At 69.7% G+C, this 56,525-nt stretch carries 52 protein-coding genes, 8 tRNA genes, 1 other RNA gene and 2 pseudogenes (1 of these 63 cut by a window edge); 39 read left to right on the top strand and 24 right to left on the bottom strand.

The annotated features are described in order from the left end of the window. Positions 1–1,097, top strand: partial view of a DUF2252 domain-containing protein gene (locus AB0J04_RS06500; RefSeq protein WP_363167229.1) — the 3' portion only. The gene continues 322 nt to the left of window position 1, outside the view; only the last 1,097 of its 1,419 coding nucleotides appear in the window; its start codon lies beyond the left edge, outside the window; the stop codon is at positions 1,095–1,097. A gap of 395 nt (positions 1,098–1,492) precedes the next feature. Here AB0J04_RS06500 and AB0J04_RS06495 read toward each other — a convergent pair whose 3' ends face one another. Beyond that, positions 1,493–2,206 (bottom strand): SDR family oxidoreductase, encoded by a 714-nt coding sequence (locus tag AB0J04_RS06495; protein ID WP_363167228.1) that lies wholly within the window; start codon positions 2,204–2,206, stop codon positions 1,493–1,495. 121 nt (positions 2,207–2,327) lie between these two features. Here AB0J04_RS06495 and AB0J04_RS06490 point away from each other — a divergent pair, with 121 nt between their 5' ends. Beyond that, the gene (locus AB0J04_RS06490; RefSeq protein ID WP_363167257.1) at positions 2,328–2,711 is read left to right on the top strand and encodes a MerR family transcriptional regulator; all 384 of its coding nucleotides are present in this window, start codon (positions 2,328–2,330) and stop codon (positions 2,709–2,711) included. Positions 2,712–2,875: 164 nt separating this feature from the next. Here AB0J04_RS06490 and AB0J04_RS06485 read toward each other — a convergent pair. Then, positions 2,876–3,355: pseudogene (locus tag AB0J04_RS06485) on the bottom strand (mobilization protein); the annotation flags it as partial. After that, the gene (locus AB0J04_RS06480; protein WP_363167227.1) at positions 3,352–3,693 is read right to left on the bottom strand and encodes a plasmid mobilization relaxosome protein MobC; all 342 of its coding nucleotides are present in this window, start codon (positions 3,691–3,693) and stop codon (positions 3,352–3,354) included. The gene AB0J04_RS06480 and the pseudogene AB0J04_RS06485, both read right to left, overlap by 4 nt. An 85-nt stretch (positions 3,694–3,778) precedes the next feature. Here AB0J04_RS06480 and AB0J04_RS06475 point away from each other — a divergent pair, with 85 nt between their 5' ends. Then, entirely contained in the window at positions 3,779–4,150 is a 372-nt protein-coding gene (locus AB0J04_RS06475) for a hypothetical protein (RefSeq protein WP_363167226.1), read from the top strand. 483 nt (positions 4,151–4,633) lie between these two features. Here the strand turns inward: AB0J04_RS06475 and AB0J04_RS06470 are convergent, their stop codons facing one another. Further along, on the bottom strand, positions 4,634–4,960 hold the full coding sequence (locus AB0J04_RS06470; RefSeq protein WP_363167225.1) for a hypothetical protein: 327 nt from the start codon (positions 4,958–4,960) through the stop codon (positions 4,634–4,636). 292 nt (positions 4,961–5,252) lie between these two features. On the opposite strand from AB0J04_RS06470, the gene AB0J04_RS06465 reads away from it, so the two are divergent. The 7 genes from AB0J04_RS06465 (at position 5,253) to AB0J04_RS06435 (ending at position 10,714) form a co-directional block, all read left to right on the top strand. Further along, positions 5,253–5,582, top strand: a complete 330-nt coding sequence (locus AB0J04_RS06465) for a hypothetical protein (RefSeq protein ID WP_363167224.1) — start codon at positions 5,253–5,255, stop codon at positions 5,580–5,582. A 417-nt stretch (positions 5,583–5,999) separates the two neighbouring features. Beyond that, on the top strand, positions 6,000–6,452 hold the full coding sequence (locus AB0J04_RS06460; RefSeq protein WP_363167223.1) for a hypothetical protein: 453 nt from the start codon (positions 6,000–6,002) through the stop codon (positions 6,450–6,452). 214 nt (positions 6,453–6,666) lie between these two features. Beyond that, on the top strand, positions 6,667–7,164 hold the full coding sequence (locus AB0J04_RS06455; RefSeq protein WP_363167222.1) for a hypothetical protein: 498 nt from the start codon (positions 6,667–6,669) through the stop codon (positions 7,162–7,164). Between the two features lie 355 nt (positions 7,165–7,519). Next, complete coding sequence (locus AB0J04_RS06450) at positions 7,520–8,371, top strand: helix-turn-helix transcriptional regulator (RefSeq protein ID WP_363167256.1); 852 nt, start codon at positions 7,520–7,522, stop codon at positions 8,369–8,371. 96 nt (positions 8,372–8,467) lie between these two features. Beyond that, positions 8,468–8,869: an ATP-binding protein gene (locus AB0J04_RS06445; protein ID WP_363167221.1), complete on the top strand. Its 402-nt coding sequence runs from the start codon at positions 8,468–8,470 to the stop codon at positions 8,867–8,869. 175 nt (positions 8,870–9,044) lie between these two features. Continuing rightward, positions 9,045–9,896: a sigma factor-like helix-turn-helix DNA-binding protein gene (locus tag AB0J04_RS06440; RefSeq protein WP_363167220.1), complete on the top strand. Its 852-nt coding sequence runs from the start codon at positions 9,045–9,047 to the stop codon at positions 9,894–9,896. Continuing rightward, positions 9,893–10,714 (top strand): integrase, encoded by an 822-nt coding sequence (locus AB0J04_RS06435; protein ID WP_363167219.1) that lies wholly within the window; start codon positions 9,893–9,895, stop codon positions 10,712–10,714. Before AB0J04_RS06440 ends, AB0J04_RS06435 begins: the two co-directional genes overlap by 4 nt. Before the next feature lie 55 nt (positions 10,715–10,769). Here the strand turns inward: AB0J04_RS06435 and AB0J04_RS06430 are convergent, their stop codons facing one another. Continuing rightward, complete coding sequence (locus AB0J04_RS06430; RefSeq protein WP_363167218.1) at positions 10,770–11,477, bottom strand: hypothetical protein; 708 nt, start codon at positions 11,475–11,477, stop codon at positions 10,770–10,772. Positions 11,478–11,767: 290 nt separating this feature from the next. Here AB0J04_RS06430 and AB0J04_RS06425 point away from each other — a divergent pair, with 290 nt between their 5' ends. The 10 genes from AB0J04_RS06425 (at position 11,768) to AB0J04_RS06380 (ending at position 18,076) form a co-directional block, all read left to right on the top strand. Then, positions 11,768–12,115 carry a hypothetical protein gene (locus AB0J04_RS06425; protein WP_363167217.1) on the top strand — a complete coding sequence of 116 codons (348 nt, stop codon included), beginning with the start codon at positions 11,768–11,770 and terminating at the stop codon, positions 12,113–12,115. 5 nt (positions 12,116–12,120) lie between these two features. Then, the gene (locus tag AB0J04_RS06420; RefSeq protein WP_363167216.1) at positions 12,121–13,476 is read left to right on the top strand and encodes an FtsK/SpoIIIE domain-containing protein; all 1,356 of its coding nucleotides are present in this window, start codon (positions 12,121–12,123) and stop codon (positions 13,474–13,476) included. A gap of 98 nt (positions 13,477–13,574) precedes the next feature. After that, on the top strand, positions 13,575–13,787 hold the full coding sequence (locus tag AB0J04_RS06415; RefSeq protein ID WP_363167215.1) for a hypothetical protein: 213 nt from the start codon (positions 13,575–13,577) through the stop codon (positions 13,785–13,787). Between the two features lie 23 nt (positions 13,788–13,810). Next, positions 13,811–14,491 (top strand): DUF2637 domain-containing protein, encoded by a 681-nt coding sequence (locus tag AB0J04_RS06410; protein ID WP_363167214.1) that lies wholly within the window; start codon positions 13,811–13,813, stop codon positions 14,489–14,491. A gap of 15 nt (positions 14,492–14,506) precedes the next feature. After that, complete coding sequence (locus AB0J04_RS06405) at positions 14,507–14,686, top strand: mobile element transfer protein (RefSeq protein WP_363167213.1); 180 nt, start codon at positions 14,507–14,509, stop codon at positions 14,684–14,686. Positions 14,687–14,701: 15 nt separating this feature from the next. Next, the gene (locus AB0J04_RS06400; protein WP_020122794.1) at positions 14,702–14,857 is read left to right on the top strand and encodes a hypothetical protein; all 156 of its coding nucleotides are present in this window, start codon (positions 14,702–14,704) and stop codon (positions 14,855–14,857) included. Positions 14,858–14,877: 20 nt separating this feature from the next. Next, positions 14,878–15,174 carry a SpdD protein gene (locus AB0J04_RS06395; protein WP_363167212.1) on the top strand — a complete coding sequence of 99 codons (297 nt, stop codon included), beginning with the start codon at positions 14,878–14,880 and terminating at the stop codon, positions 15,172–15,174. Between the two features lie 98 nt (positions 15,175–15,272). Next, positions 15,273–16,625, top strand: coding sequence for a replication initiator (locus tag AB0J04_RS06390; RefSeq protein ID WP_363167211.1), 1,353 nt, complete (start codon positions 15,273–15,275; stop codon positions 16,623–16,625). Next, positions 16,618–16,824, top strand: a complete 207-nt coding sequence (locus AB0J04_RS06385; RefSeq protein ID WP_363167210.1) for an excisionase family DNA-binding protein — start codon at positions 16,618–16,620, stop codon at positions 16,822–16,824. The genes AB0J04_RS06390 and AB0J04_RS06385 overlap by 8 nt, the downstream gene beginning before the upstream one ends. Positions 16,825–16,837: 13 nt before the next feature. After that, complete coding sequence (locus AB0J04_RS06380; protein WP_363167209.1) at positions 16,838–18,076, top strand: site-specific integrase; 1,239 nt, start codon at positions 16,838–16,840, stop codon at positions 18,074–18,076. 79 nt (positions 18,077–18,155) lie between these two features. On the opposite strand, the gene AB0J04_RS06375 is transcribed toward AB0J04_RS06380, so the two are convergent. Next, positions 18,156–18,243: transfer RNA gene (locus AB0J04_RS06375), tRNA-Ser, on the bottom strand. Between the two features lie 72 nt (positions 18,244–18,315). Between AB0J04_RS06375 and ffs the strand changes: the two genes are divergently transcribed. From ffs to AB0J04_RS06360, 3 genes are all read left to right on the top strand, one after another. Further along, an RNA gene (ffs, locus tag AB0J04_RS06370) (signal recognition particle sRNA small type) lies at positions 18,316–18,410 on the top strand. 61 nt (positions 18,411–18,471) lie between these two features. After that, a complete protein-coding gene (locus AB0J04_RS06365) occupies positions 18,472–20,868 on the top strand; it encodes a DNA polymerase III subunit gamma and tau (RefSeq protein ID WP_363167208.1) in 2,397 nt (798 codons plus the stop codon). A 256-nt stretch (positions 20,869–21,124) separates the two neighbouring features. After that, positions 21,125–21,664 (top strand): GNAT family N-acetyltransferase, encoded by a 540-nt coding sequence (locus AB0J04_RS06360; RefSeq protein ID WP_363167255.1) that lies wholly within the window; start codon positions 21,125–21,127, stop codon positions 21,662–21,664. A gap of 71 nt (positions 21,665–21,735) precedes the next feature. On the opposite strand, the pseudogene AB0J04_RS06355 reads toward AB0J04_RS06360, so the two are convergent. Further along, positions 21,736–23,041, bottom strand: a pseudogene (locus AB0J04_RS06355) (IS110 family transposase). A 586-nt stretch (positions 23,042–23,627) separates the two neighbouring features. Here AB0J04_RS06355 and purD point away from each other — a divergent pair. The 4 genes from purD to AB0J04_RS06335 all read left to right on the top strand — a co-directional run bounded on the left by purD (position 23,628) and on the right by AB0J04_RS06335 (position 29,936). Beyond that, on the top strand, positions 23,628–24,899 hold the full coding sequence (gene purD / locus AB0J04_RS06350; RefSeq protein WP_363167207.1) for a phosphoribosylamine--glycine ligase: 1,272 nt from the start codon (positions 23,628–23,630) through the stop codon (positions 24,897–24,899). A 326-nt stretch (positions 24,900–25,225) separates the two neighbouring features. Beyond that, the gene (locus AB0J04_RS06345; RefSeq protein ID WP_363167254.1) at positions 25,226–27,160 is read left to right on the top strand and encodes a hypothetical protein; all 1,935 of its coding nucleotides are present in this window, start codon (positions 25,226–25,228) and stop codon (positions 27,158–27,160) included. Between the two features lie 272 nt (positions 27,161–27,432). After that, positions 27,433–28,968, top strand: coding sequence for a N,N-dimethylformamidase beta subunit family domain-containing protein (locus tag AB0J04_RS06340; protein ID WP_363167206.1), 1,536 nt, complete (start codon positions 27,433–27,435; stop codon positions 28,966–28,968). 68 nt (positions 28,969–29,036) lie between these two features. Next, positions 29,037–29,936 (top strand): phosphoribosylaminoimidazolesuccinocarboxamide synthase, encoded by a 900-nt coding sequence (locus AB0J04_RS06335; protein WP_363167205.1) that lies wholly within the window; start codon positions 29,037–29,039, stop codon positions 29,934–29,936. Positions 29,937–29,990: 54 nt separating this feature from the next. Here AB0J04_RS06335 and AB0J04_RS06330 read toward each other — a convergent pair. The 8 genes from AB0J04_RS06330 to AB0J04_RS06295 form a co-directional block, all read right to left on the bottom strand. Continuing rightward, a tRNA-Gly gene (locus AB0J04_RS06330) sits at positions 29,991–30,066 on the bottom strand. A 51-nt stretch (positions 30,067–30,117) separates the two neighbouring features. Beyond that, positions 30,118–30,732 carry a response regulator transcription factor gene (locus AB0J04_RS06325; RefSeq protein ID WP_363167204.1) on the bottom strand — a complete coding sequence of 205 codons (615 nt, stop codon included), beginning with the start codon at positions 30,730–30,732 and terminating at the stop codon, positions 30,118–30,120. Then, the gene (locus AB0J04_RS06320) at positions 30,729–32,015 is read right to left on the bottom strand and encodes a histidine kinase (RefSeq protein WP_363167203.1); all 1,287 of its coding nucleotides are present in this window, start codon (positions 32,013–32,015) and stop codon (positions 30,729–30,731) included. The genes AB0J04_RS06325 and AB0J04_RS06320 overlap by 4 nt, the downstream gene beginning before the upstream one ends. Positions 32,016–32,034: 19 nt before the next feature. After that, positions 32,035–32,850, bottom strand: coding sequence for an ABC transporter permease (locus AB0J04_RS06315; protein WP_363167202.1), 816 nt, complete (start codon positions 32,848–32,850; stop codon positions 32,035–32,037). Beyond that, positions 32,847–33,824, bottom strand: coding sequence for an ABC transporter ATP-binding protein (locus tag AB0J04_RS06310; RefSeq protein ID WP_363167201.1), 978 nt, complete (start codon positions 33,822–33,824; stop codon positions 32,847–32,849). Before AB0J04_RS06310 ends, AB0J04_RS06315 begins: the two co-directional genes overlap by 4 nt. Positions 33,825–33,987: 163 nt before the next feature. Then, a tRNA-Gly gene (locus tag AB0J04_RS06305) sits at positions 33,988–34,060 on the bottom strand. Between the two features lie 80 nt (positions 34,061–34,140). Next, positions 34,141–34,212, bottom strand: a tRNA-Gly gene (locus AB0J04_RS06300). Between the two features lie 169 nt (positions 34,213–34,381). Then, positions 34,382–34,699 (bottom strand): Lsr2 family protein, encoded by a 318-nt coding sequence (locus AB0J04_RS06295; RefSeq protein WP_363167200.1) that lies wholly within the window; start codon positions 34,697–34,699, stop codon positions 34,382–34,384. Positions 34,700–35,062: 363 nt separating this feature from the next. On the opposite strand from AB0J04_RS06295, the gene purS reads away from it, so the two are divergent. The 7 genes from purS to purM all read left to right on the top strand — a co-directional run bounded on the left by purS (position 35,063) and on the right by purM (position 42,612). After that, positions 35,063–35,335 carry a phosphoribosylformylglycinamidine synthase subunit PurS gene (gene purS / locus AB0J04_RS06290; RefSeq protein WP_020131278.1) on the top strand — a complete coding sequence of 91 codons (273 nt, stop codon included), beginning with the start codon at positions 35,063–35,065 and terminating at the stop codon, positions 35,333–35,335. Beyond that, positions 35,332–36,012: a phosphoribosylformylglycinamidine synthase subunit PurQ gene (gene purQ / locus AB0J04_RS06285; protein WP_363167199.1), complete on the top strand. Its 681-nt coding sequence runs from the start codon at positions 35,332–35,334 to the stop codon at positions 36,010–36,012. Before purS ends, purQ begins: the two co-directional genes overlap by 4 nt. Continuing rightward, complete coding sequence (gene purL, locus AB0J04_RS06280; protein ID WP_363167198.1) at positions 36,009–38,267, top strand: phosphoribosylformylglycinamidine synthase subunit PurL; 2,259 nt, start codon at positions 36,009–36,011, stop codon at positions 38,265–38,267. The genes purQ and purL overlap by 4 nt, the downstream gene beginning before the upstream one ends. Positions 38,268–38,359: 92 nt before the next feature. Beyond that, the gene (locus tag AB0J04_RS06275; protein ID WP_363167197.1) at positions 38,360–39,157 is read left to right on the top strand and encodes a sterol carrier family protein; all 798 of its coding nucleotides are present in this window, start codon (positions 38,360–38,362) and stop codon (positions 39,155–39,157) included. A gap of 127 nt (positions 39,158–39,284) precedes the next feature. Then, complete coding sequence (locus AB0J04_RS06270; protein ID WP_363167196.1) at positions 39,285–39,731, top strand: META domain-containing protein; 447 nt, start codon at positions 39,285–39,287, stop codon at positions 39,729–39,731. 242 nt (positions 39,732–39,973) lie between these two features. Then, entirely contained in the window at positions 39,974–41,500 is a 1,527-nt protein-coding gene (gene purF / locus AB0J04_RS06265) for an amidophosphoribosyltransferase (RefSeq protein WP_363167195.1), read from the top strand. Between the two features lie 44 nt (positions 41,501–41,544). After that, the gene (gene purM / locus AB0J04_RS06260; RefSeq protein ID WP_363167194.1) at positions 41,545–42,612 is read left to right on the top strand and encodes a phosphoribosylformylglycinamidine cyclo-ligase; all 1,068 of its coding nucleotides are present in this window, start codon (positions 41,545–41,547) and stop codon (positions 42,610–42,612) included. Positions 42,613–42,741: 129 nt separating this feature from the next. Here purM and AB0J04_RS06255 read toward each other — a convergent pair whose 3' ends face one another. Next, a complete protein-coding gene (locus tag AB0J04_RS06255; RefSeq protein WP_363167193.1) occupies positions 42,742–43,002 on the bottom strand; it encodes a DUF3073 domain-containing protein in 261 nt (86 codons plus the stop codon). 310 nt (positions 43,003–43,312) lie between these two features. Continuing rightward, complete coding sequence (locus tag AB0J04_RS06250) at positions 43,313–44,416, bottom strand: Glu/Leu/Phe/Val dehydrogenase dimerization domain-containing protein (protein ID WP_363167192.1); 1,104 nt, start codon at positions 44,414–44,416, stop codon at positions 43,313–43,315. A gap of 187 nt (positions 44,417–44,603) precedes the next feature. On the opposite strand from AB0J04_RS06250, the gene AB0J04_RS06245 reads away from it, so the two are divergent. Both AB0J04_RS06245 and bldC read left to right on the top strand, forming a co-directional pair. After that, entirely contained in the window at positions 44,604–45,446 is an 843-nt protein-coding gene (locus tag AB0J04_RS06245; RefSeq protein ID WP_363167191.1) for a hypothetical protein, read from the top strand. 671 nt (positions 45,447–46,117) lie between these two features. Beyond that, positions 46,118–46,324 carry a developmental transcriptional regulator BldC gene (bldC, locus tag AB0J04_RS06240; protein WP_003949541.1) on the top strand — a complete coding sequence of 69 codons (207 nt, stop codon included), beginning with the start codon at positions 46,118–46,120 and terminating at the stop codon, positions 46,322–46,324. A 436-nt stretch (positions 46,325–46,760) separates the two neighbouring features. Here bldC and AB0J04_RS06235 read toward each other — a convergent pair whose 3' ends face one another. The 7 genes from AB0J04_RS06235 to AB0J04_RS06205 all read right to left on the bottom strand — a co-directional run bounded on the left by AB0J04_RS06235 (position 46,761) and on the right by AB0J04_RS06205 (position 53,438). Then, positions 46,761–46,952 carry a DUF6274 family protein gene (locus AB0J04_RS06235; protein WP_363167190.1) on the bottom strand — a complete coding sequence of 64 codons (192 nt, stop codon included), beginning with the start codon at positions 46,950–46,952 and terminating at the stop codon, positions 46,761–46,763. A gap of 290 nt (positions 46,953–47,242) precedes the next feature. Beyond that, positions 47,243–47,317 (bottom strand) — tRNA-Asp (locus AB0J04_RS06230). Between the two features lie 94 nt (positions 47,318–47,411). Then, positions 47,412–51,380 carry an ATP-dependent RNA helicase HrpA gene (gene hrpA / locus AB0J04_RS06225; protein ID WP_363167189.1) on the bottom strand — a complete coding sequence of 1,323 codons (3,969 nt, stop codon included), beginning with the start codon at positions 51,378–51,380 and terminating at the stop codon, positions 47,412–47,414. 107 nt (positions 51,381–51,487) lie between these two features. Beyond that, a tRNA-Phe gene (locus AB0J04_RS06220) sits at positions 51,488–51,561 on the bottom strand. Between the two features lie 24 nt (positions 51,562–51,585). After that, positions 51,586–51,660 (bottom strand) — tRNA-Asp (locus AB0J04_RS06215). A gap of 38 nt (positions 51,661–51,698) precedes the next feature. Next, positions 51,699–51,771: transfer RNA gene (locus AB0J04_RS06210), tRNA-Glu, on the bottom strand. 80 nt (positions 51,772–51,851) lie between these two features. Beyond that, positions 51,852–53,438, bottom strand: coding sequence for a metallophosphoesterase (locus AB0J04_RS06205; RefSeq protein ID WP_363167188.1), 1,587 nt, complete (start codon positions 53,436–53,438; stop codon positions 51,852–51,854). Between the two features lie 84 nt (positions 53,439–53,522). Here AB0J04_RS06205 and AB0J04_RS06200 point away from each other — a divergent pair, with 84 nt between their 5' ends. From AB0J04_RS06200 to AB0J04_RS06190, 3 genes are all read left to right on the top strand, one after another. Next, positions 53,523–53,873: a metallopeptidase family protein gene (locus AB0J04_RS06200; RefSeq protein ID WP_109004752.1), complete on the top strand. Its 351-nt coding sequence runs from the start codon at positions 53,523–53,525 to the stop codon at positions 53,871–53,873. 98 nt (positions 53,874–53,971) lie between these two features. Beyond that, positions 53,972–54,514, top strand: coding sequence for a hypothetical protein (locus tag AB0J04_RS06195; protein ID WP_363167187.1), 543 nt, complete (start codon positions 53,972–53,974; stop codon positions 54,512–54,514). Between the two features lie 234 nt (positions 54,515–54,748). After that, positions 54,749–56,525: DEAD/DEAH box helicase (locus AB0J04_RS06190; protein ID WP_363167186.1), on the top strand; the 1,777-nt coding region annotated here is incomplete at its 3' end.

The following is a 56,525-nucleotide window of genomic DNA, read 5'->3' as shown; positions in this document are numbered from 1 at the left end:
TGAACTTCCGGCTGCTGGCCTCCCCGGAGCGGCGGTTGATGTTCGACATCAACGACTTCGACGAGACGCTGCCCGGCCCATGGGAATGGGACGTCAAGCGGTTGTCCGCCAGCTTCGTGATCGCGGGCCGGGCGAACGGCTTCAGCGCCAAGGAGCGGGCGACGGTGGTCCGCACGGCAGTGAGGGCCTACCGCGAACGCATGCGAGGCTTCGCCGCAATGGGCAATCTCGACGTCTGGTACACCCGTGCCGACGCGGACGAACTGGCGCAACAGTTCGGCGAGATGCTCAGCGCCGGGCAGCGCGATCGCTGGGAGCGCGCCACGGAACGGGCCCGTGCACATGACACGTTGCAGGTCTTCGACAAGCTCACGCACGTCGTCGACGGCCGACGTCAGATCACTCCCGACCCACCGCTGCTGGTCCGGCTCCAGGATCTGCTGCCGGACGCCGAACGCGGCGCGTTGGAGAAGGAGATCACCCGCCTGATCGAGCACTACGGCGAAACCCTCCAGACGGACCGGCGGTTCCTGCTGGAGCAGTACCGGGTGGCCGACATGGCCCGCAAGGTGGTCGGTGTGGGCAGTGTCGGGACCCGCTGCTGGATCGTCCTGCTGCTCGGCAAGGACGACGAGGACCCGCTGTTCCTCCAGGCCAAGGAGGCCGACCAGTCGGTGCTGGCGCCCTATGTCGGCGGCAGCAGCTTCCGCAACCAGGGCGAGCGCGTCGTCGCCGGCCAGCGGCTCATGCAGGCGACCAGCGACATCTTCCTGGGCTGGGAACGCGTCCAGGGCATCGACGGCAGGCGGCGGGACTTCTACGTACGCCAGTTGCGGGACTGGAAGGGCATCGCCGTCGCGGAGGACATGTCGCCCAAGAGAATGGCCCTGTTCGGCCGTCTCTGCGGTGCCACGCTGGCCCGCGCCCACGCCAGGTCCGGGGACAGGATCGCGATCGCCGCCTACCTGGGCGGCAGCGACGCCTTCGACCGCGCGCTGGCGACGTTCGCGGAGCTGTATGCGGACCAGAACGAAAAGGACCACCAGGCACTGGTCGACGCCATCCAGGCCGGACGGGTCCCGGCCGAGGCGGCCTGAAGGCCCCTTGGCCGACAGGCCCTTCGTCGACGGCGCCCGGGCCTGCCGTGCAGGGCCGGCCCGTCCTCCGAGAAGGCGGCGCTGATCCATCACCACTCCCGACGACCTCCCGCTCCGACACGAGATCCTCGGCGCCCACACGGAGCGGGTGCCGAGAATCGAACTCGCGCTCTCAGCGTGGGAAGCGATGGCGCTTGCGTGGCTGCATGGCTGCTGACCTGCACGGATTCATCGTGTGGGTGCGACGACCGCGCCCACGACGAGCGGAACGCTGCCATCGCCGCCCGCATCCGCTTGCGCAACAGCCGGTCCGAGCCGAAGTCCGGCTTTGCGCCCGAGTCACCCGTCCGGCAGTGGACCGGATGCCCGGTCAAGGCTTCCGGGCGCGGGAAGGGTCAGTTCCCGGACGGAGGGCTGTAGAGCTGCGCGGGGTCGCCCGAGAGGGCCGCTTTGACGAAGCGGCTGGGGTCGTCGACCAGTACCTCGATGGCTCCGGCCTGTACGCCGTCGAGGCTGGCCCGTGCGACGTCGGCCGGGTCGATCATGGGAGCGTCGCGTCCCGCCATCATGTCGGTGTCCGCGGCTCCCAGGTGCACGCCCTGGACAAGGGTCCGCTGACCGGCGAGCTCAAGGCGCACGCCGTTGGTCATGTTCCACTCCGCGGCCTTGGCCACGGCGTAGGACCCTGTCCCTTCGGTGGCGACCCACGACAGTACGGAGAGGATGTTCACGACAGCTCCTCCTCCGCTCGCGGCGAGAGCCGGGGCGAAGGCGCGGATGACCCGGAGCGTGCCGAAAAGGTGGGTTTCCAGGTCCTCCCGGATCATGTCCAGGTCGCCGGTCACGAGGTTGGCCCCGGTCGCGATACCGGCATTGTTGATCAGCAACGTGACGTCCTGTGCCGCTGCGGCGGCGTTCAGGATCGACTTCTCGTCCAGCAGGTCCAGGTACAGCGGCGTGACCCGCGAGTCGGCCGTGTCGATCAGCTCCGGGCGTCGCGCGGTGGCGTAGACCTTCCTGGCTCCCCGAGCCAGCAGCTGATCGACGAAGCGCCGACCGATCCCGCGATTGGCTCCTGTCACGAGCGCGGTGGAACCGGCGATGTCCATGGTCGTTCCTTTCGGCGGGCGGTGGGAGATTCGGCGTCCGCCCGGTGCCGCTTACGCTAAAACCTGACGTCAACGTGAAGGGCAAGTCGTGACAGGCGACAGCACGAGCATCAGGAGCGAGATGCGTATCGGCGTACTGGCCCAAAGGGCCGGAGTCAGCACGCGCGCCCTGCGCTACTACGAGGAGCAGGGCCTCCTGTGTCCCCAGCGCACAGCCGGCGGGCAGCGGGTCTACCCGGAGTCGGCCGTGGACCGCGTGAGGCTCATCCAGCAGCTCTACACGGCCGGACTCGCCAGCCGCCTGATCGCAACCCTCCTGCCCGCCATCGACGCCCGCCACGTCGGCCCCGAACTGCTGGAGCGCGTGCTCGACGAGCGCGTCCGCATCACAACCAAGGTGGCCGAGTTGCAGGAAGCAGGCCGCCGACTCGACGTACTGATCAACCTCGTCACACACCCGGGCGCACAGCCGTGCCCGGCCTCGCTCGACCAGTCGCCCGCTTGAGACTCCGCCTCAGCCCGAAGCCGACGAATCCCACGCGCCTCGCACGATGCATCCGCTCCGTAAGTCCTGGAGACAGCCTGCAGGCCGACCTCCAGCGCGTCGATCACCGGGTCGACGATGCGAGAAGAGCCACTTGCCACCAACGGGCGACGCCGATACGACACTTCGATACGGCGGCATGCGGCCTGGGCCCGGCGGGCCTCGTTGTGCCGCCGGGGTCGGCGGCCGTCGTCGCGCAGAAGGGTGGCGATGATGTGGATGTGGTCGTCGGCATGGCGGACGGCTGCCCACCGGCAGGCTTGCTCACCGCCGTCCGGCGCGATGCCGGTGGCGGCGACCACGCGGCGGGCGATGGCCGCCCGGTCCTCGTCGGACAGGATCGGGTCCTCCGGGGCAGCCCGCACCGACAGATGCCACACGTGCTTCTCGGGGCGCTTGCCGACGGGAAGCGCGTTGACGGGCTGGTCGAGCAGGCGCTGAAGCTGCTCATAGGTGGCCTTCGGGTCGCGGCCGGGGCCGGGAGCGAGCGGGTCGAAGGCTGCTACCGGATGGGGGTCGCTGTGCTCCTCTTCGGTGCCGGGGCCGTACAGGTAGCGGATCAGCCCGATCGTCTTGCTGCCGCGCTTGTGGATGCTGGGGATCACGCCGGGGCACCACCGTCGCGATGGGCCAGCAGGGCATCGGCGGCGTCCTCCATGCGGCGGGCGGAGCTGCGGACGGCCTGGGATGCGGCGTCCAGGTGGGGTGCGTCCGCGCCGGAGTCGAGGGCCTTCGCGACCTGGTTGAACAGACCGTGCACACGGCCCAGGTGCCGACGGGCTGCGAACAGCTCCTCGATGACCTGCCGTTCGGTTGCTATCTCGGCTGCGGTGCGGGTCAGGTCGCGGGCGGCCTTGTCGACGGCGTAGGCGAGGAAGGCGGCGTAGGACATCTCGCAGTGGGCGGCTGAGTCGGTGGAACGCTTGAACTCGGCGTCGTTCATGCGGCAGCTGGGCTGATGCAGGCGCTTGCGTACGGACGACTGATCGCCTGCACCATCACAGGGGGACGTGACCCGGATCAGATTCATGCAGGACGAGATCCTGCGCACGCCGGCGACGGCCCGGCTCTACCTGATGCTGGAACAGAACGCGCAGCACGGTGCTCTGCCGCCGGGCGTCGACATCAACGAGATCGTGCGGTACGCCCAGCAGTGGCATCCGCAGGCGCAATGGGCAGTAATTGCCCAGCTCGTGCACACCTTCCTCACCAACCTCACTGCGGAGGACCGAAGCGACCTTCTGCACACGGTCCGTGGGATGTTCGAGGAATACGGCGAGAAGGAACTGGCAGAAGGACGTGGCCTGGCGGCGCGCGAGGTCACTGCGGCATCCCGACGAGGTTCCCTATCTCCGACATGGCCACGGCGACGCAGCGCCGGGCTTGGCGTCGGGGCGTGAACCGAGCAGCGACCACCCTGATACGGCATAGCCGTGGCGGGGGAGTAAGAGCCCCCTTTGCGGAGGCGATTTCACGCGCATGCTGTCAAAAGGGCGACCCGGATCACATGCAATGCGTCTCGCTATTCGAGACGATTCGATGCCGATGCGTCCGGAGCGGCGCCCGAATATGCTTGGGGCGGCCGCTCGGGCTCCACTTAGGGCACGCGGAGGGCACGGAACCGCCAAATCGGCCTAGACAATAGAAGAACCCCAGATTGTTGACCTGGGGTTTCATCATGGAGCGGGTGACGAGAATCGAACTCGCGCTCTCAGCTTGGGAAGCTGGTGCACTGTGGGCCCGGTTGGGAGCGCTGACCTGGGCGAACGGGTGGGCCTTGGCCTCGTCGGGCCGGGTTGCGTTCACCGTGGTTCCCCGCTGTTCCCCGCCTGATCTGGTGCGCTTGTGGTGCGCTCGTCGACGTTTCTAGTTGCTCCGCAGGCCTACAGATCCACACGTGTCTCGTTCTCGCCCCGCCTGAGAAGGACGTGTGCCGGCCGGAACGGCAGACTGCGCAAAGTCGGCTCCAGGACCTTGAACAGAGCATCGGCATTGGGTCCGTAGGCGTACACGACGGCTTCGCCTCCTCCGAACTCGTTCCCGTCGACCTCCCCGACGCCTGCCTCCTCAGTCGCTGCCTCCATCACCTCCTCAGCTTCGTAGATTCGCTCGCGCTGGTCGACGTCGCCGAAGCCGTCATCGGCAAGCCGGAAGTGTGCGATGACGGCGTGCTCCACATCCCCGCTGTCAGGGGCATTGAGTGTCTCCATGCCGGACACACTGTCATCGGGGTCTGACACTCTCACCGCTGTGTCCGCCTCGGACCCGCCCCACCAACACGCTTTCCAACTGTGGTGGTGGGGTGTTGGGCTGGGTGCAGGGGAGTTCACCTGCGTTCATGAGCGGACGACCATCGCGGCTGGGGGCGGCTCCGGTTTCGTCTGAACGACCGTGAACGCTGCTGAATGAGACGGAAACTGAGACGGACCGCGGGCCGGGCTCGCTAGTCTTCTGAGTCAGGAATTCTGTTCAGATAGCTGGCGAGGCGTTCGAGGAGGTGTCATGGCACTGGTCCGCAAGGGATCACGCCGGATTGTTGTCGACGGCACGGTCTACCGCTGGCGGCTGCGAGGCAGACCCACGTACTTCCAGGGCTTGGCCTGGTCGCCGTGCACTTTCGCGGTCGAGCATGCGGATACCCCAGGGAAAACGCTCGTGGTCACCACCGACCACCCGCATCCGAGCAACTGGATCGGTCGCGAGGCCGAATCTGTGCTGCCCTCCGACGTTGCCGCCGCCGTTCGGCTTGCCCTGCGCCAGGGATGGACTTCGACTATTTCGGGCTCCGCGTTTCACCTCGAACAGTCCGCCGGCTTCACGCCTTCGCACTGAACAGGGCTGGGGAAGTGTCGGTGCCGCGCCTGTACCGCAGCCGACGACAGTCAGCCACGACGGTGGGTGCGCCGACCGATCGGGCGCGCGTGTGTCTCGCTGCACCCCCACCGGCCTCAGCCACGTTATCGGGGTGTGTCGTCGACCAGACCAAGCGGCCACGGCTGGCCCGTGACGACGGCGGGGGTGTTATGGGCCTTGACAACACGCGTGCCGTGGCCGCGCGTTCATGGCCCCGCCCGTGAATACCACCGCCTGAAAACGGTTTCAGACAGTGCCGGGGCCGTAAATTGGCCAAGCCTTGACGGTCGCAGCGCCCTCATAAAAGATCCCTTCGAGCCCTCGATAACGGGGAGCGGAGATAGGGGGAACGTGAAAAAGCTTGGAAAGTCAATACTTTTCGGCATTTAGGGCGCCGTGCTTGCGGTTTCCAGCTTTGCCACCCCGGCGGCGGCCTACGGCCCTCAGAGCGGAACCGGTACCGGCGATACCGTGGTTGAGGCCAGCGACGGCCTTATACCTGGGCAGCCCGTCATCCACAAGAGGGGTGACGGCGTCAACCCGCCAGCGGAGCTGGGTAATCCCTCCGAGTGGGGCGTGGTAAAGCTGGAAATCAAAGATTCGGCCGCTCAGCTGAGAGGTAATACCTGCCAGGATGTGACTCACGGCAGGTGGTGCTATGGGTACGATCTGGTGTCGGCCGGAAAGAGATGCTATTCGAACTACATCGCGGATGTGAAGCACAGGTCAACGGTCAGGGTCCAGAATGTCGACCATGGAAGTGGCTGGGCGGCGAAGGGTGAGACTTCCTACGCCAGCTCAACACAAGGTGCGGCATGGACCTGCTATGCATATTACGATAATGCGTAAATGTGTCCGCCGCGATGAGGGTTGATCTCCCTCGGGTGGGCATTACTCCGGGCGCACACGGGCCCGGAGTAATGCCGCATTAGGGCCGGAAGGGGAGAGAGTGGATTTTCGGGGTGCTCGGGTCGTGTCGTTTACGGTGCCACTCGGGCTTGGCTTGTTGCTTGGTCTGATAGGGCCTGCCGTTGAGCATTGGGGCGGCCGTCCAGGTGCGGCCGTGGGCGCCGTTTTCACCGGTGGGTGGCCGTGGGCCTGTTACGCGTTCCTGGTGGGTTATTTCCGTCGGTCTAAAATCGAATCGGTTGTTCTCGCGCCTCTGGGGCTGGCTATCGGTGTCGTGACCTACTATCTGACTAAGGGAAGCCTGGCCTCCCTGGGTGGACTGGATTCCTCAGGTGCGGGATCATCCGGAATTGCCCTCTGGGGTGTGCTGGCATTCTTCTTCGGAGCACCCCTTGGGCTCCTGGGGAACCTCGCGCAGGTGCCGGGCATCGGCGGCCTGGGCTTCCGGCTTCTTATTCCCCTGGTGGCTTTTTATGAGACTTCCATGCGTCTGGAGATGGAGTCGCGCGGGCCGAGTCAGGTTGTTCTGGGTACCTGGACCACCGTTCGGTTCACAGCTGTTGCCGTTGCGGTCGCTCTGGTGGGCCACACTGTCTGGGGTTGGTGGAGGTCTCGCCGTATTCGTTCCGCCGGGGTCGGCGTTGGTCACTGAGGTGTTTCAGCGCGGCCTGTCGGTCCATCTGCTCGCGGCGGGGATGCCCTGGCCGGCGATGTGCGCCGGGGCGCGAATCTGGGATGTATTTCCGCTAGCCGGAACCCACCTCAGTCACGACGAACCCCATCTCTGGCATCAGGTGGCTACATCCTTTGGCGCGCGGCACGGACGCCGGCCGGGCTGGAGCGGGGCGGAGACTGGAGCGCAGGCCCGGCCGGGGGCCGTGCCGCGCGCGGGGAGCGGAGCGAGCCGCCTTGAACCAGTAGAGAAAGTTTGAATCATGTCGGGCTGGTGTTGATCATCTAGGCTCTCGTGCCCGGTGCTGGCTGCCTGGTGGTGTAGAACCCTGGATATGGGGAGTGAGCGGCGGGAACGGATGAAGACGCTCGGGGCGCGTCTTCGAGGGCTTCGGGTAGAGGCCGGCCTGACGGGTGCCGTGTTGGCGCAACGGGCCGGTGTCGGTCAACCCACCGTTTCCAAGGTCGAGAACGGGCGGATGGTGCCGAGCCTCGACGTCCTGGGGCGCATGTCTCTCGCTCTCGACCTCGACGAGGTCACCGCTCGTGAGGTGCGCGACCTCCTGGCCGCCGTGGAAGCAACTCCGGACACCGTCGAAACGCCCGGCGACGAGAGTCCCACTGGGGCTGTCCTCGATGAAGTCGTGCGGTCCGCCCGGCTGGTGCGGTCGTTTCAGTGTGTTGTCCTGCCGGCCATGCTTCAGAGTGCGGAGTACGCCCGTCACGTCTTCGACAGCGCGCCGAACGCCACCCCTGAGGCTGTCGGCCGTGCTGTCGCCGCCCGTGTGGAGCGGCAGAGCCTGTTGTACGAGCCGGGGCGGGAGTCCGTGTTCGTGCTGCCCGAGGGCGTGTTGCGTACCTGGCCCGGAAGCCCTGCGCTGATGCTCGCCCAGCTTGACCGACTGCTGGCTGTCGAGAGCCTGAGCACGGTACGACTCGGCGTTCTCCCCTGGCGTCGAGCGGTACCCGTCATGCCTCGTCACGGATTCACCTTGTGCGACCGCGCGGCGGTCGTCGTCGAGACCTTCCGAGGTGAGCGAGTCCTGGACGACTCCTCCGAAGTCGCCGCATACGAGGACACGTTCACGCGCTTCGAAGAGGCCGCGGTCTTCGGGTCTGAGGTGCGGGAGCTCCTCCTCCAGGTGATGGCGGACTTCCGGGACCTGGACACCCCCGCCACTCGTTAGAGGAATAATTCCTCAATATGCCTGGCTCATCGGTCATGCGCAGGAATACTCTGCTCACTGCAACGTCTAGCCCCCTAGACGCAGAGGAGTATTCCCATGCCCAAAGAGTGGGCTCGAATCTTTCCCGGTCAAGCGTGGCAAGTGGCCGAAGCCCGTCACTTCGTCGCCGCACTGTTGGAGGACGAGGTATCGGACATCGTGGAGGACGCCGTCCTGGTCGCCGGTGAGCTGGCGGCCAACGCCGTCCGGCACACGCGGAGCGGCTGGTACCGAGGGTGGTTCCTCGTAGTCGTCGGCTTCACTGACGACTTCGTGCGCATTCAGGTGGTCGACCAGGGCGGCGACAGCGAGCCCATGGTGCGAAGTGTGACCAGCCCGGTGGAGCAGGGTGGCCGTGGACTGATGATGGTCGCGGCCTGTGCCAAGGACTGGGGCGTGAAGGACCGCCCCGCCGGCGGACGCTGTGTCTGGGCAGACCTGGCCCGGGTGGGCGGGTGACGGCGTGCAGCCTGACGGCGGCCAGCGCTCGCCCTCTGGGCAGTGGAGGGTGAGCCCCAGGGGAGTGCCTCGCCGCCGGGCCGCGTTCTACGTGATCGGGGTTCAAACGGGACGGCATCTCGCGCCTGTTCTGTCTAGGGCCCTAGACTCCTGGGTACTTCTAGGAGGTGTAGTCATGTCGGACGAGTTGCAACGGATCATGGCGATCGATGATCCGTACCTGCTCCTGCGTGAGGTCACGACCAGGTTGGCCGACGCGCAGCAGGAGGTGACCGAACTCGCCCGGCTCCGTCGCCGTGTGGTCCAGGACCTCCACGCGCAAGGGCTGTCGTATGCGCAGATCGCCGAGAAGGCCGGCCTGAGCCGCGGGCGGATTCACCAGATCAGACACACCGGCCCAGCTCCCGAGGGAGCCTTCCTCGGCTCGGGTGCCGTCACGATCGTCACCCCGTTGCGCTGGGACGGCGAGAAGAAGCGCCCGGTCGTCGCCATGGCCGACATGAACTCCGGCAAGCGGCTCGAAGGGCTGGCCAAGTCGTACGGGCTCGACGTCAGCTCCGGTCACGTGCAGGTGAGCGGTGAGGTTGACCTCAACCGTGACGGCCTGGTCGTCGTCTGCGGGCCCGGCATGTCCGAGACCATGAGCGACCTGTACGCCCAGGATCCGGTACTCGGCTGGGAGCACCCGGAGGGTCAGCCCTGGGCCCTGGTGGACCGGCGTACCGGCACGGCGTACCGCGCGGGGCGGGACATCGATCCGTCTCGCTGGTACGACGTCGGCTACCTCGGCAGGCTGCCCCGGCCGGACGGCAATGGCTCGGTGCTAGCCATCGCCGGCATCCACACTGAAGGCTCCCTCGGCGTGGTCCACCTGCTTGTCTCCGACCTCAACACGATCTGGGGACAGGTGGGCGGGCGTCGTTTCTCCACGCTGGTGAGGGTCGAGTACGACCCCGACACCGACGAGCCGCAGTCCGTCGAACTGCTCACCCCGCTCTACCTGCACGACGAGGAGACGACGGCGTGAACGTCACCCTCGGCTCACTGCCTGCCGAACCCGGCCAGCAAAACGAGGACTTCGCCGCCGCCGCTCCCGGAGCGGCGGTTCTCCTGGACGGTGCCGGTGTCGCCGGCGCGGAGACTGGATGCGCGCATGGCATCGCCTGGTTCTCCTCGACACTGGGCGGACTGCTGTTGAGCGCCATCACGGCACAGCCCGCCCGGCCGCTCGCCGACTGTCTGGCAGACGCAATCCGGGTCGTTCGGTCCCTGCATGAGGACAGTTGCGACCTGAGCTATCGCGCCAGTCCGACCAGTACGGTCGTCGCCGTCCGGGCCGGCTCGGGAGCTCTGGAGTACCTCGTACTCGGTGACTCGACCCTCCTCCTTGCGGACAGGGACGGGAAGATGACCGCTGTCACTGACCAGAGCCTGGACGAGGTCGGCAAGCAACTTCGCGGGCTGGTCGACGAACTGTCCACCGGCTCACCCGAACATGCCGCCGCCCTGGCCCAGTACCGCGACGCCCTGACCGGGCTACGCAACCGGCCGGGCGGCTTCTGGATCGCCGGCCCCGATCCGCAGGCGGCCGAACATGCTCTTACTGGGGCGGTCTCGCTGGACTCGCTGGCGTCCGTGACACTGCTGAGCGACGGCGCGACGCGACTCGTCGACTCCTTCGAACTCGCCACTTGGGAAGGGACGTTGGCCGTTCTTGGGGAGTCCGGTCCCGATGGGCTCATCCGCCGAGTGCGGGATGCTGAGGCCGACGACCCCGAGGGTCGGCGCTGGCCGCGTGGGAAAGCACAGGACGATGCCACAGCCCTTCATTGGCTGCTGTCGTAGTTGTGACCGCTTTCTGGGGCTGACACGCCTGGACTTCGCCTCTGCTTTCGGACGGTCAGGGCAGCTGGACTACCGCGCATGTGGGACCGTGTGTCGACTGACTTTCACAGTTTTCGTTCCCGCCGGTGGTCACGGCGATGATCTCGATTCCCCATGCGTTGCGTGGAGCCGCGAGCGAGATGCTGGTCTGGTGGTCGATGTCGCCCTTGTCGTCGGGCCTCAGGCTGACGTTGTAGAGATTGGTCATACCAGGAAGATCCGCCTGGTCTGCGTCTACGGCTGTCACCCACACGATGACACTCGCCCACCGGTCAACACCGTCTGCGTGGACGCCGAAGCTCAGCCTCCGATCGGATTCCGGCCCTTCGAGCTTGACGTTGATCAGCGTCGGGCGCCCGTTCCCGCTCGCTGCCTGGGACGCGCCGACGACCGCCACGCTCAAGGCCACCATGTAGAAGATGACACCGAGTCCCAGGACGACCGTCTCCCACACGTTGCCTCGCCGTGTCGGATGGATGAGCAGGGCAACGATGCTGCAAACGATGGCGAAGATCGCGCAGAGCGCAGCCACGAAGATGGGCCACGACTCGTTGTTGAGTGCGACGAACACGACGTCGCTCGTCAACCCCAGTGCAGTCATGACGCCGGCCACCGTGACCAGGGCACCAGCAAGGATCTTGGCGACATCGTCGAGGCGCTTGCCGATTGCGGCCTGGACGTCGTCGAGCGTGCGAGCTTCCTGGTCACCACCTGCCAGCTTCATCCGTTCATGGTGGTGAAAGCCGAGCGCATTCCGGCGCATCCGCGCAGGCGGTTGGTCCCAATAGCGGACTGACTCCCGGTTAGCTCGCGACCCAACCGCTTGTCTTGACGTGGCAGCACACACCGAGACTCGCACGTATACCCCCCTAGACAGTTGACGGGGTGTCGGTCTACCGTAGTCGTCAACCCCCCTAGACAGTCATGGCGGGCCACTCCCCGTGCTGTCTAGGGGGGTATCCATACCGGAACGGCACCAACGAATGGGTGCCGCCAACCAGTGAGGTTCAAGAAATGCGTGTCATCCCCGTAGACGTCTCCGCCGCGACGCTGCTCGTCACCAAGCTGCCCGAGGTCAAGGTGAAGGACCGTCAGACCGGTGAGGTTGCCGTGGACCCCACGACGAACCAGCGGCTCATGGTCCTGGAGCTGGTCTTCATCGCGCAGGGCGGTTCGGACATGATCAAGGTGACCGTTCCGGAGGCGGGCATCGGTGAGGGCCTGGTCATGGGCGCGCCGGTCATCCTGTCCGGCCTCATCGCCCGCCCCTGGGAGAGCGAGTTCGGCGGACGCATGCGTCACGGCATCGCCTACCGCGCGGACGCCGTCATGGTCAACGCCCCGGCGCCGGTGAAGGGCTGATTGCCATGACCGACTTCGTCTGGGCACTGGCGCTGTGCCTGGTGGCGCTCGCCGCGTTGCTGGTGCTGCGCCGTCGTATGCCAGTCGCGTTCTGGTGGCTCGTCGGCTATCCGCTCGTCGCGCTGCGCGTGCTCACCACCTACCGGGCCACGATGGACGCCTGTGGTCTGACGGTCCCTGCCTCGGCCGTCCGTCGGGCCACGGCCCGGCTGGTCGGGCGGGAAGCGGCTCCCGTTCCCCCTCGTCGGTCCTTCCCGCTGCCGACCGGATCCGGTCTCGTGATGCGCCTGCGGATGGCGGCCGGGCAGGCTCCGGAAGACTTCATCGCCTCCGCCGACCGGTTGCGGCACGCCTGGGCGGCTCACGCCGTCCATATCCGCCCGACCAAGCCGGGATGGCTCGAACTGCGGCTCATCGGCTGGGATGTGCTGGCAGACGTGCGGCGTCCCCTGCGGCGGCAGAAGGGCGGCGGCTTGCTTTCTCTGCCGCTGGCGCTGCGGGATGACGGACGCTGGCACGTGCGGGACTTCCGCGCCGTTCCGCATGAACTCATCCTTGGCGCAACGCAGTCCGGCAAGTCCGTCTACCTGCGCAACCTGCTCTGCGGCCTCGCCCGGCAACAGGTCGTCCTCGTCGGAATCGACTGCAAATGGGGCGTCGAACTGGCCCCGTTCGCGCCTCGCCTCTCGGCGCTCGCCGACTCCTCGGACCGAGCGAACGAACTCCTTGACGTTCTGCTGGAAGAGATGGAGGCGCGGTTCCGGCTGATTGGGCTCCGGTCCGGGGCGGGGCCGGACGAGGTACTCACCTCGGATGTGTGGGGGCTGCCGGAGAAGGTGCGGCCGGTGCCGGTCGTGGTCGTCGTCGACGAGGTGGCGGAACTCTTCCTGGCCGCGAGCAGGGACGACGAGAAGCGACGCGATGCCATGGTCACCAAGCTGATCCGCATCGCCCAGCTCGGCCGTGCGGCCGGCATCTACCTCGAAGTGTGCGGGCAGCGCTTCGGCTCGGAACTCGGCAAGGGCGCGACCATGCTCCGGGCCCAGCTCACCGGCCGTATCTGTCACCGTGTCAACGACGAGTCGTCGGCGAACATGGCGCTGGCCGACATCTCCCCGGAAGCGGTGCTCGCCGCCACCGCCATCCCGGCCGAACGGCCCGGCGTCGCCATCGTCGGTGACTCCTCCGGCGGCTGGCACCGTGCCCGCTCGCCCCATCTCACCCTCGACGAAGCTGCGGCCGTCTGCCGCGCCACCTCCGCCCTCGTGCCCGAGCTGCCTCGCCTCGATGCCTTCCGGCCTGATGTCGCCGTCGAGTCTGCTGACGTCGCCTCGCCTGTCGCTGCCGTACCCACCGCCTGACCGGTGACCGAGTAGCCGCACCTCTTCCCACGGTTGGCGTGACCGCCTCACGCCACGTCCCTACCCCTCCCATGCCCGAAACCGAAAGGACGCCCCTCATGTCCCGCCCCTCCATCGCCGAGGTCAGCGCGCTCATTGCCGACCTGGCCGCGTTCCATCAGAACCGCCCCCCTGGTGAGTTTGCCGAGCTCATGGCCCGTAAGGCCGACCTGTTGGAGCGCATTGCCACCCACACACCCGGCGACACCGAGGCTGCCGAGGTGGCTCGTCTCGCCCGTGAGCGTGCTGACTCGCTCGCGTCCACCGACTGATCGCGCCGGAAGGAGTCGAGCCGATGCGTGGCCACCTCGCCCGCGTGGATGCCGTGGTCGTTCAGGCCGCCATCGCGGGCGCCCTGTCCTTCTCCCATCTGCACGACCTCGCTGCGGCGGCCGGACAGGGCGGCTGGAAGGCGTGGGCCTATCCGATCAGTGTTGATCTGCTACTGGTCGCCGCGTGGCGTCGGATGCGTGAACAGCAGCGTGCCGGACTTCCGGCGGGAAGTCCGCGGCTGTGGTTCCTGGTCGCCCTGGCCGCGTCCCTCGGTGCCAACGTCGCCACCGCCGGCCTTCTCGACCTCAACCATGTACCTGCCTCGCTCCGCGTCGTCGTCGCTGGCTGGCCTGCTGTCGCCTTCTTCGGCGGAACGCTCCTGGCGCACACGCCTCGCGCCTCGGTGACCTCGGCGGCGGAGCCTGAGCCGCCGTCGGTCTCCGCCGCTGTCGACACACCTGACGGTGACGAGTCCCCGGCGGTGTCCATCGACCCGGCGCATGAGGAACCTCCGAACAGCCTCGTCGCCGCTGCTCCGGCGCCCGTTCCTGCCGTCGCCCTGCCGCCCGCGCTCGTCGACCGCGTTCAGCTCCTGGCCCAAGAACACCGCGCCGCCACCGGCCAACCGGCCGACCCCGACACGGTTCGCGCCCGGCTCGGCCTGCCTCCGTCCATGACGGCCTCAGTCGCCGCTCACCTCTGAGAAAGGACCGTCCAAGTGACCCCGAGCTTCCGCAACGTCCGCCGCATCGGTCCCGTACAGGTCGCCTCGTTCCTCGCCCGTGGCCGTAACCGCCACCTGGCCGCCTGCACCGCGCCCCGCTGCGACTTCTCCGCCGAGTACGACAGCCGCGCCGCCGCCGAACTCGCCGCCCGCACCCACCGCTGCAAGGCATGACAGGAGATCACCGCCATGGACGTCCCTCTCTGGTTCGCCGTGCTCGTCGTCGCCGTTCTCGGCATCCAGCTCGCCCGCCCGCCGTGGTGGCTGGTCGTCCTGCTCCTCCTCGGCGGCTACCTCGTCGCGAACAGCGTCCTCGCCCCCGCCGTCGCCGCCCTCCTCGACTGACCGTAGAAGGGATCACCCGCGTGTTCACCCCGAAGTACCCGCCGCAGGACACCGCCCCGGTCTCCACGCCTACGGCTCCGCCCGTCTACAGCCCGGTGCCCTACCCGCCTGCCAATGCCCCGGTTCCGGCCTCCAGCCGGCCGGCCGTTCAGCTCACCGCTGGCAGCACGCTCGCCCTGGTCGCTGGCGGCGGTGCCGTGGTCCTGGTCGTCGGCGCGGTCCTGGTCTCCATGCTCCTCGCCGTCGCGATCACCGCCGCCTCCGTCGCCGTCTGCGCGGTCGTCATCCGCTCGATCCTCAAGAGCGACCGCCGCTGACCTCATCCGTCCCGTGGTCCCGGCTTGCCCACGATGTCTAGCCCCCTGGACAAGCCGGGCGTCCCTCAAGCTCCGTCCCTCCAAGGAGGAACCCGCACATGCGCCCCGAGGCTCCGACCAGAGCCATCCGCCAACTGGCGGCCCTCGCCCTCCCCGGCGACCTCAGCACCTACGCACGACAGATCCAACGGCTCGGCGGCTGCGAACAGCCCGTACGGATGGAAGGCCACCGCCTGGACGTCCACGCCTCAACCGGCGAAATCGTCCGCGAACTCGCCGACCGCGACCTTCCCGCCGGACAGCTCCTCATCCGCTGCAACAACCGACGTGCCACCCGCTGCGCCGCCTGCGCCGAGGTCTATCGCAGGGACACGTACCACCTCGTCACGGCCGGCCTGAGTGGTGGCAAGGGAATCGGCCCGGCCGTCGCCGAACACCCCCGAGTCTTCGCCACCTTCACCGCACCGTCTTTCGGGCCCGTCCACAACCGTCCCGGCGGCGGTCGCTGCCGCTGCCGACGCCTCCACCCCGACGGTGACCCCGCCCTCGGTACGCCCCTGGACCCGGACCGCTACGACTACCGCACCGCCGTCCTCTGGAACGCCCACGCAGGCGCCCTCTGGGCCCGCTTCACCACCTACCTTCGCCAACAGCTCGCCTCCCGCGCGGGCATCGCCCGCTCCGAACTCCGCGACTGCCTCAAGGTGTCCTACGCCAAGGTCGCCGAATACCAGCGGCGCGGCGCCGTCCACTTCCACGCCGTCATCCGGCTCGACGGCCCGGACGGTGCCGAGTCCGCCCCACCCGCCTGGGCAACCACGGAACTTCTCACGGACGCGATCCGCTCGGCGACCCGGATCGCCGAAACCCCCGGCCCGCTCCTCGACGGCCGCGCCCACACCTTCCGCTTCGGCGAACAGCTCGACATCCGTCCCATCCGCTCGGCCGACTTCACCGGCCCCACCGACCTGACCAGCCGCGCCGTGGCCGCGTACATCGCCAAGTACGCCACCAAGGGCGCCGAGAGCGCGACCGGCACCCTGGACCGCCCCATCCGCAACCCCATCACCGACCTCATCGGCACCCAAGTCACTGACCACGCCCGTCAGATGATCCTCACCTGCTGGCACCTCGGCGCCCTCACCGAACTCGAAGACCTCCGCCTGCGCAAGTGGGCACACATGCTCGGCTTCCGCGGGCACTTCTCGACCAAGTCCCGCGCCTACTCCCTCACCCTCGGCGCTCTCCGCCAGGAACGCGCCGACCACAACGAAGCACTCACCCGCGAACGCGCGGCCCTGTCCGGCCACCCCCTTCCCGACCCGGACACCGTCCTCGTGCTCTCCCACTGGCGCTTCGCCGGTACCGGCCTGACCGCCGCAGAAACCTTGTTCGCTGCTTCACGACGCCCTGACGTCGGCGAAACGGAAGGGGACCCCACCCATGGCTGAGCCCTTCGACCCCTCCTTGGCGCTTCTGACCGTGGAAGAAGCGGCCCGGCGACTCCGCATCGGGCGTACGACGTGCTTCCGGCTCGTCCTCGCCGGAGACATCGAGTCCGTCACGGTCGGGCGGCTGCGCCGAGTGCCTGCCGACGCCGTACCCGCCTATGTGGCCAAGCTCCGCCACCGACCCGCCCACGCGGCCTGAGGGAGACGACGACATGGCAGAGAAGAACCGCACCCGTCAGCCCAACGGGGCCTCGTCGATCTACCTCGGCAAGGACGGCAAGTGGCATGGCCGCGTGACGGTCGGCGTCCGCGATGACGGCAAGCCGGATCGCCGCCACATCGAGCGCAAGAGCAAGGCCGAGGTCACCAAGGCTGTCCGCGAGATGGAGCGGGCCCGGGACGACAAGAAGCTCAGGAAGCCGGGGCAGAGCTGGACGCTGCAAGCCTGGCTTGAGCACTGGGTGGAGAACATCGCCAAGCCGTACGTCTCGGAGAACACGTACGACGGCTACGAAGTCGACGTCCGCGTTCACCTCGTCCCCGGCCTGGGCGCTCACAAGCTCGACCGCCTGGAGCCGGAGCACCTCGAACGCTTCTACGGGAAGATGCAGTCGTCCGGGAGCTCCGCCGGCACCGCCCACCACGCCCACCGCACGATCCGAGTCGCCCTCGGTGAAGCCGTCCGACGCGGGCACATCCCCACCAACGCCGCCGAGATCGCCAAGGCTCCCCGACTCGAAGAAGAGGACATCGAGCCTTACACGATCGAAGAGGTACAGAGCCTCCTCGTCGAAGCGGCCAGGCTCCGCAACAGCGCGCGCTGGGTCGTCGCCCTGGCGCTCGGCCTCCGCCAAGGGGAAGCGCTCGGGCTCCACTGGGAAGACGTCGACCTCGACGCGGGATACGTCCGCATCCGCAAAAACCGTCTCCGCCCCAAGTACGCGCACGGCTGCGGTGCCAACCCGTGTGGCCGGAAGGCGGGCTACTGCCCCAAGAAGGAGCAGACCCGCCGCGAGCACAAGTCCACCAAGTCCCGGGCTGGACGGCGCACCATCGGCCTGCCCGATCCGCTGATCAAGATTCTCCGCCAGCATCAGGAGGCCCAGGAGCGCGAGCGGATTGCGGCCGGTGCTGACTGGGAGGGCAAAGGGTACGTCTTCGCCTCACCCACCGGCGGTCCGCTCAGCCCCAACACCGACTTCCACATCTGGAAGCGGCTGCTTCGGGATGCCGGTGTCCGGAACGGCCGTCTCCATGACGCTCGACACACCGCCGCGACCGTCCTCCTGATCCTTGGCGTCCCGGACGTCGTGATCGACTCGATCATGGGGTGGGAGCCCGGGGGAGCGGCTCGGATGCGCGCCCGCTACATGCACGTGACCGGGACCATGCTCCGCAAGGTCGCGCAGCAAGTCGGCGATGTTCTTTGGGAGCTCCCGAAAACCAACTGAGACGGAAACTGAGACGGACAACGACGAAGGGCCCCACCGCGAACGGTGGGGCCCTTCGACATCGTGCCCGGTGAGGCACTGGCGGAGGATACGAGATTCGAACTCGTGAGGGGTTGCCCCCAACACGCTTTCCAAGCGTGCGCCCTAGGCCTCTAGGCGAATCCTCCGCCGCAAACAATACAAGACGTTGAGGAGTGCTCGCGAACTCGTTCCCCCCGCTCAGATCCTGTAGCCTGTGCGAAGCCCCTCACGCGGCGCTATCTGACTGAACTCCCCCAGGGCCGGAAGGCAGCAAGGGTAGGTTGGCTCTGGCGGGTGCGTGGGGGGCGTCTGCGTTCCCGGGCGGGGTTCGGGCGTGGGGCTCGATGTCAGTGGTCGCCTATAACCTCGTATGCGTGTCGTCTCTCGCGCTGTACCGCCGCTATCGCCCGGAGTCGTTCGCCGAGGTCATCGGGCAGGAGCATGTCACCGACCCGCTGCAGCAGGCGCTGCGGAACAACCGGGTCAATCACGCGTACCTGTTCAGCGGGCCGCGTGGGTGCGGGAAGACCACCAGCGCGCGGATCCTGGCCCGCTGCCTGAACTGCGAACAAGGGCCCACGCCCACCCCCTGCGGGGAGTGCGAGTCGTGCAAGGACCTGGCCAGGAACGGGCCGGGTTCCATCGACGTCATCGAGATCGACGCTGCGTCGCACGGTGGTGTGGACGATGCCCGTGACCTGCGCGAGAAGGCCTTCTTCGGGCCGGCCCGCAGCCGCTACAAGATCTACATCATCGACGAGGCCCACATGGTCACGTCGGCCGGCTTCAACGCGCTCCTCAAGGTCGTCGAGGAACCGCCGGAGCATCTGAAGTTCATCTTCGCGACCACGGAACCCGAGAAGGTCATCGGGACCATCCGGTCGCGCACCCACCACTACCCCTTCCGCCTGGTCCCGCCGGGCACGCTGCGGGACTACCTCGGTGAGGTGTGCCAGCAGGAGGGCATTCCGATCGAGGAGGGCGTGCTGCCCCTCGTCGTGCGCTCCGGCGCGGGATCCGTGCGTGACTCCATGTCCGTCATGGACCAGCTGCTCGCCGGCGCGACCGACGCCGGCGTGACGTACACCATGGCCACCTCCCTGCTCGGCTACACGGAGAGCTCGCTGCTCGACTCCGTCGTCGAGGCCTTCGCAACCGGTGACGGCGCCGCCGCCTTCGAAGTCGTGGACCGGATCATCGAGGGGGGCAACGATCCGCGCCGCTTCGTCGCCGACCTGCTGGAGCGGCTGCGGGATCTCGTCATCCTCGCCGCTGTGCCGGACGCCGCCGAGAAGGGGCTCATCGACGCCCCGTCGGACGTCATCGAGCGCATGCAGGCCCAGGCCGGCGTCTTCGGCGCCGCGGAGCTGAGCCGCGCCGCCGACCTGGTCAACCAGGGCCTCACCGAGATGCGTGGCGCCACCTCGCCCCGGCTCCAGCTCGAGCTGATCTGCGCGCGCGTGATGCTGCCCGCCGCCTATGGGGACGAACGGTCGGTCATGGCGAGGCTCGACCGCATCGAACGCGGCGTGAACTTCTCGGCGGGCCCCGGCACGCAGGGGGCGCCGGCGCAGGGTGCCCCCGCCATGCCGACGATGGGCTACGTGCCCGGGCCCGAGGCGCACAGCGGACACAGCGGACACAGTGGTCACAGCGGGCCAAGCGGTGTCGCCATGGGAGGGGGAGAGCCCGTTCCGCCCGGCGGCGGGGCCGCCGCGGCCCGCGCGGCGGTACGCGGCCAAGGCGCCCAGGGCAATCAGGGCAATCAGTCGGGGCAGCCGCCCGCCGCGCCGGCTCCCGCCCAGCCGCCGGTCACCCCGCCCGCGGTTCCCGCGACGCCTGCTCCCGCCGCGCCTGCTCCCGCTCCCGTCGCGGCCCAAGCCGTTCCGCCCGTGGACGAGGGCCCGGCCGCGCCCGCCCCCGGCGCCTGGCCGACCGCCACCGCGGCGGGCAGCGGACGCCGGCCCGGCGGCTGGCCCACGGCCACGCCCGCAGGCGGCGGCGGACGTCCCCCGGCGGCACCCACCCCTGTCGGCGGTCCCCAGGCCGCCGCCCCGGCAGCCGCCACCCCAGCCCCCGCCCACACCCCTGCGTCAGCCGCGCCGGCCGCCGCCTACGCGCCCCCTTCCGGCGGACTCGACCCCCGCATGCTCTGGCCGAACATCCTGGAAGCCGTCAAGAACCGACGCCGCTTCACCTGGATCCTGCTCAGCCAGAACGCCCACGTCGCCGCCTTCGACGGCACGACACTCCAGATCGGCTTCGTCAACGCCGGAGCCCGTGACAACTTCGCGAGCAGTGGCAGCGAGGAGGTGCTGCGGCAGGCGCTGTCCGAGCAGTTCAGCGTCCAGTGGAAGATCGACGCGATCGTCGACCCGTCCGGCGGTTCGGGGCCCCCGGCGGGCGGCGGCTTCGGCGGCGGAGGCGGCGGAGCCCCGGGCGGCTACGGCAACCCCGGCAACGCCGGTGGGTACGGCGGTGGCTACGGCGGCGGTGGTGCGACGGCCCCGTCGGCGCCGTCGGCCATGGCCGCGACCCCGCCTCAGCCCTCGGCGCCGTCCGCCCCCGCGCCCCCTGCCCAGCACGCACCCCAGCCGACATCGGCCCCCGCTGCAGCCCCGTCCCGCCCCCCGGCCCCGGAACCGGTGGCCCCCGAGGACGACACCCCTGAGGACGACGACCCCGACCTCAACGAGTCGGCCCTCTCCGGCTACGAACTGATCGTCCGCGAGCTGGGCGCGACCGTGGTCGAGGAGTTCACCAACGAGTAGCCCTGGCCCCTGCCCGGCACCTGTCCAGCCCCTGCCCGGCACCTGTCCAGCCCCTGCCCGGCATCTGTCCAGCCCCTGCCGGCCCCTGCCCGGCACCGGGCTCGTTTGGAGGAACGCACAGGGCCGCCGCCCCTCTGCCCTCGGAAGCCCGCACAAAACGCCGCGGCTCCAGCCCGTTAGACATCTCAGGGGGCTAAGAAGTCAAGAGGGACCGCGAGTCTTGATCGCTACTGAGGTCGCTGATTGGCTGGCCGACATCAATGATCTCGGACCCGTTGCGTGGCCGCCTGCACCGATCAAGACCGAGAGGCTCGTGTTGCGTCAGCCCGATGCCCAGGACCGTGCGGCGTTCATCGAGCTGCACGCCTCGTCGGAGGTGCACACCTACCTCGGCGGCCCCCGCTCGCGTGACGAGCTTGAGCGCGAGATGCCCGAGGTGCCCGGGCGGCGGTCCGGGAGTTTCGTCGTCGATCTCGACGGGGCGATGATCGGCCAGATCCTGCTCAGGAGAGCAACGGAGCACCTTTGCCCCGCTGCCGTGGGGAAGGTCGATCTCGGCTACCTGTTCCTGCCGCGGGCGTGGGGATGCGGGTATGCCGCCGAGGCGTGCGCGGCGGCACTGGACTGGCTCGAAGACGTCCTTCCGGGTGAGCCGGTGGTGCTCGCCACCCAGACCGCCAACGCCCGTTCGATGCGCCTCGCGGCAAAGCTGGGGTTCACCGAAGTGGAGCGGTTCCGGGCCTGGGACGCCGATCAGTGGCTCGGCCTGCGGGCGCCGGTCACGCCCTCTGATTGAGTTCGCGCTCGACAGCGTGGATCTGTCGAAGTGCCGTTGTTCTCGTTCACGAAGTCGGGCGGGTTCGCGGGTCATGCAGGCGCTGGGAGGAGTGGCGCGAAGGCGCGTTGCTCGTCGAACGGCTGCCGGGTCTGGAGACAGTGGTGAAGCTGTCCGAGGAAGCGGTTGAGCAGGTGGCGCTGCGGCATTGTGCCAGTCGCCGTGTTCTCGTCGACGTCGGTAGTGGGCGTTCGCGCCGGGCGAGGCCTGGAGGGCTGAGAAGGCCCAGAGGAAACCCGCGTGCATGAGCCGGTTGTTCTTGACGAAGCGGCGGCCGACGAAGCGTTTCTTGCCGGATGCGCGGGTGATGGGGGCGGAGCCGGCGTAGGACTTGAGCGCTCTGGCGTCGGCGAAGCGGGTGCGGTCGTCGCCGATCTCGGCGAGGACGCGGGCTGCGAGCTGGGGACCGAGGCCGGGGAAGCTGAGCAGGATCTCGCTGTCGGCGTGCTTGTGGAAGGCGGTTGCGGTGGCCGTGGCGAGGTCGTCCGCGGCCTGGCAGGTGGCGTCCAGTTGTTTGAGCAGGGCCAGCAGTTGCTGGCCGAAGGCGTCCTCGACGGCTGGGAGGTGGTGGGCGTACTCGGCGCGGAAGACGCTCTGCAGGCGCTCGGCCTCGGTGTCGAAGGACCGGGTGCGCCCGCTGCGTTTGAGGGCGGCCCGGATCTGGGCGAAGGTGAGCCGGGCCGCCTTCGCCGGGGTCGGGGCCAGGGTGAGGACTACTCGGGCGTCTGCCCTGGTCAGGCCGCCTTCCTTGCCCTGGAAGGCGTGCAGGGCTGCGGGGTAGTACTCGCGCAGCAGAGAGCGGACCTGGTTGGCGACCTGCTGGCGGCTCCAGACGGCGTCCTGCTGGGCTCGGGCCAGTACCGCGATGGCCTGGGCGAGTTCGCTGTCAGCGGGCAGCGGGCAGCGGGCAGCGGGCAGCGGGCAGCGGGCAGCGGGCAGCGGGCAGCGGGCAGCGGGCAGCGGCCGGTGGGCGTGCATGTCGGTGCGCAGGATGTTCGCCAGGACCAGGGCGTCGCCAGGGTCGGACTTCTTGCGGCTGACGCCGTGGCGGTCGCGGTAGCGGGCGGCGGCGAGTGGGTTGATCGCGAAGATCTGGCGGCTGCCGGTGCGCAGGGCGGCAACGAGCAGGCCGTGGCTGGTCTCGATGGCCACAGGTATCGGGTTCTCCGGGCTGTCGCCGTGTTCGGCCAGGAGGTCCAGGAGCTTGTTGTAACCGGCCGCGTCGTCGGTGATGCGGGCTTTGGCGAGCTGGGTGCCGGTGTCGTCGACGACGGCGACGTCGTGGTGGCGCTCCGCCCAGTCGATGCCGCAGAACACGGTCAAGCTGTCCTCCCGGATCCGTTCATTTGTGCAGGTCACGAGCACATGCGGGTCACGCGGCGCCCTAATCCCAGGACTCACAGGTCCGCCATCTCAGTAGCCGTTCGCGACACCAGCGCACCCCAGGGGCTCGGTCTTTCTGCAGAGCTCGCGGGCTCGCGGATGAACAAGAGGTCGGTCCTGGGGCGGGCTCGCGCCGTGACGGTCAACGTCCGGCCGGCCGTCGCGAGTTTCGCGGTGGTCACGGAGACACCGGGCTGTGCCGCTCTTGACAGAGGCCTCGAAGGGCCCGGGGAAACGGAGGCATCAGCCCGGTGCCCGCGTCATCACCGCGGAGCACGGACGGTGGTGGGTTCCGTGGCGGTGGCGAAGGCGCCGGGTCTCGCCGCTCTAACGGGAGGCCTCTCGGGCCGGGCTGACTACAGGCGTTGCCCGACGCCCACGTCACCGCCACGGAACCCACCGGTGGACAGCGGCACCAGTCTCAGAGCGGGTCTCAGGGACCGTGAGGGCCGAAGGCGTTCCGCCGTCCGTCGCAAGCCGCCAGCCAGCCCCTTGCGGGGGCCGGACCGAGCCGCCTACACCCTGGATTAGGCTGACCCCCGTGAACGTCCTCGTCATCGGCAGCGGCGCCCGCGAACACGCCCTGTGCCGCTCACTGTCCCTCGACCCCGCCGTCACCGCGCTGTACTGCGCGCCCGGCAACGCCGGCATCGCCGAGGTCGCCGAGCTGCACCAGGTCGACGCCCTGGACGGCAAGGCCGTGGCCGCGCTCGCCGTCGAGCTCGGCGCCGAGCTGGTCGTCGTCGGCCCGGAGGCGCCCCTGGTCGCGGGGGTCGCCGACGCCGTGCGCGAGGCGGGCATCCCGGTGTTCGGCCCCTCGAAGGAGGCCGCGGAGCTGGAAGGCTCCAAGGCGTTCGCCAAGGACGTGATGGCCGCGGCCGGCGTGCCGACCGCCCGCTCCTACGTCTGCACCACCGCCGAGGAGGTCGCCGAGGCCCTCGACGCCTTCGGCGCGCCGTACGTCGTCAAGGACGACGGTCTGGCCGCCGGCAAGGGCGTCGTCGTCACCGACGACCTGGAGGCCGCCGCGGCGCACGCGGCCGGGTGCGAGCGCGTCGTCATCGAGGAGTTCCTCGACGGCCCGGAGGTCTCCCTCTTCGCGATCACCGACGGCGAGAGCGTCGTCCCGCTCCAGCCCGCGCAGGACTTCAAGCGCGCGCTCGACGGCGACGAGGGCCCGAACACGGGCGGCATGGGCGCCTACTCGCCGCTGCCCTGGGCCGACCCGGAGCTGGTGCAGGAGGTCCTGGAGACCGTTCTCCAGCCGACCGTCGACGAGATGCACCGCCGCGGCACCCCGTTCTCCGGTCTGCTCTACGCCGGCCTCGCGATCACCAGCCGCGGCATCCGGGTCATCGAGTTCAACGCCCGCTTCGGCGACCCCGAGACGCAGGTCGTCCTGGCCCGGCTGCGGACCCCGCTGGCGGGTGTCCTGCTGGCCGCCGCCACCGGCGAGCTCGCCGACCTGCCGGCCCTGCGCTGGAACGACGACGCGGCCGTCACCGTCGTCATCGCCTCGCACAACTACCCCGACACCCCGCGCACCGGCGACCCGATCACCGGCCTCGCCGAGGTGGCCGCGGAGGACGCCCCGCACGCGTACGTCCTGCACGCCGGGACGAAGTACGACGGCGGCGAGGGCGGTGACGGCGGCACGGTCGTCAGCGCGGGCGGCCGCGTGCTGTCCGTCACCGCGACCGGCGCGGACCTCACCGAGGCCCGCGAGCGCGCGTACACGGCCGTCGCGCGCATCGGTCTGGACGGCTCCCAGCACCGTACGGACATCGCCGCGAAGGCGGCCGCCGAGGCGTAGGCACCCTCGCCCACCAGGTGTCTCCCAGGCCCCGGGCCGCCATGGAAGTCCTCACCGAGGACCCGTGGAACCCGGGGCCTGATCGTTGCCCAATGTCATACACCTTTCCCCAAGGCCATTCCATCGAGTGAGCGCTGAGCTATCCGGCTGACGGGGGCCGGACCGCCAACTAGGGTGCGGCGCAAGCCATCCGGTACTCGTTCCGGCACTTGGCCCACCGGCATTGCGATGTCAGTGGCGGGTGCCACAGTGGGGGAGTGACAACTGCGAAGACAGCCGGGGGAAACAGGACTACAGGGAGGGGGTGAGGTCCGGTCGTGACCGGTATGGGAGTGGAGGTGGGCGCGCAGGCCGCGCGTGCCCGGGCGCTGGCGGTGCTGCGCATCCGCAGCCGGGCGCTCGCCGTCGCGATGCTGCCCGCGGCCGCTGCCGTGATCCTGCTCGCGGGCGGTTCCACCGGCCAGTTCGCGGGCCAGGGCTGGGACGCCGCCCGCTGGACCGTCTCCGTCGTCGCGCTCGTCGTCCTGCTAGCCGCGGGCGTGATCGCCCTGGTCGTCGCCCGGGCCCGCCCCGCCGTCAGTCCCACGGTCGCCGTCGCCGAGGAGGCGGCCCCCGATCTGTACCGCCTGGTCCGTGACCTCGCCGACCGCCTCGACGTCCCCGTGCCCTCCGCGATAGCGCTCACCCCGGACTGCGACAGCTGGCTGGAGGACCGCACCCACCCGGCCCACGGCCCGCCCCCGCCGCGCGACCGCGACGAGATAGCCGGCGCGGGCGGCTCCAACGGCGCTCTCCACCGCCGTACGACAGCGGCGCCCGTGCTCGTCATAGGCTCCCCGTTCCTGTGGTGGATGCGGGTCGGCGAGCTACGGGCCGTCCTCGCCCCGGTGGTCGCCGGTACGGGCCCCTCGGCGCACCCGGACATAGCCGCGGCCCGGCGCTTCGTGCGCGGGCTGGACGCGGCGGTGGCCGTCTGTGCCGACCGCGGCGCACGGAACCCCGTCCTCCGGCCGGTCTGCTCGGGCATCGGCTGGGTCGCGCGGCTGATGCTGCGCGGCTGCCAGGTCCACGCCGGCGAGATGGAGCGGGGCGTGGCCGCCGCGGCCGCCGAGCGTGCACAGGCTGTGGACTACGGGCTGCGGATCGTCGCGCAGGAACAGGTGGGCCTCGCGTACGCGGGCTGGGACCGGCTGCTCACCCGGGTGGCGCTGCCCGCCTGGCGGATGGGCCGCTGGCCCTCCCGGCTGGACGCGGGAGTCGTCGCCGCCCTGACCGAGCTGTCCCGGCGCGACCGGCTGGCCGAGGGCTTCGCCTCCCGGCTCGGCGAGCGCCCCGCCTGTGACCTGCTCGAAGAGCCCGGCACGGTCGACGAGGCCGCCTCGCTGCTCGCCGCCCGCCTCTTCCACGGCGGCCCGGCGGAGCCCGGCCCGGACTGGTCACCGGTGGCCTGGGAGGACTACCCGGACGAAGTCGTCGACCGCAAGTGGCGCACCGACGCGGCCCGCCTCCACCGGGTCCTGGACGCCCTCGGCGTCCGTCGCACCCCCGGCCCCACCGGCCGCCTCGATCCCACCGGCCGCCTCGATCTCTCGAACTCCGCCCACCCCACGAGCATCGCCCATCCCGGGGGCCCCACCCTGGCCCGCGTCCTGGAGCACTTGACGGACCGGCGCGATGTCGGGGAGGAGGGCCACGGCGCGGAGGGGGCCCCCGTGGACACGTCCTACCCGACGAACACGGCCGCCCCGCCGCCCGCGCCTCCCACGGCCGACTCCGACTCCGATCCCAGCCTCGCGCCCACCCTCGCCCCCACCCCCGAAGCCCTCGACGGCGACGACTTCCTGCCGCCCAACCCGCGCAGCGCCGCCCTCGCCGCCCGGCTAGGCGCCGAGGTCGCCCGGGAGGAGGCGGCGGCCGCGCCCCCGGCCTCCGTCGGCTCTCCGGCGCCCGGCCAGGGCCCCGACACGGCGCTCTGGAACGGCGACGCGCTGCCCCTGTTCCCTCTCCAGTCCCCGCGCACCGACCGCGAGCTCCTCGCCGACCACGTCACGGCGATGGTCTGCTGCGCCGCGATGGACACGGTCGGCGCGACCCCGGGCCTCGACTGGCTCGACGGCCCGATACTCATGGTCGACGGCGTGCGCGTGGCCGATCTGGCCCCCCGGATCCTCAGGCTCGTCGAGGACGGCGACGCGGTTCCGCTGCGCACCTGGCTCGTGGAGCTGGGCATACGTCCGGAGAAGCCGGTACGGCTCGGCTGAGCGCGGCACCACCGCAGCACCACCGCAGCGACGCTCTATCGGAGCTGCCCCTTCCACTTTCGGCCAATTCGCAACGAATAGTGACTGTCTGCGCGCGTTATGTGATGTGCTGGGACCGATAGAGCCCATGGCAAGAGCTCGCGACATAAGACAAAACGCGAGACACGCGCGAGCTGCGAAAGGCACGCGAGATACGCGGGACACACGAGACGCAGGCGCACGGCGGTCACGTACGCACGAACCACCACGGGGGCACGAGGGAGGGGAGAACCATGGCACCCGGACCAGGACCAGGACCGGAGCGCATCCGCCGATGGGAGTCGGGAGCGCTGGCCCACGCGGTGACCGACCCCTTCGGACAGGGCCCCCTCCCCTGGCTGCGCGGCAGCGAGACGTACTTCGACGACACCGGCCAGGTCGTCCCCTGGTACGTGGACCCGGACCCGGCCCCCGCCTCGGCCCCGACGTCGGGCGCCTCCCGCGTCCCCGCCCCCCGCACCGCACCCGAGACCGGCGCCGGGGGTCCCCGCTCCGCCGACGACGTCCGCCGCCAGATCAAAGGCTTCGTCTCCACCGGCGCGGTCGCCCCCGGCGACGCCGTCGACTTCCACATCACCGTCGACCCGCCCCAGGAATTCAGCGTCGACATCTACCGCATCGGCCACTACGACGGCGACGGCGCGGCCAAGATCACCACCAGTCCGCGCCTCTCCGGCATCGTCCAGCCCCCGCCCCTGACCGCCGACCGCACGGTCTCCTGCCACCACTGGTGGCTCTCCTGGCGCCTTCAGGTCCCGTCGTACTGGAACGTCGGCGCGTACGTCGCCGTCCTCACCACCGTCGACGGCTACCGCTCGCACGTGCCCTTCACGGTCCGCGACCACCACCCGGCCGACCTGCTCCTGGTCCTCCCCGACATCACCTGGCAGGCCTACAACCTCTACCCCGAGGACGGCCGGACCGGCGCCAGCCTCTACCACGCGTGGGACGACAGCGGCCGTCTCCTCGGCGAGTCCGACGCGGCGACGACGGTCTCCTTCGACCGTCCGTACGCCGGCGCCGGCCTCCCCCTCCACGTCGGCCACGCCTACGACTTCATCCGCTGGGCCGAGCGCTACGGCTACGACCTCGCCTACGCCGACGCCCGCGACCTGCACACCGGTCACATCGACCCCACCCGTTACCGGGGCCTGGTCTTCCCCGGCCATGACGAGTACTGGTCGGCGAGCATGCGCCGCACCGTGGAACTCGCCCGCGACAGTGGCACCTCGCTCGTGTTCCTGTCCGCCAACTCCCTCTACTGGCAGGTGGAGTTGGGGCCTTCCACGTTCGGCGTGCCCGGCCGGCTGCTCACCTGCCGTAAACGCAAGGGGCCCGGCAAGCCCGTCCTGTGGCGGGAGATCGACCGCGCCGAGCAGCAACTGATCGGCATCCAGTACGCGGGCCGGGTGCCCGAGCCGCAGCCGCTGATCGTCCGCAACGCCGAGCACTGGCTGTGGGAGGCGACCGGCGCGGGTGAGGGCGACGGCATCGAGGACCTGGTCGCGGGCGAGGCCGACCGCTACTTCCCGCGCACCCCGCTGCCGCCCCACGAGGACCGCATCCTCCTCGCCCACTCCCCCTACGCCGACGGCGACGGCGTCCTCCGGCACCAGGAGACCTCCCTCTACCGCGCCCCTTCCGGCGCCTTGGTCTTCGCCTCCGGCACCTTCGCCTGGTCCCCGGCCCTGGACCGGCCCGGCCATGTCGACCCCCGCGTCCAACGCGCCACGGCCAACCTCCTGGACCGCATCTGCAAACGCGACTGACCCGCTGCCCGGAGCCGGGCAGTCATACGGGACAATCGAGTCGTTAGTCAGAACCACGGGGAGGAACCGTGTCCGGATTCGTAGAAAAGCCCGAGCCTCTTCAGGTGCCGGGCCTGGTGCATCTGCACACCGGCAAGGTGCGCGAGCTGTACCAGAACGAGGCGGGCGACCTCGTGATGGTCGCCAGCGACCGTACGTCCGCCTTCGACTGGGTGCTGCCGACCGAGATCCCCGACAAGGGCCGCGTCCTCACCCAGCTCTCCCTGTGGTGGTTCGACCAGCTCGCCGACCTGGTCCCGCACCACGTACTCAGCACGGAACTGCCCGCCGGCGCCCCCGCCGACTGGGTCGGCCGCACGCTGACCTGCAAGTCGCTGCGGATGGTCCCCGTGGAGTGCGTGGCCCGCGGCTACCTCACCGGCTCGGGCCTTCTCGAGTACCGGGAGTCCCGCACGGTCTGCGGCCTCGCCCTGCCCGAGGGCCTGGTCGACGGCAGCGAGCTGCCCGCCCCGATCTTCACCCCGGCCACCAAGGCCGCCGTCGGCGAGCACGACGAGAACGTCTCCTACGAGGAGGTCGCCCGTCAGGTCGGCGCCGACACCGCGGCCCAGCTCCGCCAGGCCACCCTCGCTGTCTACGGCAGGGCCCGCGACATCGCCCGCGCCCGGGGCATCATCCTCGCCGACACCAAGTTCGAGTTCGGCTTCGACGGGGACACGCTGGTCATCGCCGACGAGGTCCTCACCCCGGACTCCTCCCGCTTCTGGCCGGCCGACCGGTGGCAGCCGGGCCGCGCGCAGCCCTCGTACGACAAGCAGTTCGTGCGCGACTGGCTGACCTCGGCCGAGTCCGGCTGGGACCGAGCGAGCGAGCAGCCCCCGCCGCCCCTGCCCCAGCACATCGTGGACGCGACCCGCGCGAAGTACGTCGAGGCCTACGAGCGCCTCACCGGCGCCCGCTGGACCTGACCCGAAAGGGCCCCGCACGCCAAAGGCCCCGGTCGATGACCGGGGCCTTTGCGATGGAGCGGACGACGAGGCTCGAACTCGCGACCTCAACCTTGGCAAGGTTGCGCTCTACCAACTGAGCTACGTCCGCACTGCGCCGAGGTGCATTCGTTGTGGTGAATGTGCCGTGGCGCGAGGCCAACTATACCCAACCCCGCTCCCGGGCGAGCCGCACCGCCGCGTGCCGGTTCTCCGCCCCGAGCTTGGAGACGGCCGACGACAGATAGTTCCGCACGGTCCCCTGCGACAGCGCGGCCCGCTCCGCGATCTCCGCGACCGGCGCTCCGTCGGCGGCGAGTTCGAGCACCTCCGCCTCCCGCGAGGTCAGCGGCGAGTCCCCGGCCGCGATCGCGTCGGCGGCCAACTCCGGGTCGACGTAACGGTTCCCGGCATGCACCGTGCGGATGATCTCCGCGAGCCGCTGGGCGCTCACGGTCTTCGGGACGAACCCGCGCACACCCGCTGCAAGCGCCCGCTTGAGATGCCCCGGCCGACCATGGCTGGTGACGATCATGGCCCGGCAGTCGGGCAGTTCGGTCCGCAGGGATGTGGCGACCTTCACACCGTCGGCGCCCGGCATCTGAAGATCCAGGACGGCCACATCGGGCCGGTGCGCCCGTGCCATCGCCAGGGCCTCCGGTCCGGTGGCCGCCTCGGCGACGATCACCAGGTCGTCCTCCAGGGAGAGCAGCGCGGCCAGCGCACCCCGGATGAGGTGCTCGTCGTCGGCGAGCAGCACCCGCACCGGCGCTGTCATGAAGTGACCTCTCTCACAACAGTCTCGGTGGTCAGGGGAGTCCGGGGAGTCACGGAGGCCATGGGGGTCACCGGACTCAGGGGCACCTCGGCCACCACCCGGAACACACCCGCGCCGACGAACCCGGCCTCCAGCGTCCCGTCGACCACCTGCAGCCGCTCCCGCAGTCCGACCAGCCCCGACCCGCCCCCGGAACCGCTTCCGGAGTCGAGGGTCTCCTCGACCCCGTCGTTCTCCACCGTCAGCACCGCACGTCCCTCCGTCACCCGCAGCGCCACCGAGCACCGTCCGGCGTCTCCGTGCCGCAGCACATTGGTGGTCGTCTCCCGCACCACCCAGCCGAGCGCCGACTGCACCTCGGCGGGCAGCCCGCCGGTCTCGCCCCGCACCTCGCACGCGATCCCCGCCGCACTCAACACCCCTTGCGCACCGGCGAGTTCGACGCCGAGGTCGGCTTCCCGATAGCCCCGCACGACCTCGTGCACCTCGCGCTGCGACTCCTGCGCTATCCGCTGGACCTCGATCATCTGCTCCACGGCCTCCGGTCGCCCACGCCGGGCCAGTTGCACGGCCAGCTCGCTCTTCAGGGCGATCACGGCCAGGTTCCTGCCCATCACATCGTGCAGGTCCCGTCCGAACCGCAGCCGCTCCTCGGCGACGGCGAGCCGGGCCCGGGTCTCGCGGGCCTCGTCGAGCGCGTAGACGGCGTCGAGCAGCCAGACGGAGAAGACGGCCGTGAAGGCGAGGAACGAGCAGCCGACGAGCACGCCCCCCACGGTGATCAGGACAGAGGCGGCGGGCCCGCCCAGCGCCAACGAGATCGCTCCCGAGCCGAAGGCGAAGCCGCCCACGACCGCGTAGACGCGGCGCCTATCCCGCACACCGAGCACGATGACCCCCGCGCTGACGATCAGGACGACCCCGAAGACCCCGCCCGCGGCGGTGTCCACGTTCTCCCCGCTCGGACCGTGCTTGGCGATCACCATCGCCGCGACGACGATCACGGCGGTGAGGGAGGCGAGCGTCCACAGCAGTCGCACCGGCTGCGGGCGCCGCCCGCGCGTCCAGTCGACCGCCCGGGACACCGTCAGCATGCAGACCCCGCCGTGCAGGGCCACCGCGGTGAGCAGCCCCGCACCCAGCCCCGGCCCGAGCAGTCCGAGGGCCGGCAGGCCGATGCCCAGGATCTCGGTCAGCCAGAAGAAGTGGAAGGACAATCGCGTGTACGTCTCGAACTTCGCCGGTGTGCTCTTCTGCCGCCACCAGCCCCCCGGCCCACGCATCTCCCCGTCGCCCCCGTTCTCAGCGCCGTGGTTCCCAGCGGAACCACCGCTGTACAGCAAACACCGCCGGCACGGTCCAGGCCAGTGCGGTCAACAGGGCGCCCAGAGTCTCGTACGCCGACAGGTCTCCGGTCCAGCCGCCGCGTATCAGGGCGATCACCGGGGACAGCGGCAGCAGTTCGAAGACCGAGGCGAGCCGGTCGGGCAGCAGTTCGAGGGGGACGGCCACCCCGGAGCCGATCATCGACACGAGCACCATCGGCAGGCTGGTGACCTGTGCGTTCTCCACGGTCCGGGTCAGCGCCGCCGTGACCGCCGCGAGCGCCGTGCACATCGCCAGGCCCAACAGCAGCCCCAGAACGGCGAGATGCGGGGCCTCGGGGGCCGGTATGTCGAGCAGGACCGTCGAACCGGCCACCAGCACCAGGGACTGCACCAGCCCGGTGACGAGGACCGGCAGGGCCGCCCCGCCGAGGATCTCCGCATCCCGCAGCTCACCCGTGCGCAGCCGCTTCAGCACCAACTCCTCGCGCCGGGCGGTGTAGATGGCCGTCAGCGCCGAGTACACCCCGAACAGCAGCGAGAAGCCGATCGCGGCGGGCAGGAGCACCAGGCCGACGGTCAGCCCGGCGTCCTCCACCTCCATGTCCTCGACCACCGAGAACAGGCTGACCGGCAGCGCGAGCGGTACCACCACGGCCGTGATGAGCGTGCTCTTGCTGCGCACGAGCAGCGTCAGCTCGGCGCGTGCCAGGGCGGTCATCCGGCTCACGGGCGTGGTGACCGTACGCGTGGCCGCCCGGCCGGTCGTGTTCTTCACCGTTGCCCCGCTCATGCCGCGACCTCCTCGGTCGTGTCGTCTCCGGCAGTGCCGCTGTGGTCCCTGTTCGACGCCTGCCGGGCTATCCCCAGGAACGCCTCCTCCAACGAGGCCGACCGCACGTCCAGCCTGCGCAGTTCGACCCCGGCCCGCTCCGCCCACATCAGCAGGCCGGTCGCCGCCCGCTGCAACTCGCGGGTGTGCAGCCGTATGACGCGCCCCTCGATCTCGTGATCGCACACGCCCAGTTCGCCCAGCGGCGGCAGGTCGCCCACGAAGTACCCCTCGGGCAGTTCGAACGCGATCCGGGACGGCTGGGCGCCGGTCACCTCGTCGGGTGTCCCGGCGGCCGCGATACGGCCCTTGTGCAGGATGGCCAGCCGGTCGGCGAGGTTCTCCGCCTCCTCCAGGTAGTGCGTGGTCAGCAGCACCGTCGTACCGGCGTCGCGCAGGGTGCGCACCAGGTCCCAGGTGTCGCGGCGGCCCTCGGCGTCCAGGCCGGTCGTCGGCTCGTCCAGGAACAGCACCTCGGGTTCGCCGAGCACCGCGAGCGCCAGGTCGAGGCGGCGCCGCTCACCCCCGGACAGCTGCTTGACCCGGACGCCGGCCCGCCCGGCGAGCCCGACCAGCGCCAGCGCCTCCGCGACGGGACGGGCGCCGCTCACGCAGCCGGACCACATCCGCGCCGTCTCGGCGACGGTCAGCTCGGAGGGGAAGCCGCCCTCCTGAAGCATCACGCCGGTGCGCGGCCGGACGGCGGCCCGCTCGGTGTACGGATCGTGCCCGAGGACGCCGATCCGCCCGCCGTCGGGCCGGGCGAGCCCCTCCAGCAATTCGACCGTCGATGTCTTGCCGGCGCCGTTGGTGCCGAGCAGCGCGAAGATCTCACCGCGGTCGACGTGGAAGGAGATCCCACGGACCGCTTCGAACCCGCCCCCGTACACACGCCGGAGGTCGGTGACCTCAATCACGTGTTCATTCGTGTCCATGCCTTCAGCCTCCCCGCGGACGGGAGCCGACTGCAGTGCGAGGTGTCACCACTCCATATGACAAATGTCAGATCCGGTGGGCGACGGTCGGCGGGCGACGGGCGATGGCCGATGGGCGCGCACGAAAAAGCCCCCCGGCAACAGCCGGGGGGCTTGATACAAGAGCGGACGACGAGGCTCGAACTCGCGACCTCAACCTTGGCAAGGTTGCGCTCTACCAACTGAGCTACGTCCGCATTGCCTCCGACCAGCTTTCACTGATCGGCGCGAGCACCAGCCTACCTGATCCAGGAGACTGGCCAGACCGGCGGTGCAGAGCGGGTGACAGGAATTGCACACTGCGCCTTCCCCCTGGAAGGGGGATGTTCTACTACTGAACTACACCCGCGTGTACTCCGTGAGCTGGGCTTTTCGGGCCCCGCCCCTCGGCGTGCTCCAGACTCTAGCCGACCCGGAGGGGTGCAGCGCAAGTCGGTTCGTTCGAGGGGCGGGTGACCGGCCGTCGGCCCGGCCTTCACCGCGCCGGGAGCACCGGAGCGGGCTTCACCGGGCCGGGCTCACTGCGCGTCGGCGAAGGCCTCGTAGATCTTCTTGGGGATGCGGCCGCGGGCCGGCACCTCCATCTTGTTGGCCTGGGCCCAGGCGCGGACCGCCGACGGGTCGGGGGCGACCTCCGTCTGCTTGTAGGCCCTGCCGGACTTCGACCGCTTGCGGCCGGCGTCCACGTAGGGTGCGAGGGCCTTACGCAGTTTCTTGGCATTGGCTTCATTCAGGTCGATCTCGTACGACTTGCCGTCGAGCCCGAAGGCGATCGTTTCCGCCGCTTCCGAGCCGTCGATGTCGTCAAAGAGAGTGACCACGACCTTCTGCGCCACGAATATCGGTCCCTTCGTGCGACAGCTCTGCGATGACGTGCCAAGACGCCGCGGAGATGTCGACTGTTCGCCTGTTATGGGGCAAAGTATCGGCTATTACCAATTCATTTGTACAGTGCCCGGCATTGCAATGTGAAGCCCGACTAAATCTGTCCGCGTGTCCCGGGGCAATAGGGAACGCGGGTGCACCCCGGATCTTTCCCTGAAATTTCCGCGAAGGCACAGGTCCGATACCTGATCGTGATGGCGCTCACGTACTTTCCTACAACTCTACCCGCGTAGAAATTTTGTACGGGTAGTCTGAAGACACCTGTTGGAGACACCCGCAGGAGCCTGCTCAGCACCACACCACCGGGAGTGCCAGTGGCACGCGTCGTAGTCGACGTCATGCTCAAGCCGGAGATCCTCGACCCCCAGGGCCAGGCGGTGCAGCGCGCACTGCCGCGGCTGGGTTTCGAAGGCATCTCCGACGTACGTCAGGGAAAGCGATTCGAACTGGAAGTTGACGGACCCGTAGACGAGGCCGCCCTCGCCCGCATCCACGATCTTGCGGAATCCTTCCTCGCCAACACCGTGATCGAGGACTTCACCGTCAAGGTCGAGTCGGAAGAAGCAGTCGCGGGGGCCGCGAAGTGACCGCTCGTATTGGCGTCGTCACTTTCCCGGGCAGCCTCGACGACCGGGACACCCAGCGTGCGATCCGCCTCGCGGGCGCCGAACCCGTCGCTCTCTGGCACAAGGACAAGAACCTCCACCAGGTCGACGCGGTCGTCCTTCCCGGCGGTTTCTCCTACGGCGACTATCTGCGCGCCGGGGCCATCTCCCGCTTCTCGCCCGTGATGGAGACGGTCATCGAGCAGGCGAAGTCCGGCCTTCCGGTTCTCGGCATCTGCAACGGCTTCCAGATCCTCACCGAGGCCCATCTGCTGCCCGGCGGGATGCTCGGCAACGACCACCTCCACTTCATCTGCCGCGACCAGAAGCTGCGGGTGGAGAACGCGGACACCGCCTGGACGGCCGACTACACAGCGGGCCAGGAGATCCACATCCCGCTGAAGAACATGGACGGCCGGTACGTCGCCGACGAATACACCCTCGACCAGCTCGAGGCAGAGGGCCGTGTCGCCTTCCGGTATGTCGACTTCAACCCGAACGGCTCGCTCCGTGACATCGCCGGTATCACCAACGAGGCCGGCAACGTCGTAGGCCTCATGCCGCACCCGGAGCACGCCGTCGAGCCGCTCGTCGGGTCCGGCCGCACGGACGGTCTCCCGTTCTTCACCTCGATCCTCAAGAAGCTGGTCAACGCATGAGCCGGACGCCTCTGGACACGGTCGAGCACGCGGCCGAGACCCCCGACGTCGAGCTGCCCTGGGCCGAACTCGGCCTGAAGAAGGACGAGTACGAACGGGTCGTGGAGATCCTCGGCCGCCGCCCGACCGGCGCCGAGCTCGCCATGTACTCGGTCATGTGGTCCGAGCACTGCTCCTACAAGTCCTCCAAGGTCCACCTCCGCCAGTTCGGCGAGAAGGCCCCCCAGTCCGATGCGCTGCTCGTGGGCATCGGCGAGAACGCGGGCGTCGTGGACGTCGGCCAGGGCTACGCGGTCACCTTCAAGGTCGAGTCGCACAACCACCCCTCCTACGTCGAGCCCTACCAGGGCGCGGCCACGGGCGTCGGCGGCATCGTCCGCGACATCATCGCGATGGGCGCCCGCCCGGTCGCGGTCGTGGACCCGCTGCGCTTCGGCGCGGCCGACCACCCCGACACCAAGCGCGTCCTGCCGGGCGTCGTCGCCGGCATCGGCGGCTACGGCAACTGCCTGGGCCTGCCGAACATCGGCGGCGAGGTCGTCTTCGACGCCTGCTACCAGGGCAACCCGCTGGTCAACGCCGGTGCCATCGGCGTCATGCGGCACGAGGACATCCACCTCGCGAAGGCGTCCGGCGCGGGCAACAAGGTCATCCTCTACGGGGCCCGGACCGGTGGCGACGGCATCGGCGGCGCGTCCATCCTGGCCAGTGAGACCTTCGACGACGCCAAGCCGTCGAAGCGCCCGGCCGTGCAGGTCGGCGACCCCTTCCAGGAGAAGCTCCTCATCGAGTGCACCCTGGAGGCCTTCGCCGAGAAGCTGGTCGTCGGCATCCAGGACCTCGGCGCGGCGGGCCTCTCCTGCGCCACGTCCGAGCTGGCGTCGAACGGCTCCGGCGGTATGCGCGTCACGCTGGACGACGTTCCGCTGCGCGACTCGACGCTCTCGCCCGAGGAAATCCTCATGAGCGAGTCGCAGGAACGCATGTGCGCGGTCGTCGAGCCGGCGAAGGTCGACCGGTTCCTCGAGATCTGCGACAAGTGGGACGTCATCGCCACCGTCATCGGTGAGGTCACGGACGGCGACCGCCTCGAGATCTTCTGGCACGGCGGCAAGATCGTCGACGTCGACCCGCGGACCGTGGCCCACGACGGCCCGGTCTACGAGCGCCCCTACGCCCGCCCGGAGTGGCAGGACGCCCTCCAGGCGGACGACGCGAACAAGCTGCCCCGGCCGCAGACGGGCGAGGAGCTGAAGGACCAGGTCCTGAAGCTGGTGGCCTCGCCCAACCAGGCGTCGAAGAAGTGGATCACGTCCCAGTACGACCACTTCGTGCAGGGCAACACCGTCCTCGCCCAGCCCGAGGACTCCGGCATGATCCGGATCGACGAGGAGACCGGCCTCGGCGTCGCCATCGCGACCGACGGCAACGGCCGGTACGCCAAGCTCGACCCCTACGCGGGCGCGCAGCTGGCCCTCTCCGAGGCCTACCGGAACGTGGCGACCACGGGTGCCAAGCCGCTCGCCGTCTCCGACTGCCTGAACTTCGGCTCGCCCGAGGACCCGGCGGTGATGTGGCAGTTCGCGGAGGCCATCCGCGGCCTGGCCGACGCCTGCCAGCAACTGGGCACCCCGGTGACCGGCGGCAACGTCTCCCTCTACAACCAGACGGGCGAGGTGGCCATCCACCCGACCCCGGTGGTGGCCGTGCTGGGCGTCATCGACGACGTCGCCCGCCGCACGCCCGTCGCCTTCCAGGAGGAGGGCCAGCTGCTCTACCTCCTCGGCGACACCCGTGAGGAGTTCGGCGGCTCGGCCTGGTCCCAGGTCGTCCACGACCACCTGGGCGGACTGCCCCCGAAGGTCGACCTGGAGCGGGAGCGGCTGCTCGCCGAGATCCTGATCTCCGCCTCCCGCGACGGCATGATCGACTCCGCGCACGACCTGTCCGACGGCGGTCTGATCCAGGCGGTCGTCGAGTCGGCGCTGCTCGCCGGCAAGGGCGCGCGGCTGGTCGTACCGGACGGCCTCGACGCGTTCACCCTTCTCTTCTCCGAGTCGGCGGGGCGTGCCGTGGTGGCCGTCCCGCGCTCCGAGGAGCTCCGCTTCAACGACATGTGCGGCGCCCGGGGGCTCCCGGTCACCCGCATCGGTGTCGTCGACGGCGACACGGTCGAGCTCCAGGGCGAGTTCGAGCTGTCCCTGGAGGAGCTGCGCACGGCGCACGAGGAGACCATCCCGGCGCTGCTCGCGTAAGCGGGAGTTCCACCAGCAGTGCGCCGAAGGCCCCGCCCGTTCCCCAGGGCGGGGCCTTCGGCGCGACCAGGACCTGCCCTAGGCTCACCGCCATGCCCCCGGCCAAGAAGCGCACGCGCGCGTACGACCCCGTCAAGACCCGCGCAGCCGTCCTCGCCCAGTTCGGGAACGTACGCGAGGCGGTCGCCGGCCTCACGCCCGAGCAGCTGGCGCTGCCGACGAGGCTCGCGGGCTGGACCGTGCGGGACCTCGCCGCGCACGTGACCATGGCGGTGGAGACCGTCAGCCGCAACCTCGACCGGGACGAGCCGCCGAAGGCGGAACTCGCGCTCCTGGACTGGCCGTCCGCCACCGGCGCCCGGGCCGCAGGCATCTCCGACGACACCCTGGACCTCGCCGCGGCCCACCCCGACCTGAACGCCCTCTACGCCCGCACCGAGAAGCGCGTCACCGAGGCGCTCGCCGCCGCTCCCGGCGAACGGATCCTCGCCGCCCGCACCGGCGCCATCACCCTCGCCGACTACCTCGTCACCCGCACCGTGGAACTCACCGTCCACACCGACGATCTCAACGCGGCCGTCCCCGGCCTGGACATCCCCCACGACCGTCAGGCGCTCGCCGCCGCCACCCGGCTGCTCGCCGACGCGCTCGCCGTCAAGGCGCCCGGCGGCGCGACCGAGGTGCGGATCCCGCCCTACGCCGTGGTGCAGTGCATCGAGGGCCCCCGGCACACCCGGGGCACCCCGCCCAACGTCGTCGAGACCGATCCGCTGACCTGGATCCGGCTGGCGACCGGCCGGGTGACCTGGCAGACGGCCGTGGAGTCGGCGAAGGTCGCCGCGAGCGGGGAGCGGGCCGACCTCGCGGCTCTGCTGCCGCTCATGTCCTGAAACCGACACCCGGGTCGAACCCAGGTGGAACCGACCACCCCACCCGTCCCGTCGAACCGGCATGTACAGGCAGAGGCACAGCCCTACGCACACGTACAACGGCGCTACGCGCGCGTACAAGCGGCGCATGACACTGACCGCCGCCGCCCTGCTCGTCCCGCTGCTCCCGTTCGCCGCGGCCTGCGGCGCGGAGAAGTCGGACGGCGAGCAGCCCGGCAGCGGGGCGGTGAGCGCGGAGCAGCCCGTCACCGGGGTGCGGTGGAACGTCGACAGCGTCATCGTGGACGGCACCACCCACCAGGCCCCGGACGGCGCGCACCTGAAGATCGAGGACGGCAAGGCGGCGGGCAGCTACGGCTGCAACAACTTCACCGCCAAGGCCGTCGTCGAGGGCGACAGCGTCACCTTCAGCGAGGCCAGGGCGACCAGGATGGCCTGTCAGGGCCGGCCCATGACCTTCGAGCGCGCCCTGTCCGCAGCCCTCGCCGAGGGCGCCCTCACCACCGAGGTCAAGGGCACCACGCTGACCCTCGGCACGGCCGACGGCGACCAGGTCCGACTGACCAGAGACTGACCAGAGAATGAGATCTCGCCCGCCGCCCGTCCCCAACGGTGTGCGACACCTCACTCGCACCCGTGGAACGGCTCCCCTCGCGGTCGCCGCCACATCGCGCCGGACCGGCTATTGGATCACCGCTTATCACGTCTGACCTGCAAAAATGAGTCGATCATGATAAGTGTCGCCGACGAGTGATCCGGTTACCGGCAGGTATCCCCAATTCGGACCAGTGGTCGATCTCGCCTACACTCGGTGGCGTGCCACGTGGTGACGGTCGACTCAGTCATGATCTGCTCCCCGGCGAGAAAGGCCCCCAGGACGCTTGCGGCGTCTTCGGAGTCTGGGCTCCCGGTGAAGAGGTCGCCAAGCTCACTTACTTCGGGCTCTACGCCCTCCAGCATCGGGGTCAGGAATCCGCGGGAATCGCGGTCAGCAACGGCTCCCAGATCCTCGTCTTCAAGGACATGGGTCTCGTTTCCCAGGTCTTCGACGAGACCTCGCTCGGTTCGCTCCAGGGTCATATCGCGGTCGGACACGCCCGCTACTCGACCACCGGCGCCTCCGTGTGGGAGAACGCCCAGCCGACGTTCCGGGCCACCGCGCACGGCTCGATCGCGCTCGGCCACAACGGCAACCTCGTCAACACCGCCCAGCTCGCCGAGATGGTCGCCGACCTGCCCAAGCAGGAAGGCCGCATCCCGCGCGTCGCGGCGACCAACGACACCGACCTGCTCACCGCGCTGCTCGCGGCCCAGGTCGACGCGGACGGCAAGCCGCTGACCATCGAAGAGGCCGCCCACCAGATCCTCCCGCAGGTCAAGGGCGCCTTCTCGCTCGTCTTCATGGACGAGCACACCCTCTACGCGGCCCGCGACCCGCAGGGCATCCGCCCGCTGGTCCTCGGCCGGCTGGAGCGCGGCTGGGTGGTCGCCTCCGAGTCCGCCGCCCTCGACATCTGCGGCGCGGCCTACGTCCGCGAGATAGAGCCGGGCGAGTTCATCGCCATCGACGAGAACGGCCTGCGCACCTCCCGATTCGCGGACGCGAAGCCCAAGGGCTGTGTCTTCGAGTACGTGTACCTGGCCCGCCCCGACACCGACATCGCCGGCCGGAACGTGTACCTCTCCCGCGTGGAGATGGGCCGCAAGCTCGCCAAGGAAGCCCCGGTCGACGCGGACCTGGTGATAGCGACCCCGGAGTCCGGCACCCCGGCCGCCATCGGCTACGCGGAGGCCTCCGGCATCCCCTTCGGCGCGGGTCTCGTGAAGAACGCGTACGTCGGCCGGACGTTCATCCAGCCCTCGCAGACGATCCGGCAGCTCGGCATCCGCCTGAAGCTGAACCCGCTGAAGGAAGTCATCAAGGGCAAGCGGCTGGTCGTCGTCGACGACTCGATCGTGCGCGGCAACACCCAGCGGGCCCTGGTCCGCATGCTCCGTGAGGCGGGCGCGGCCGAGGTCCACATCCGGATCTCCTCGCCGCCCGTGAAGTGGCCCTGCTTCTTCGGCATCGACTTCGCCACGCGCGCGGAGCTCATCGCCAACGGCATGACCATCGAGGAGATCGGCACGTCGCTCGGCGCCGACTCCCTCTCGTACATCTCCATCGACGGCATGATCGAGGCCACCACCATCGACAAGCCGAACCTCTGCCGCGCCTGCTTCGACGGCGAGTACCCGATGGAGCTCCCGGACCCCGAGCTGCTCGGCAAGCAGCTCCTGGAGACGGAGCTGGCCGCGGGTCCCGCAGCCACGGCCGCGGCCGATGCGATCCGTCGCCCGTAGGCAGCCCGTAATACCTGCAGTACGACACGAAAGTTCTCACCGTCATGTCTGAGACAACTGGTGCCAGCTACGCAGCCGCGGGCGTCGACATCGAAGCGGGCGACCGCGCTGTAGAGCTGATGAAGGAGTGGGTGAAGAAGACGCAGCGCCCCGAGGTCCTCGGCGGCCTCGGCGGCTTCGCCGGCCTCTTCGACGCCTCCGCCCTCAAGCGCTACGAGCGCCCCCTCCTGGCCTCCGCCACGGACGGCGTCGGCACCAAGGTCGACATCGCGCGTCAGCTCGGCGTGTACGACACGATCGGCCACGACCTCGTCGCCATGGTCATGGACGACATCGTTGTGTGCGGCGCCGAACCGCTGTTCATGACCGACTACATCTGCGTCGGCAAGGTCCACCCCGAGCGCGTCGCCGCCATCGTCAAGGGCATCGCCGAGGGCTGTGTGCTCGCCGGCTGCGCCCTGGTCGGCGGCGAGACGGCGGAGCACCCGGGCCTGCTCGGCGAGGACGACTTCGACGTCGCCGGCGCCGGCACGGGCGTCGTGGAGGCCGACCGGCTGCTCGGCCCGGATCGTATCCGCACGGGTGACACGGTGATCGCCATGGCGGCCTCCGGCCTTCACTCGAACGGGTACTCCCTGGTCCGGCACGTCCTGCTCAAGCAGGCGGGCCTCGCCCTGGAGTCCCGGATCGACGAGCTCGGCCGCACGCTCGGCGAGGAGCTCCTGGAGCCCACCAAGATCTACTCGCTGGACTGTCTGGCGCTCACCCGCACCACGGACGTCCACGCCTTCTCGCACATCACCGGAGGCGGCCTCGCGGCCAACCTGGCCCGGGTGATCCCGGACGGGCTGCACGCGATCGTGGACCGCTCCACCTGGACCCCGGCCCCGATCTTCGACCTGGTCGGCAGGACCGGCTCCGTCGAGCGCCTGGAGCTGGAGAAGACCCTGAACATGGGCGTCGGCATGATGGCGGTCGTGCCCGAGGAGTCGACGGACGTGGCCCTGGCGACGCTGGCCGACCGAGGCGTCGAGGCCTGGGTCGCCGGCGAGATCACCGAGCGCGGCGAACACCCGACGGGCGCGGAGCTGGTCGGGGACTACGCGGTCTAGGACACACCGGGAAACCGGTCCTGGACATGGCCAGGACCGGGTAACCGTGCAGGACGAGATGACCTTGCAGGCAGCACAAGACCCGGTCGGTGACCGAAGTCACCGACCGGGTGGGTGCTCAGTACAAGGTCAAGCGCCGCGACGGTGTTGCGAGGAGTCCTCGCCGTCATCCTCGTCGTCGGCCCCGTACAGCTCGGCGTACCGTGCGTACGGGTCGTCGTCTTGCTCATCGTCATCGTCATCGTCCTCGAATGGCTCAGCATTCGGCGGAATATTTGATGGCGATGCGCCCAGCTCTTCGGCCAGGCGTGAGAGATCTGTCCCGCCGCTGTTGTACTTCAGCTGGCGGGCGACCTTCGCTTGCTTGGCCTTGGCCCGGCCGCGCCCCATGGCTCGACCCCCTCAACGACGGGGCTCGACGGCCCCAGGTTGACACGCGTTCATGATCCAGGACGGCCTCTCCATGGAGAGCCCGTCGTAGGGCTCCCACGGTACCTGAGCCCACGCCCGTACGGTACGTCGCCCGTACCACGCGTGTGTGCACAGCACCTTTCGAGCGCCCTGTCCTTGCTGGTCAGTGGCGATTTTAACCACTTATCGGCGGGCGACCCGCCGGGAAGAGTGAGAGTTCTCTCTAACTTTCCACCGGCCGGTACCGCCGAAACCCCGGGACAAGGCGCTCGGAGCCTTGGGACGGACCTCACCAGCCGCGTGCCTGGGCCGCCTCGTGCATCCGCTGTTCGGCGATCCGGTCGGCCGCCGCGGCCGGCGGAATCCCGTCCGCCTTCGCACGTGCGAAGATTCCGAGGGTGGTGTCGAAGATCTTCGCCGCCTTCGCCCTGCACCGTTCGAAGTCGAAGCCGTGCAGCTCGTCGGCGACCTGGATGACCCCGCCGGCGTTCACCACGTAGTCCGGCGCGTAGAGGATCCCGCGGTCGGCGAGGTCCTTCTCCACCCCCGGGTGGGCGAGCTGGTTGTTGGCCGCGCCGCAGACGACCTTCGCCGTCAGCACCGGCACGGAGTCGTCGCTCAGCGCTCCGCCGAGCGCACAGGGCGCATAGATGTCGAGCCCGTCGACGCGGATCAGCGCGTCCGTGTCGGCGACCGCCGTCACCCCCTGCGGGTACCGGTCGAGGATCCGGCGCACGGCGTCCTCGCGCACATCCGTGACGACGACCTCGGCGCCCTCGCCGCGCAGGTGCTCCACCAGGTGGTGGCCGACCTTGCCGACGCCGGCGATGCCGACCCTGCGGCCCCGCAGCGACGGGTCGCCCCACAGGTACTGAGCCGAGGCACGCATGCCCTGGTAGACGCCGAAGGCGGTCAGCACGGACGAGTCGCCGGCCCCGCCGTTCTCCGGCGAGCGCCCGGTCGTCCAGCGGCATTCGCGCGCCACGACGTCCATGTCGGCGACATAGGTGCCGACGTCGCAGGCGGTCACGTAGCGCCCGCCGAGCGAGGCCACGAAACGGCCGTACGCGAGCAGCAGCTCCTCGGTCTTGATCACATCGGGATCGCCGATGATCACAGCCTTGCCGCCGCCGTGGTCCAGACCGGCCATGGCGTTCTTGTACGACATCCCGCGCGCGAGGTTCAGCGCGTCGGCGACGGCCTCCGCCTCGGTCGCGTACGGGTAGAAGCGGGTACCGCCCAGGCCGGGGCCCAGTGCGGTGGAGTGGAGGGCGATGACGGCCTTGAGACCGCTGGCGCGGTCCTGGCAGAGCACGACTTGCTCATGACCGCCCTGGTCCGAGTGGAACAGGGTGTGCAGTACATCAGCAGGTGCGCCGGATACGTCGGTCACTGTGGTGACTCCCGGGTAACTAGCGGCGGTCGGGACGCAGGCACCGTAAGGGTGGCGGGGCCTGTGGTCCGAGCGTAGACCTGCGCGGCCCGCCGATCTCGCAGTGTTGCGGATCACCTTCTCCCGAAGTGCCGCCGTGGGACGATTCGCAGGGTTTCCCGGTCGGCGGAAGGGGGAGGGAGCAGGCGTGCCCAAGGTGTCCTCGTTGATCGTTCCGTACACGGTGTATCTGCGCGTGTACGAACCGCTGGCCGCCTTCCCCGAACCTGAGCGCACCCACTGGGCGCGCTACGCCCGCCGCCCCGAGCTGCCCTCCTATCAGGACGAGCTGCGCCGCTCGCTGGCCGACCTGCTGGCCACCCCGCCGGTCGCCGTTCCGGCGCACGAGAGCGCCGACGCGTTCGTGGCGGACGTGGACGGCGTGCTCTGCGTCTGCCCCTGGCGCACCCGGCTGCGCGGCTGGCTGGCTCTGGCGGAGCTGGACGAGGAGCTGCCCCGGCCGGTGCTGGAGGCGGCGCTCCCCGAGGTCGTCCGGCTGGAGGCCGCCAAGGACCACGAGCGGTGGCTGGAGCGCAACCCCGACGCACGCCCGTGGATCCGCACGGCGGTCTGGCAGGTGCCGCTCAACTGGTTCGTGCTGGTCTCCGACGAGGAGCGGGAGTACGAGAAGGGGACGGCGGAGCTGGCCCCCGTGCTGCGCTATCGCACGCCGATGGTCCAGGCGCGCCGCCGGGTGGCCCGGTCGCTGCGCACGCTGCGCGACGCGACGGACGAGGGGCCGCTCATCGACGGCCTGGTGGACGTGGGCCGCTGGCTGGAGGAGTTCCACCCGCGTTCGCTGGTGGAACTGGATTACGGCGGCCTGGTGCATGTCCTGCCGGCCGGTGATCTCGAGGACGACCACTCGGCGAAGGACGTGGCCGACGGCATCCAGGCGCTGCGGGTCGGGGACGGCGCGGCGGCGGGCGAGGCGTACGGGCGACTGGTGGAGCGGTGGCGTTCGGTCCGGGACCGGCGCTCGGCCAACTGATCCGTGCACTGATCCGTGTACGGGGTCTGTGAACCGATCTGTGAACGGATCCGTGAACTGATGTGTGGGCCGCCCGGTGGGCTGACCTGTGGACCGACCGGTGCACCCACTTATGATCTGACGATGTAACAGATGTGACAGCGCTTACTTTAGTGACGTACGTCACGGCCGTGAAGTGGTCGAACAGCGTACGGTCAACGGGACTTCACGGAACTGAAGGGACGTAGGTCCTGATCCGGGCTTATGTCGCAAGGGTGACGGACCGCACGTACACGGCCCTTGCGCCGCTTGCCCCTCCTCGTGCCAAAATAGGACAAGGAGTCCGGGGAGGGCTCCTCCGCCTACTTATGCTCCACTGTGGGGGGAAAACTCGGCATTGCACGCTTTGGGGGGTCTGGTGACTCCTGATCGCCCCCGTGACTGATCGTCACAGTGGCGTGACTGTCCGCTATGGCATGGTCCATCGGCTTCCGTCGCCGATGAACACCTGGGGGGCAATTCCATCGGTTTGGCCGACGAGGCTGGACAGATGGTGTAGTTGTAGTGCCGAGGACAAGCCGTTCGTCCTATAACCGACTCGACTCGCGTCCGCCATTTCGGGCAACGCGGGTCAAGGTGCAGAATTTAGAGGAAAGAACCGAGAAGGTTCGGTTCTCCCGAGGAGGCCGCTCATGACCGCTCGCACCCCTGATGCTGAGCCGCTGCTGACCCCGGCTGAGGTCGCCACCATGTTCCGCGTCGACCCTAAGACGGTCACGCGGTGGGCGAAGGCCGGCAAGCTCACGTCGATTCGTACGCTCGGCGGACACCGCCGCTATCGCGAGGCTGAGGTCCGCGCGCTGCTTGCGGGCATCCCGCAGCAGCGCAGCGAGGCCTGAACAACTGAATAACCGGGCAACACGCCAGGTCCCCCAACCTGCGCGGACGCCCGGAACCTGGCTCCAAGCGACGTGGGTCCTGCCCCAACAGGCCCCTCGCCCACGGGAACGTCGTTGATCGCGCTGGACTCCGCCGAGTCCAGCGCGATCTTTTTTGTGCGCCCGAGTCGGTCTGTGGGGCCGTATCAGGTCGCTCTGTGAGCAAGCTTGTCGGAGTCTGGGGAGGCTCTGGGAGGGTTCCTGGGGGCATCCTCCGGAGTGGTGCAATTGCACATATAAAATTGACCAGTTGTAGGAGACTGGTAAGAACCCGGGTTTCCAAAAGATATGCGGTGACACCCGTCACATGCCAGAGGCCTTGTTGCGAGTCACTCGCATGCGCTATTAGAGACTCGGACGACCCATCGCCCCACGCGGGTACGGCTGTTGACGTCGATCACTCGGGCGAGGAGCCGTCGCCCTCCACGGCCCCCTCAGGGGCCTGTGTACCCGCTGGGGCGCCGTCCATCGCCAGCCGCTGCAAGCGGATGCAGATCGGGCAGTGGCGGGTCAGATGCCGGTAGGGCGACGCGGCCGACAGGTGCGCGCGGAGCAGCGCCCGTGTCTCGTGCCTGACCGATGCCGCCATACCCCACCTCCACCTGGGCTCCGCGGAGAACGGGCCCTGAGTTCTGGAGTACCGGCGGAATGTGACGCCGTCAAGAGACGGAAGGGCGACGCGGAAGAGCCCGGATCCGAGGATCCGGGCTCTTGCTCGCCTTGCTTCACTGCGGTCCTGACGGGATGTGCTGTACCCGATTGCGGCTGCGCCGCGGGCGCGGCCTCCACCTTGACGGGGTGGCGGGCAGAGTCGGTGCAGGTCGCGACGTGCGGAAGGCCCGCTTCCCTGGCCGGGATGCGGGCCCTCTGCGTTACTTGCGGTCCTGACGGGATTTGAACCCGCGGCCTCCACCTTGACAGGGTGGCGAGCACTCCAAACTGCTCCACAGGACCTTGCTCTGCGGCACTTGATGTTGCGCTGTGCTGCGAGAAGGACTGTACAGGAGGGTGAGCCCGGTGGTCGAACTCACCCTCTGTACCGGTGCCGTTACGGTACGGCTGCGTCGATCGCCTTCACGATCCGCTTGTCGGAGACCGGGTACGCCGTGCCCAGCGCGTGGGCGAAATAGCTGACCCGGAGCTCCTCGATCATCCAGCGGATGTCGAGGACCTGCTGCGGAACCGGCCGTCCCGGCGGCAGTTGCTCCAGCAGCCACGCGTACTCGTCCTGCATCTCGTGGACCTTCTCCATGCGGCTGGTGTCCCGCTGCACGCCCGTCGGCATCTGCTGCAGCCGGCGGTCCGCGGCCACCAGATAGCGCATCAGGTCGGGGAGACGGCGGATCCCCGCCCAGGTCACGAAGCCGGGCTTCACCAGGGCGTCCAGCTGGCCGCGGACGTCCGTCAGGTTCGCGAGCAGCACGGGGCTGCGTACGCCCTTCAGACGGCGCTCACAGGCCTGCCAGGCCGCCAGCACCTGCTGGACCGCCCCGACCGTCCGCACGGTCGTGTCGACGATCTCCGCGCGCACCTTGTCGTAGAGCTTGCGGAACGACTCCTCGTCCCACACCGGACCGCCGAAGTCGGCGATCAGCCGGTCCGCCGCCGCCATCGCGCAGTCGTCGAACAGCGCCTGGATCGAGCCGTGCGGATTCGCCGACAGCGCGAGCTTCTGGGGGTTCGTCAACTTCTCGGATGCGAACTTTGCCGGGTTCACCGGGATGTTGCGCAGGATGAGCCGGCGCGTGCCCTTCCACATCGCCTCCGCCTGCTCCGCCTCCGTGTCGAAGAGGCGTACGGAGACCGTGTCGCCGTCGTCCACGAGCGCCGGGTACGCCTTCACCGGCTGGCCGGCGCGGCGGGTCTCGAAGACGCGCGTGAGCGTGCCGATCGTCCAGTCCGTCAGGCCCGAACGCTCCAGGGACTCGCCGCCCTGCCGTTCGGCGATGGCCGCGGCCGCCTGGGAGATGGCCTGTCTCGCCTTCGGCTTCAGCCGGAGCTTGAGGGCCTCCAGGTCCTTGTCCTCGGCGAGATTGCGGCGCCGCTCGTCGACGATCCGGAAGGTGATCTTCAGGTGGTCGGGGAGCCGCGACCAGTCGAAGTCGTCCGCCTCGAAGGGGACGCCGACCATCCGCTTCAGGTCGCGCGCCATCGCGGTGGTCAGCGGCTCCTGAAGGGGGACCGCCTGATCCAGGAAGCGCTGCGCGAAGTTCGGCGCCGGCACGTAGTTGCGGCGGATCGGCTTCGGCAGGGAACGGATCAGCTCCGTGACGACCTCCGCCCGCAGACCCGGGATCTGCCAGTCGAAGCCCTCGTCCGTGACCTGGTTGAGGACCTGGAGCGGGATGTGGACGGTCACGCCGTCCGCGTCCGCGCCCGGCTCGAACTGGTAGGTGACGCGGAACTTCAGCGGGCCCTGCCGCCAGGAGTCCGGGTAGTCGGCCTTGGTGACCGCCTCCGCCGACTCCCGGATGAGCATCTCCCGCTCGAAGTCGAGGAACTCGGGCTGATCATGGCGCTTGTGCTTCCACCAGGAGTCGAAGTGCGCGCCCGACACCACGTGTTCGGGCACCCGCTGGTCGTAGAAGTCGAACAGCGTCTCGTCGTCGACCACGATGTCCCGGCGGCGGGCCCGGTTCTCCAGTTCCTCGACCTCGCTGAGCAGCCGGCGGTTGTCCGAGAAGAACTTGTGGTGCGTGCGCCAGTCGCCCTCGACCAGCGCGTTGCGGATGAACAGCGCGCGGGAGGTCTCCGGGTCGATCCGGCCGTAGTTGACCTTCCGCTGGGCGATGATCGGCACGCCGTACAGCGTGACCTTCTCGTCCGCCATCACGGCCGCCTGGTCCTTCTCCCAGTGCGGCTCGCTGTACGTCCGCTTCAGGAGATGCCCGGCGAGCGGCTCGACCCACTCCGGCTCGATCTTCGCGTTGACGCGCGCCCAGAGCCGGGAGGTCTCGACCAGCTCGGCCGACATCACGAACCGGGGCGCCTTCTTGAACAGCGCGGAACCCGGGAAGATCGCGAACTTGGCGTTCCTCGCCCCCAGATACTCGTTCTTCGCGCCGTCCTTCACATCCTTCATGCCGATGTGCGACAGCAGTCCCGCGAGGAGGGAGACATGGACACTCTGCTCGGGCGCGTCCTCCTCGTTCAGATGGATGCCCATCTGCTTGGCGACCGTGCGCAGCTGCGAGTAGATGTCCTGCCACTCGCGGATCCGCAGGAAGTTCAGGTACTCCTGCTTGCACATCCGGCGGAAGGACGACGAACCGCGCTCCCGCTGCTGCTCGCGGATGTACCGCCAGAGGTTGAGGTATGCGAGGAAGTCGCTGGTCTCGTCCTTGAAGCGGGCGTGCTGCTGGTCGGCCTGCGTCTGCTTGTCGGCGGGGCGCTCGCGCGGGTCCTGGATGGACAGCGCGGCCGCTATGACCATGACCTCGCGCACACAGCCGTTCTTGTCGGCCTCCAGGACCATCCGGGCCAGCCGTGGGTCGACGGGCAGCTGGGCCAGCTTGCGGCCGGTCTGGGTGAGCCGCTTGCGCGGGTCCTTCTCGGCCGGGTCCAGCGCGTTCAGCTCCTGGAGCAGCTGTACGCCGTCGCGGATGTTGCGGTGGTCCGGGGGATCGATGAACGGGAACTTCTCGATCTCGCCGAGGCCGGCCGCGGTCATCTGGAGGATGACGCTCGCCAGGTTCGTACGGAGGATCTCCGCGTCCGTGAACTCCGGGCGGGCGACGAAGTCGTCCTCGTCGTACAGCCGGATGCAGATGCCGTCGCTGGTACGGCCGCAGCGGCCCTTGCGCTGGTTGGCGCTGGCCTGCGAGATCGGCTCGATGGGCAGGCGCTGCACCTTGGTGCGGTGGCTGTAGCGGCTGATGCGCGCGAAGCCGGGGTCGATGACGTACTTGATGCCCGGGACGGTCAGGGAGGTCTCGGCCACGTTCGTCGCCAGAACGATCCTGCGACCCGTGTGCTGCTGGAACACCCGGTGCTGCTCGGCGTGCGAGAGCCGCGCGTAGAGGGGGAGCACTTCCGTGAATCTGTACTTCTTCTTCTCCAGCGCGTCCGCCGTGTCGCGGATCTCCCGCTCGCCGGAGAGGAAGACCAGGATGTCGCCCGGCCCCTCGGCCATCAGCTCCTCGGCGGCATCGCAGATCGCGGTGATCTGGTCGCGGTCGGAGTCCTCGGAGTCCTCTTCGAGGAGCGGCCGGTAGCGGACCTCCACCGGGTACGTCCGCCCGCTGACCTCGACGATCGGCGCCTCGCCGAAGTGCCGGGAGAAACGCTCCGGATCGATCGTCGCCGAGGTGATGACGACCTTGAGGTCGGGGCGGCGGGGCAGCAGCTGGGCGAGGTAGCCCAGCAGGAAGTCGATGTTGAGGGACCGCTCGTGCGCCTCGTCGATGATGATCGTGTCGTAGGCGCGCAGCTCGCGGTCGGTCTGGATCTCCGCGAGGAGGATGCCGTCCGTCATCAGCTTCACGAAGGTGGCGTCCGGGTTCACCTGGTCGGTGAACCGCACCTTCCAGCCGACGGCCTCGCCGAGGGGCGTCCTGAGCTCCTCCGCGACACGCTCGGCGACGGTGCGCGCGGCGATCCGGCGGGGCTGGGTGTGCCCGATCATGCCGCGGACGCCGCGCCCCAGTTCGAGGCAGATCTTGGGGATCTGGGTCGTCTTGCCGGAACCGGTCTCACCGGCGACGATGACGACCTGGTGATCACGGATGGCGGCCGCGATCTCGTCCTTCTTCTGGCTGACCGGAAGCTGTTCGGGGTACGACACGGCGGGCAGGCGCCCGCGCCGCAGCGTCATCCGCTCCTCGACCTGCGCGACCTCCGCCTCGATCTCGGCGAGGACGGCGGCACGGGCCTCCGGCTTGCGGATCCGGCGCGCGCCTTCGAGCCTGCGCCCGAGCCGGTGCGCGTCGCGCAGGGACAGCTCGGCCAGGCGGGGGGCGATGGCGCCGAGGGCGGGGGTGCCCGGAGCAGAGGCGCCGGGGGCGGGGTGCGTAGACATACGCGGTCCAGGATCTCATCCCGGCGAATTTCATGGCGAACCCTTTTGTCCGCAAGCTCGTCTGCGAGCGCAAAAAGGCCCCGATCCGAAGATCGGGGCCTTGGTTGTGGCTGGGGCCGGGGTCGAACCGGCGACCTATCGCTTTTCAGGCGATCGCTCGTACCAACTGAGCTACCCAGCCACGAGGTTTCACGTGAAACCTCAGCGGTCCTGACGGGATTTGAACCCGCGGCCTCCACCTTGACAGGGTGGCGAGCACTCCAAACTGCTCCACAGGACCTTGCTGTTGCGTACGACAGTGTCGCACACGGTGTTGCGTGCCCCCAACGGGATTCGAACCCGTGCTACCGCCTTGAAAGGGCGGCGTCCTAGGCCGCTAGACGATGAGGGCTATCGGCCCGCCTGGGCGCTTCGCAGCGCGTCGGGGACGTGAGAAGCATATGGGATGGCGAGAGGTATCGCCAAAACGGTTTACGGGGTCGGCCTGGGAGAGGTGACGGGCGGGCTGGGGGAGGGAGTCGGCGACGGGCTCGGAGTGGGACTCGGCGACGGGGCGGCGCCCGGCTGGTTCTCCTTCGGGAGGTGGCGGCTGACCTCGGCCGTCGTCAGGCCCAGGCCGCCGAGCTTGATCTCGTCCCAGGCCTGGAGGCGGCGGGTGTCTCGGTCGAAGTAGAGGATCGACGCCTCGATGGGGTCCGGGTACTTGCCCTCGACGGCCCGCAGACCGCTGCCGCCCGTCGAGCCCTCGACGCGCAGCCGGGTGCCCTTCTTCATGACCTCCATCTGCTCGTGGTGGAGATGGCCGGCCAGGACGAGGGGCACCTCGCCGTCGGTGCCGCGGGCGGCGGAGGGCTCGTGGACGACGGCCACGTCGACCGGGGTGCCCGCGGACTTCTGGGCGCGCAGGGCCTGGGCCAGCTGGGCGCCCGCCGCCTCCTGCGTCTCCTCGGCGCCGGGTGCGGAGGAGCGGTCGGGGGTGAACTGGGGGTCGCCGATGCCCGCGAAACGCAGCCCGGCGACGGTGACCGCACGGCCGCCGTCGAGGACGCGCACGTTCTTCATGCCCTCCAGGTAGCGCTGGGTGACGAGGGAGTCGTGGTTGCCCCTGACCCAGACGTACGGCGCGCCCAGGGTGGCGACGGGGTCCAGGAAGCCGTTCTCGGCGGCCGTCCCGTGGTCCATGGTGTCGCCGGAGTCGACGATGACGTTGACCTTGTACTGCTCGACGAGCGAGACGATGATCTTCCAGCTCGCGGGGTTCAGGTGGATGTCGGAGACGTGCAGGACGCGGACGGTCGTCGGGTCCGGCTGGTAGGTGGGGAGCGTGGAGGTGACGTCGTAGAGCTTGGTCACATTGGTGACCAGGCGGGCGAGTTCCTGCTGGTAGACGTCGAACTCGGTGACGATGCTGCGGGCGTTGCCGACGAGGGAGGGCGCCGAGGACAGCAGGCCCGAGAACCGGGGTTCCAGCACCGAGTTGGGGTTCCAGGTGGCGTACGCCGTCGCGCCCGAGGCGGTCAGCAGGGTGAGGGCGAGGCCGCCCGCGGCGAGGGCGCGGCGGGGGCGGCGGTAGACGGCGAGGCCCAGGGCGGTGGCGCCGGTGACGACGGCGACGCAGGAGCGCAGCGCAAGGTCGAGGGTGCCGTGCTCGACGTCGCGGGCGACCTCGTCCTGGAGGCCGGAGAGGCGCTCGGGGTGGTCGACGAGGGCCTCGGCGCGGACCGGGTCGAGCTGGTCGACGTTCACGTCGAGGCGGACCGGGGCGATGTGGCTGTCCAGGGTGAGCGCGCCGAGCGGGGAGACGTTGATCTTCGTGCCGCCGGTGACGGACGGGCGCAGGGTCATCGTCGTGTCCATGGGGCCGACCGGGACCCGGACGTTCCCGACGACCAGCAGGCCGAGCCAGGCGCCGACCAGGACCACGGCGGTCAGGCCGAGGGCGCGCGCCCAGGGGTTGGGCCGGGCGGCGAGTTCGGGGGTGGTGCGTCGGCGGGCGGAGCGGTGGGTGGAGCGCCGGAGGCGGTCCAGGACTGCGGCGGGGACGCGGGCGCGGGCCATTGGTGCCGTATGCCCCGGTGTGGGTGTGGGTATGCGGACGGTTCCCACCCTTCACGCGGGGGTGTCGTACCCGACAATGGGCCTGTGCTGGAGATGACGCGCGAGGAGTTCGAGGAACTGGTGGCCGAGGCGCTGGACCGGATTCCGCCGGAGCTGACGCGGCTGATGGACAACGTCGCGGTGTTCGTCGAGGACGAGCCGCCGGCGGACGATCCCGAGCTGCTCGGGCTCTACGAGGGGACCCCGCTGACGGATCGCGGCGAATGGTACGCGGGGGTGCTGCCGGACCGGATCACGATCTACCGGGGGCCGACGCTGCGGATGTGCGCGTCACGGGAGGAAGTGGTCGCCGAGACCGAGGTGACGGTGGTGCACGAGATCGCCCACCACTTCGGCATCGACGACGCGCGGCTGCACGCCCTCGGCTACGGCTGAGCCGTACGGCAAGGGGGGCGTGTGTCCCGCGCGTGTCTTCTTGCGGGCGGCGGGAGTTGGGCACGTCGACTCCTTGCGTCTGCCCCGGAGGTGGCCCCGTGCGCCCCTTGTACGTACCCGTTCGTCTGGCCGTGACGGCGCTGGTCGTCGCTGCGGCCGCCGGCTGTATGAGCGTGGGGGACGACGGGGGCGGCCGGGCCGGGCCCTCGCACTCGGCGGGCCGGCGCGGCGGTGAGGCCGCGGACGGGGGTTCGGCGGGCGCCGGCGGCGGGTTCGGGATGGGCGCGGCGGGCGGGGACGGCAAGCGCGGGCACGGGAAGGGCGACAAGGGCGGGGCGAGCGCACCGGCGTCCGGCTCGGCCTCGCCGTCTGCGGGCCGGAGCGCGCAGGCCTCGCCGGGGGTCGTGCAGCCCGGGAAGAGCGATCAGCCGGGGGCGCCGACGCCGACCAAGGCGCAGCCGTCCGCGCCCGCGCATTCGCCGGACCCGGAGCCGCCCGCGCCCACGCCGGAGCCGCCGTCGCCCACGCCGGAGCCGCCGGTCGCCGAGCCGTCGTCGTCGGCGCACGAGTCGGGTGGGGGGACGGCGCCCCAGCTGGTGGAGCGGGAGCCGGCTCCGGAGGCCGGTTCGCCGGCGTTCTAGGCGGTTGCCGGGGGGTCGCTGAGCTGCGGTGATGAGGGTCAGTTTGCCTTTGGTGGTCAGGGTGCGTATCTTGGTAGATCGTTTGATCCCATTTGCCCGGCGCCACCGCAGAGCGCGCCGTGTGGCGCGTACTCTCCCTTGCCGTGGCGGACCGCATAGAGGCGGTCGTAATGCAATGCGAACACGGAGTTGACGGGCGCGTGCCGAGGAGACTCCGGAAGGTTTCGCATCAGCATGTCCATTTCCAGTACTGATCACGCCGTCGTGCCCGAGAACAACGACGAGGCGATCGAACTCGCGCAGAGCGTCGAGGCCGTCGAGGTCGAGGCCGTCGAGGCCGTCGAGGCCGCCGAGCCGACCGTCACGTTCGCCGACCTCGGGCTGCCCGAGGGCGTCGTGCGCAAGCTCGCGCAGAACGGCGTGACCAGCCCCTTCCCGATCCAGGCGGCGACCATCCCGGACGCCCTGGCCGGCAAGGACATCCTCGGCCGCGGCCGCACCGGCTCCGGCAAGACCCTCTCCTTCGGTCTGCCGACCCTGACCCGGCTGTCCGGCGGTCACACCGAGAAGAAGAAGCCCCGCGCGGTCATCCTGACCCCGACCCGTGAGCTCGCGATGCAGGTCGCGGACGCCCTTCAGCCGTACGGCGACGTGCTCGGCCTGAAGATCAAGGTCGTCTGCGGCGGTACGTCCATGAGCAACCAGATGTACGCCCTGGAGCGCGGTGTCGACATCCTCGTCGCCACCCCGGGCCGGCTGCGCGACATCATCAACCGGGGCGCCTGCTCCCTGGAGAACGTCGAGGTCGCCGTCCTCGACGAGGCCGACCAGATGTCCGACCTGGGCTTCCTGCCCGAGGTCACCGAGCTGCTCGACCAGATCCCCGAGGGCGGCCAGCGCATGCTCTTCTCCGCCACCATGGAGAACGAGATCGGCACGCTGGTCAAGCGCTACCTGAACAACCCGGTCAGCCACGAGGTCGACAGCGCCCAGGGCAACGTCACGACCATGACGCACCACGTCCTCGTCGTGAAGCCGAAGGACAAGGCGCCGGTCACGGCCGCCATCGCCGCCCGCAAGGGCCGCACGATCATCTTCGTCCGCACCCAGCTGGGCGCCGACCGCATCGCCGAGCAGCTCGTCGAGTCCGGCGTGAAGGCGGACGCGCTGCACGGCGGCATGACGCAGGGCGCCCGTACCCGGGTGCTCGCCGACTTCAAGGACGGCTACGTCAACGCGCTGGTCGCCACCGACGTCGCCGCCCGCGGCATCCACGTCGACGGCATCGACCTGGTCCTGAACGTGGACCCGGCCGGCGACCACAAGGACTACCTGCACCGCTCGGGCCGTACCGCCCGCGCCGGTCGCTCGGGCGTCGTGGTCTCCCTGGCCCTGCCGCACCAGCGTCGCCAGATCTTCCGTCTGATGGAGGACGCGGGCGTCGACGCCTCGCGTCACATCGTGGGCGGCGCGGGCGTGTTCGAGCCGGAGGTCGCCGAGATCACCGGTGCGCGTTCGCTGACCGAGGTCCAGGCCGACTCCGCGAACAACGCCGCCAAGCAGGCCGAGCGTGAGGTCGCCGACCTCACCAAGCAGCTGGAGCGTCTGACGCGTCGCGCCACCGAGCTGCGCGAGGAGGCCGACCGTCTGGTCGCCCGTTCCGCGCGCGAGCGGGGCGAGGACCCGGAGGCCGCGGTCGCCGAGGTGACGGAGGCCGCCGTGGCCGAGGTCGCGGAGGCTGTGGTGGCGTCCGAGCCGGTGGTCCAGGAGCAGCGCCCGGCGTTCCGCGACGAGCGGGGCAACTACGAGCGCCGTGACCGCGGCGGCGACCGGGGCGACCGTGGCGGCTTCCGTCGCGACGACCGCCGCGACGACCGCGGTGGCCGTTCCTTCGAGCGTCGTGACAACGACCGTCCGTCCGGCGGCTTCCGCCGTGACAACGACCGTCCGTCGGGCGGCTTCCGCCGCGACAACGACCGTCCGTCCTCCGGTGGCTTCCGTCGTGACGACC

The organism is Streptomyces sp. NPDC050263 (genome assembly GCF_040655955.1).
In the GTDB taxonomy this organism is placed as follows: domain Bacteria; phylum Actinomycetota; class Actinomycetes; order Streptomycetales; family Streptomycetaceae; genus Streptomyces.
This window is presented reverse-complemented; position numbering and strand designations above follow the sequence as displayed.

Coding starts and splice junctions, on each gene's coding strand:
- AB0J04_RS06495 (WP_363167228.1), bottom strand. CDS start 2,206: ATGGACATCGCCGGTTCCACCGCGCTCGTGACAGGAGCCAATCGCGGG.
- AB0J04_RS06490 (WP_363167257.1), top strand. CDS start 2,328: ATGCGTATCGGCGTACTGGCCCAAAGGGCCGGAGTCAGCACGCGCGCC.
- AB0J04_RS06480 (WP_363167227.1), bottom strand. CDS start 3,693: ATGAACGACGCCGAGTTCAAGCGTTCCACCGACTCAGCCGCCCACTGC.
- AB0J04_RS06475 (WP_363167226.1), top strand. CDS start 3,779: ATGCAGGACGAGATCCTGCGCACGCCGGCGACGGCCCGGCTCTACCTG.
- AB0J04_RS06470 (WP_363167225.1), bottom strand. CDS start 4,960: ATGGAGACACTCAATGCCCCTGACAGCGGGGATGTGGAGCACGCCGTC.
- AB0J04_RS06465 (WP_363167224.1), top strand. CDS start 5,253: ATGGCACTGGTCCGCAAGGGATCACGCCGGATTGTTGTCGACGGCACG.
- AB0J04_RS06450 (WP_363167256.1), top strand. CDS start 7,520: ATGGGGAGTGAGCGGCGGGAACGGATGAAGACGCTCGGGGCGCGTCTT.
- AB0J04_RS06445 (WP_363167221.1), top strand. CDS start 8,468: ATGCCCAAAGAGTGGGCTCGAATCTTTCCCGGTCAAGCGTGGCAAGTG.
- AB0J04_RS06440 (WP_363167220.1), top strand. CDS start 9,045: ATGTCGGACGAGTTGCAACGGATCATGGCGATCGATGATCCGTACCTG.
- AB0J04_RS06430 (WP_363167218.1), bottom strand. CDS start 11,477: ATGAAGCTGGCAGGTGGTGACCAGGAAGCTCGCACGCTCGACGACGTC.
- AB0J04_RS06425 (WP_363167217.1), top strand. CDS start 11,768: ATGCGTGTCATCCCCGTAGACGTCTCCGCCGCGACGCTGCTCGTCACC.
- AB0J04_RS06420 (WP_363167216.1), top strand. CDS start 12,121: ATGACCGACTTCGTCTGGGCACTGGCGCTGTGCCTGGTGGCGCTCGCC.
- AB0J04_RS06415 (WP_363167215.1), top strand. CDS start 13,575: ATGTCCCGCCCCTCCATCGCCGAGGTCAGCGCGCTCATTGCCGACCTG.
- AB0J04_RS06410 (WP_363167214.1), top strand. CDS start 13,811: ATGCGTGGCCACCTCGCCCGCGTGGATGCCGTGGTCGTTCAGGCCGCC.
- AB0J04_RS06400 (WP_020122794.1), top strand. CDS start 14,702: ATGGACGTCCCTCTCTGGTTCGCCGTGCTCGTCGTCGCCGTTCTCGGC.
- AB0J04_RS06390 (WP_363167211.1), top strand. CDS start 15,273: ATGCGCCCCGAGGCTCCGACCAGAGCCATCCGCCAACTGGCGGCCCTC.
- AB0J04_RS06385 (WP_363167210.1), top strand. CDS start 16,618: ATGGCTGAGCCCTTCGACCCCTCCTTGGCGCTTCTGACCGTGGAAGAA.
- AB0J04_RS06380 (WP_363167209.1), top strand. CDS start 16,838: ATGGCAGAGAAGAACCGCACCCGTCAGCCCAACGGGGCCTCGTCGATC.
- AB0J04_RS06345 (WP_363167254.1), top strand. CDS start 25,226: ATGGGAGTGGAGGTGGGCGCGCAGGCCGCGCGTGCCCGGGCGCTGGCG.
- AB0J04_RS06340 (WP_363167206.1), top strand. CDS start 27,433: ATGGCACCCGGACCAGGACCAGGACCGGAGCGCATCCGCCGATGGGAG.
- AB0J04_RS06325 (WP_363167204.1), bottom strand. CDS start 30,732: ATGACAGCGCCGGTGCGGGTGCTGCTCGCCGACGACGAGCACCTCATC.
- AB0J04_RS06320 (WP_363167203.1), bottom strand. CDS start 32,015: ATGCGTGGGCCGGGGGGCTGGTGGCGGCAGAAGAGCACACCGGCGAAG.
- AB0J04_RS06315 (WP_363167202.1), bottom strand. CDS start 32,850: ATGAGCGGGGCAACGGTGAAGAACACGACCGGCCGGGCGGCCACGCGT.
- AB0J04_RS06310 (WP_363167201.1), bottom strand. CDS start 33,824: ATGGACACGAATGAACACGTGATTGAGGTCACCGACCTCCGGCGTGTG.
- purL (WP_363167198.1), top strand. CDS start 36,009: ATGAGCCGGACGCCTCTGGACACGGTCGAGCACGCGGCCGAGACCCCC.
- AB0J04_RS06275 (WP_363167197.1), top strand. CDS start 38,360: ATGCCCCCGGCCAAGAAGCGCACGCGCGCGTACGACCCCGTCAAGACC.
- AB0J04_RS06270 (WP_363167196.1), top strand. CDS start 39,285: ATGACACTGACCGCCGCCGCCCTGCTCGTCCCGCTGCTCCCGTTCGCC.
- purM (WP_363167194.1), top strand. CDS start 41,545: ATGTCTGAGACAACTGGTGCCAGCTACGCAGCCGCGGGCGTCGACATC.
- AB0J04_RS06255 (WP_363167193.1), bottom strand. CDS start 43,002: ATGGGGCGCGGCCGGGCCAAGGCCAAGCAAGCGAAGGTCGCCCGCCAG.
- bldC (WP_003949541.1), top strand. CDS start 46,118: ATGACCGCTCGCACCCCTGATGCTGAGCCGCTGCTGACCCCGGCTGAG.
- AB0J04_RS06235 (WP_363167190.1), bottom strand. CDS start 46,952: ATGGCGGCATCGGTCAGGCACGAGACACGGGCGCTGCTCCGCGCGCAC.
- hrpA (WP_363167189.1), bottom strand. CDS start 51,380: ATGTCTACGCACCCCGCCCCCGGCGCCTCTGCTCCGGGCACCCCCGCC.
- AB0J04_RS06205 (WP_363167188.1), bottom strand. CDS start 53,438: ATGGCCCGCGCCCGCGTCCCCGCCGCAGTCCTGGACCGCCTCCGGCGC.